The sequence below is a fragment of the Halorientalis sp. IM1011 genome (genome assembly GCF_001989615.1).
GTDB lineage: Archaea > Halobacteriota > Halobacteria > Halobacteriales > Haloarculaceae > Halorientalis.
Genome location: NZ_CP019067.1, coordinates 441,355 through 499,025, shown reverse-complemented (window position 1 = coordinate 499,025; position 57,671 = coordinate 441,355). Strand labels below are relative to the sequence as shown.

The following is a 57,671-nucleotide window of genomic DNA, read 5'->3' as shown; positions in this document are numbered from 1 at the left end:
CGGAGCGTACCGATAGACCTCTCGGTCCGTCACGTAGATTGGGAGCTCCTCTTCTTCACAGTCGTCGTTCGTACAGATGTGGAGGAGGCGCATCCGGTCGTAGTCGCCGTCCAGCTTGACGGCGTCCTCACCACAGAACGGACACGTCGTCACGATCTTCCACTTCTCTGCGTATCGACTGTCCTCCTCTTTCACCAAGCTGATATTATCGGTGAGATTACCGTCCTCGTCCGTCTCCATCAGTTGGTTTGGGGTGTTCCCACTCCCGACGAAGTACCCGAGGCTGAACTCGTCGGTGTCTGGGCACTCACGACGGCGAATCAGCTCCGCTTGTGCGAAGACGTCTGCGATCCGCTGTAGTTGTTGGAGGGAGAGCAGGCGAAGCGGGAACTTCGTGAGCGCAGTCGTTCCGTGAGCTTTCCCCCGGAGTCGATCTCGAAACGCGGTAAACACGACGAGCCCGAGGTACGCCTCGGTCTTCCCGCCCCCAGTCGGGAAGTAGATCACGTCAACCTCGTCCAAACAGTGGTCCTCGGCGTCGATATCTTCGGTTTGGGCCACGATGTCCGGGATGGCCATGACGATGTAGATGATCTGGAAGAGGTACCACTCCTCGTACTTCTCCCCCATCTGGTCGAAAGTCTGGTTCATGAACTTGAACGCCGCCCGACTGTGGCCTACGTCGTCCCGGATGAGTTTTCGGCCTTGGTCAAAGCGCCGTCGTTCCTTCTCGAACGCCTCGAGGTTCTCGTCGAACTTCTCGCGTGCTTCGTCGCTCCGGTCGGTCAGGACTTCGGAGCGCATCGACTCGTATTGTTCCCGGGCTTCTTCCATCTCCCGAGAGATGCGGTCCAAGTGCGTCTCGATAGTCCCCCAGGCGAAGTCGCTGAACGGGGCTGAGAGCGTCTCTCGGCTACGGTACTTCCGCTGCTCGTGAATCGGAACGGTCACCGTCTCTATCGTGGTGGGATCGGTTCGTTCGACGCTACAGTTGCGTCCGAGACCGTCCATCTCGGGATCGTAGTGGTACTCGTTCCTGATCTCGTCGGAGACGAACGGCTCAATTGGAGTCTCCTCGACAGAAACTTCGGAGTTGACGTCGAAGAAGAAAGCCCGCCACTCCTCGCCTTTAGGGTCAAGCGCATCGGGATACTCAATACCGTGTTTGTTCACGAAGGAGACGGAGACGATGATGTCGTCCTCGTCGTATTGGGCTGTGAGTGATATCTCGAAATCCCACACTGGCGTCGGCGTGTCTCCACTGAATCGTTGTTCTAAGAACGTCTCGAAGGTTTCCTCGTCTTCCAGAGCAGTTTCCGGAATCTTGTCCTCGTTACGACTGTCTACCTCTTCCGGCGGGTCCGGCTCCCGGTACCGGCGCTCGTCTTGCCGGTAGGTCTCCATCGCGTCTGTCAACGCATCGTCGGCCGTGAGTGGGGACAGCTCGCCGTCGGACTTTGCGGCTCGCTTTAGGTCGCCCGCGGTAACTCTGAGAGGGCCAGCGTCGATCTGAACTCGTTCGTACACTGGTCGGAGTTCCTCTAGCGACGCGTCATCTCCAGGATACTCTCCGGATTCTTCGTCCGCGGAATCTTCTGCCTCGGACTCTTCGTCCTCTTCAGGCGGTGTGAGCGCATCGTCTTCGGCAATCTCCGGATCGAATCCGACGGGCCCACCAAACTCCTGTTGCTCCTCGTAGGTCGGTAGACGGCGATAGTAGACCTTCGCAGTCGGGTTGATCTTCACCGTCTCGTCGTCCGGAACTGACGCCGGGAGCTTGAACTGGAGCCCCATAGTGAAGGGTGCGACTCGCGTGGCGATGTTCCCGAACGCGTCGTCGGACTCTTGCGCTTCGCGGTACTGGTACTGGCTCGCTAGCGCGCCTGCGAAGAACTGGTCCTTCGGATTGACGTCGTAGACGGTCTGACCGTAGTCGCCTCGTCCCGTGATTCGTTCGACGAGTCGTTCCAGTAGAACGTTGTTGACGGCTTGGTGCTGCTGATAATCCTTGTCGTCTTCATCTATCTCGTACGCGTCGTCCGGTGGTCGAACGTACCCGCGAGAGTCGGATTGTGGTGGAATTTCACGCGGCCCAAGGCCCATACCCTCTCGTCATCGCAGAGTGTCATAAGTTTAGGGAGGTAGACCGATTCGGGACGACGGACTAACTGGGGAACCAGAGTGGGTTACTCGGTCCACTCGTTTCAGTTACCGTCTGACGGCCTCAGAGTGGAGGAACGCAGCAAGAACCAGGATGGTGTAGTTCATTCAGACAAAATCTAACTAACCAAAGACATTACGAAGTGGTTAGAACCCACGTAGTCGTACTATCTGTGAACTCTTGGCCTTGACACCCTCTTCTATCGATTGGACTTCGAGTCGGAAGAGGTACTTCCCGATCTCGAAGTCACTGAGCCGGATGTCCGGACTCTCCGACAGCATCACGTCGTCCAGTGTTCCGTCGGCGGCAGATCGAAGTGCTGTCTGTCTGAGTGCTTTCTTCAGACGACTGTATATAGTCTCCATCTCCTGGACGGCGTTCCACACCTGGCTGAAGTTCTCTTTCACGCCGTCTAGATCGTACGCATCTGCGATGGCCCAGAAGCTCTTCTTCGATCGCGTCCGGTGAACTTCCATCTTGTACCACCGCTCGTAGGTGCCGCGGTTCTTGTCTAGACCTTGTTGTTCCATCTTCTCCACGAAGTCGTCTAGATCGTCACCGGTCTCCTCCAAGGCGGCTTCAAGGTTGACTTTCCACAAGTTCGCATAGTAGTACAGTCCGACATCCCCGCGTTCACGAATCAACGCGTACAGCTGGTCACGCATCTCGTCGGTGTCCCCCAGGTGGACGATGACGTCGTGTTCCTTGAGGCGCGAAGCGGTCTTCTTGAACAGTTTGTCGTGGCCTTCGCGTACTGTGTACACTTCGGTGTCTTTGCGGAGGTACATGGAAAGGCCGCCGTCAAAGTGGACGTCGAGACAGTCGGTTTCGGTCTGTCCCCCAGAGGTAGTCGTCTGGTGCGTGGAGGACGTCTCGTACTCGGTTGGGTCGAAGTCTTCACTATCCTCGTAATCTGTCTCGTACCCTCGCACGATTTCGCCCAAGTCTTCTCCTTCGGCCTCGTCTACGGAGATGTCTTCACCGAGATCGCTCGTATTGGGTTCTTCGTACTCGGGGAGGTCAATGTTCACACGTTCGACGTCCGCGCGTTCGTCCGTAGTGATACGGGTCAGCTTGTCGATCACCTTCCAGAACGTTTTGTCCGCAATCGACTCGAAGGAATCCTCCAAGGCGTCCACCTGTGAGTGGAGGAGGCCCATCTCGATGGGATACGCCAAGACGATAGCGTCTGTTGCGACGTCGGTGCGGAGGAGATCACGGTCGCCCCAACGAAGTGCGCCGTAGAGGACGACGTGGTCCGTCGGGTCGGCCGAGCGAACACTGCGAGTGTCGTGTATCGATAGGTCGTCACCCAGGTCACGGTAGAGAGCAGCGTGCTCAGACTGGAGGAACGTCGTGAGTGCTTGCTGTTGACTTTCTGTCGCCGTGACGACGGAAATCGAGTCCCCCCTGTCGAGCGCACCGTAGAGCAGGTTATCGACGAGCACGCCCTGTTTCTTGTCGCTTGCAGGTACATTGTCCCACAGTTCCTCCAGCTCTTCGAGAGCTGAGACTACGTCCCGGAACGTGCCGGTTGCGGGATTCGCCTCGGGATCAGACGCAATGCGGCCCGCGAACCGATCAAGCTGCGCAAGCCGGCTCGATATCGTCGTCCGCCGGGCGTGAAAGTCGGCCACGTCAAGTGGGGTCAAGAGTTCGCGGAAACTCCCTAGAGCGTACCGCACAAGCTGCTGGCCACGCTTGAGGATGTCGGCGTTCAACTCTCGTGCCAAGTACTCGAACCTCGCCCGACGGTCGTTTGCCCGTTTCAGGGCTGTGAGGAGGTCACCGTCACCGCACGTATGGACCTCGATGGAGAGGCCCGAAACGCGGTTCTGCTCCCGCCTGGCGACGACCTGGGCACGGCGGGTTGTCGGACTCACTTCCTCGTCGGTACCTATCCACTCGTGCCCACTATCTTGATCACTCTTGACTACGGCAGACAACAGCCGAGGTGGCCACGCCCAGAGAAATGCTCGTCCACGTAGTTTCTCCACGAGGTCTGACGTCGGATTGCTCGTAAAGTAGACTATTGCGGGCACGTCGTTTCGCTGTTTCCATTTCCGTAATCGGAGGAGGCGTTCTTCGTCGTACTTTACAGAGTCGTCGTAGATTACACACCGAATTCGGTCTCCGACATCGTTCGAAGGAATACGCGTACTCGTGTACGAGAAGAGAAACCGCGCAGGCTTGTCGGGATGGTTCAGGTTCTTCGTTACTGTCGCTAGTGACCCATCTTTCGTCACGTTAGCTATCGGGGTCTCCTCACGCGCGTAGCGAGACTTGTCGTGTGGTGGACGCATTGACGTCGGAGCAAGCTGTCGGAACCGCTCACGGAATTCTGTGTTGGAGCTGAGCAAGAAGACCGCGTTGCGGCCATCTACCTTGGGTCCGAAGAGAGCTTCTAGGGCGTGGAGGTGCAGAAATTCTGCTCTGTCGGACGGTGTCACGATGACCAGATCCTGGCCACGCTCTACCATCGCGCTGATAAGGCCTGCGTGTACTCTCGTCGTGGCCGGGAAGTAGACTAGTCGCTCTTCGTCGGCGAGATTGCCGGACGAAATGAACGGCGACTTAACCGCTGGAGTGTCGAAGAGAGCGGTAAGCGGCACAACTCTGACAAAACGTACCGGCCTGGAAATACTTTACTGATGATCATACGATTCAAGCGTGCCCGGTGGTTGAAACTTTTGAGAGCGCTTGAATTGCAAATTATTGGTGCAGATCGGGCACCCTACAGTGTCCTAGAATGGATTTCTGATTTCGGACCAGGGGTTATAGTCTCGAACGAGCTATGAAAATGCTAACAGTTCGATATTGTCCCATATCAGTGGATCCAGCTAATGGACGAAGACAAGCCGATCGGAATTTGGTTTGAAGTTGTCCTCTGATGATAGAAAATCCGATTTCGTAATATACGTACCGGCTATTAGTCTGGGTGTCATATTCTCTCCAAAATATCTGGGGCAAATCAGGGACTATCTGTGGTCGTGATTATCGCTTGAATCAAACTCAGCCGACACTCTGTCTTTGAGGGAATTGAACATTAGAATAATCGAAATTCGCGGCCAACCGTGGTAGTAACCCTCCGGTTTACAACAGCCTGTGCTAAAGGTGTATTTTTTATATAGCTAGCAACCATGTTGGAAACGTGAGCGATACTGCGATCTACGCGCGAGTCTCGACTGAGGAGCAATCCCTCGAGGGACAGAAGAAATCCGCGTGGGAGTACACCACCGAGACGCTCGACGTCAAGCCCGGGAATGTTCGCGTTCTCCAGGACCAGTCCACGGGGACCGACACCGACCGGTCGGGCTACCGGGAGCTCATGGAGCTAGCGAAAGACGGCGAGATCGATCGCGTGGTTGTGCGCGAGGTCTCTCGGATCGCACGTAACATGCGCGACCTGAACCGGACCGTCGGCAGGCTCGTCGACGACAACGACGTCTCGGTCCACATCATCGACGCCGATCTCCACATCGGCGAGGACGCCGGCGACGGCCTGGTTGACGACGAGATGGTCCTCCAGTTGCTGGGGATGGCGGCGGAACTTGAGGCGAAGCTGAACAAAGAGCGGACTATGGCTGGGCTGGCAGCGGCGGAAGCAGCCGGAAAACATCTCGGCCGGCCACCGTACGGATTCGACACCGATGACGAGGGCTACCTCGTCCCCAACGAGAACTTCGACACTGCACTGGCAGTGATCGAGCGAATCGAAAAGGAGGACAAGTCCATCCGATCGACCGCGAACCACGCGGGAATCTCTCGATCAGCAGTCCGGAATATCGTCGACCGGAAAGAGATGTATCTCGACGAGGCGGTATAGTATGAATGAAAGGGCGACGCTACGGCCGATCGCTAGAACGATGTTCTAGCCCGTGAACCTACCAAAGTTACACTGGCCGGCGTCTGCCCGGCCGATAGTATGTGAGCGAGCGGTTAAAGCCTATTGACCCGCTCGGGTCGCCTCGATCAGATCGGCCGGTACCGGACACTCTGCGACCGTCGTCGCTGGCTGGAACACCAGGAGGCCATCCGTCGCGAAGATGGCGACCCGGAGCGAGCCCGTGTCGACGGCGTCGAAGTCGGCTCCGAGATGCTCGAGGAGTTCCTTCGGCAGCGCGTGGTTGCCGCGATCGGAGCGTATCCGGACGGCGTTCTCCTGGGACCGGCCGTCTATCGCCTCCGTCGTTGCGACCGCTACGAGCGCCTGGCGGTCGGGATGAGGCGCGAACAGCAGCGACTTGTGGTCATGCAGATTCGCCGCCCGGACCGCCGGCGCGCTCGACCAGCGGACCGCGTTGTTAGAGGTGAATAATTCCACGACGTCGACGAGCTCCGGCGCGGCGCCTGTCCCGGTGGTAGGTTCAGCGGGCATTGGCTGATCGTTACCTGCCGCCTCGGTCGCGTCGGTGGTTAGGTGTTCTGTTCTGGATTGGGGCATGGTCTGTCCATAACGGGCCCGTCGCGGAGTCGAACCGCGGGCCGTCCAGTCGGGCCTGAACCCCACCGCGTCCGTTAGTCGCCGTGAGGGTTCACCCGCCGGGCCTGGTGGACGGCCTGCTCACAGCCGTAGGAGCAGACTCGGACGTCCAGGAGGAACGCCGCGCTGTACTCGTCGGAGTCACGTCTGGGCTGGTTACAGCCCGGGCAGACGAACGGGTCTCGCCGCTCAGTGATCGCCTCGTAGCCGTCGAACGTCGCCCCACCGGCGAGTGCCGCTTCGATGTTGTGCGGCCGGTTGAGTATCGTTCGGACCGTGTCTGGCTTCGTGACCTTGGCCGCGTACACCGGGCCGGAGTCATCGTCGGCCGGTGTGTCGTCGCAGCGCCCGACGATCACGAGTCGCGTGTCGCCCGGGAGCTCGAACGCTGCGCCCGGGTCGAGGTCAGAGGGGTCGGGCGTCATCGGTCGCCCTCAGTGTCGTCGACAATCTCGATGTCGGTCCGCTCGGCGACGGCATTCCGGTAGTCCGCGTCGTCGTAGCCGGGGATGTGCTCGCGGCACCACTCCCGAGCTGCGGCGAGCGACTCGACGACGTCCGACTTCCCGAATGTGTCCGTGCGGACGAACTCCTCGCGGAACTCGCAGTCCTCGTTGTGCCGGACCTTCCGGGAGAGCTGGGGATTGATCACGTACCGGGCCGCGGGCTCGCCGTGATCGCTCGGCCGGAACGGTATGATCTTAACGCTCGTCAGGACCTCGTCGCCGACGGCCTGGAGGTCGTCCCCGCTTGCGCCGGTCGTGAAGTACTCCCGACCGTCGCGCGGATCGTACCAGATGACGCCAGCCTCGTCGATGGCCGCGTACCGGACGTGGGCGTAGTGGGTCCGCTCGGCGAGCGACTTGCCTATCTCTGGTCCGGTGTCGGCGCTCGCTGCGAGGGTCTGCTGGTCCGCCATCAATTATCACCCCGATGGCCGCGGATATCGACGTCGAGGCGCTCGAAGCCGACTTCGGCGACCATGTGCGGCGTCCCGTCGACGACGATCACGTCGCCGAGCATCATGCTCCGGTGCCGGTCGCCCTCGTATGGCAGGGTGTCCGGACTCCCCGGTCCCTGGCAAGCCCGGTAGACCTGTTCGAGCAGTTCGTCGGCCGTGTCGAACGCGTCGGTCGGCAAGGTGGCCTCGCCGATCGAGGCATAGGCGGCGAACAGCGCTTCGGCCGGATTGATGTCCACCTTCTCGAACGTAGCCGGCCCGAAGCAGACCAGGTCGCGCGTAAGCTGGAACAGGTCGCCGTCCGGATCCAGACCCGGTGCGTCGCGAGCGTAGCCCCCGCGCACGTACAGTAGTTCGATACTGGTCTCGTCGTCTGCTGTCTCGGCTGCGTCCATTGGTAGGTTCACGGGCTTTCGCCCCATACATGTTAATTCGGCAGGTAGAAATGTAAAAGTTTGGGTTCACAGTTATCGATGAGAGTGTCACCCAACGGTTCTCACGCCTGATTTCACTTTCTCGACCCGCTCAATATAGAGAAAGCATTTACTGGGTGATGAGACAGAACCGGTATGGATTCCCGGTCGGTCCTCGTCGTCATCGCCGCACTCGTCGCGGTGTCGCTCGTCGGTGCGCCGGTGACCATGGGGGATTGGGGAGAGCAAGCGTCGTTTTCGGTCGAGCGGACCACGCAGTCGGACGTCCCCGAGGAGGTCCCGACTCTCCGGTACGAGGATCTTTCACCGCCGGCACAGGACGTTGTTCGGCGAACGATACGCTCCCCTGACGGCCACCTCACGATCTACGGGCGCGAAGACTGGCCAGATCAGTTCTTTTATAGCGATTACACCGCCCCTGGACGGGGAAGCTATGCCATCGTCTACGAGGGGCAGTATTACGGACTATACACGTCTGCGAGCGGCGGGTTTCCCATCTTCTACTGGCTGCTCGAACTCCCGTTCATCATCTACGGCCTCATGCTCGGTTGGATCGTCTACAATGAGTCTCACCGCGAAACGCCTTCTCGAGTCACACTCTTCGCGACGGGGCCGGGGATCGGCTTTCACCTGTTGGGTCCGGAATTCGACTTTCCCCTCTTGGGCCCCATGCAATTCGCCGGGCTTGGGATACTGGCCGTCACTGGACTCGCGGCAGGGTTGGTCTGGCGTGGCCGACGAGACGGAACAGATTGACTCCCCTACCTGTTGAAGACCTCGCAAGCGATAAACACAGGGCGCTTACCTTGCACAGAGTCATCCTCCGAATATAGGATAGACGTTCACTCAATGCAGGTTCTCTCAGATCAGTCCGGGAGATGATAGTCCTCGAATTGGTCTTCCCAATCGGGATCAGCAAAGTCTACCCCTTCATCTTCGTTGTCGGTGTCATTCCCCTCTGTCTGCGAATCGTCACCAGATGGTGCATTCCGGGGATAAGAATTCGGCTCAGGTATTTCTAGTTCACCACGGCGTCGGTTATGAATGCGCTCCATCGGAGTCTCACCCGGATCTTTCGATGGCCGCTTGTCACCAACCTCACCAGGTTTGGGATCACCGATATCGTGATGCTTGTCGGACCGGCGCTTCTTCCCCATAGTCGAAGTTGATAGAGGAATTACTTAAAATATACGCTGATTGACACAGAATAGAGAGTGATTCCCTACGCCGGCGTCGATGCCGCTGGCTTGTCGTCCACCGTGCGGACCGCCTCCAACGCGCCGTCGAGCAGGTCGGCTACCGTACCATCGTCGGCCAGCCGCGGGTACTCTGCCGTCAGCAGGTGGAGCGTGTCGAGAAGCCACGGCCAGTAGTCCGACGCATCGACGTCCGGGGCCGGGAGTGGCGTTTCATCGAGCGCGATTGAGACGCGTCGGCGGTGCTTACAGCCACTGTCAGTCCGGTCGTTGCGGTCGTCTGGGCAGTCGCACCGCCCGTCGACGTAATCGACGACGTACCGGGATCCACTGCTGGAGAACACGTCGTAGAGGCCGATGCACTCCTCGTCGTCGTTGGTCCGCGGGACGACCGCCATTGCCTGCGTCCGGGCGCGATAGGCCCGGCGTTCCCCCGCGTCGAGGTCGGTTTCCTAGTCGATGCAGTTCGGAATCAGTTTGAGGTCGCCGGGCAGTCGAAGCGCGTTCAGCGGGTCAACCGTAGTCGCGTTCATTGGTAGGTTCACAGGCTTTCGCCTACTTGCTATTATGGCAGGTTCGTACTTAGTAGTATCGAAAAAGCAGAAAACGATGGTATTAAGTTTCTACCTGCCATTGTATCAGGTAGGTCGAAAGGCCTGTGAACCTACCAATGGCAACGACGCAGCAGACCGCGACTGTCGAATCGATCTCGAACCAGACCCCGTGCGTTGACGACAAGCCGGACTGTCCCGGTCCCGATGTCGCCGGCGACAATACCGACGACCTGCCCTGTTTCCACTGCTACACCGCCGGCGTCTGTCTGCATGGCCAGTCGTGGTGCGACAACCGTTCCGGAGCGGACGGCGAGAACTACTGCCGTGCCTGTGCCCTTCGGACCAGGAAGCTGACGGTCTGAGTCCTCCCAGTCTCATTTTTCGGCGACGTCGAGCTTGAAGGTGAGCCCGAGTGAACGTTTCAACTACAGGACTGTGATGCTCTGTTCGAGTTCGCCATCCTGGTCGACTGTCAAGTGGATCATCTCTGAGCCCGAAACCTCCCTATCAAACGCTTCTTCGCCGTCTATTGTGAGTCGGATGTCACACGATTCACCGTCCAACTGTCGTTTGATGCTCACTGTGTTGCCCGGTTCGATAGAAGAAGTTCTATTTCGACACCCAGCCTCGAGTACGACGTCACCCGCAAACTTACTCCAGACAGTCACCTCGACGAGTTTTGTCGCTTCGCACATATCCGGCCACTCACAGCTACCTGTGAGGGTTTCTGGTTCTCCCGGATCCGAGGTAGTCGGAGTAGAGGGCTGAGATTCCCCATCAGTATTGGACGGGAATTCACTTCCAATGCATCCAGGGAGGGCTGTGGCAAGCGCAACCGTCGATAGCCACTTCCGGCGCTTCATGTTGAATGTCCTGAACTAGCCCGGTAAATATCTTCTCTACATCGGCGAACTCCGTTTTGAGATTTCAGCAACGTCTTTGAGAATCAGGTGATCGGCCACACTGCGTATTCATCGCCCGAGTCCCGGTCAGTACATCGAAACCTCGGTTTGGGACCCATTCACCGTCACCTGCTGGTCTCCATCAATATCTATCGCGAGTGTGAACAAGAGCGGTGTATCTTCGCCACGGAGATACCCCTTATCTTGGAATCTGTAGGTCCCCTTCGGAAGGCAGGAGCCAGACGTGCCGAAGGTGTAGAGTGAGTAGGTTTCGGTGATTGAGTCACCAGCGGCTAGCTCACGTTGTTGGAGAATGCTCTGGACGGCACGCATCTGGTCGTCCGGGAACCGCCAACACCCTTCTGCATCCTGAGTTGGATTGCCCCACGGGCCGATGTTGGTCTCTGGATCGATTACGAGCTGGTCCGGCCATTCAAGATCGTCGGACGCCGCATTATCGGTAAACAGGAGCGCCGGTCCAAAGCTAACGCTGACAGGCTCTGTGTGCTGATTTTCGAGACGTGTACGTAGCTGGGTCGGCCTGTCTTCTGTCGCTTGGTAAAGCACTTCTCCGTTTAGTGAGACTGGGACTGACTCGAAAGGCGTCTTCGTTGGGGAGGGCGTCGGAGTTGGACTATCTGTGGATGTCGCGGACTGCGTCGGAGACGACTTTGGCGATTCTGGGCTTGATGAATCAATCGCAGAACAGCCTGCAACGCTACTACCGACGATCGCCGCCACAATGTGGAGGGCTGAGCGACGGGACCGAGTCATAGTTCAAATGGTGGAGGTTCCGGTAAGTGCTTTGTCTATACCTAACACTCTCGCTGTGGGGGACCCACCCGCAGTTGCGATGCGGGAACCTCCTTAGATCGACCCCCGGGATCTGTCCAGGGAGTCAGCTACACTGCCTTAGTCGGAACACGCAGTCGGTAGGAATCCAGTCCCTTCGACAGTGAGGAATTCCCCTCTCGTGCCCCTTTGAATCGAGAGATGTATAAGCAGGATGACTGTGTGTCGAGATTACTCCTTGGCCTCCCACCTTGGTAGATTTCCTCCCCCAGAACTCCGCTGTGACGCTGGTTCGCCACTTGCATTCTCGAGACAGCACAGGGGGCCGGTCTTCCTCGGACCCCCGGGTGTTCACCTTCTCGGCCCTGCGTGGTTTTCCCAGCACAGCACAGTCGTCGGGGGCCTCCCCCTTCGCTCCAGGGTCGCTACCGGGCTCGACCCCCTCCTTTGTGGACGCCGCGGTGCTGCAGAGGGTGTGACGGGGTGGTGGCACACCTGGGAATATGGAATCCAGAGACAGTTACAGGAGTGTGAGATGAACAGGGGCAAGCGAAACGGGATGTGAAGAGGAGTCGTCTCTCCACAGGGGATGGGATGATGGGGTGTGGGCTGTCGCTGCTGCGTCGCTGTATGTGGACGGCAGAGACTGGCCAGACCCTCTGAAGGTTTAAGCCGGGGGTGGGTCAAGACTGCGAGCGAGACAGTGATCGAACGTGGATGGGGACCAGTCCAACGGCGACGGTAGTTCTTCGACGGAGTGGGTGAAACCCGATCTCGGGTCGAAAGATATCAAGTTCCTGAAGGCGGTGCAGGAGGTGAATGCGCGGGCCGGGTACGAGCCCGGTGCTGACGAGCGACCGCCGGCGACGACGTCAAAGATCGCTGCCGCAGCAGGCCTGAACAAGAACGAGGTCAACTACCGGTTCAACCAGCGCGGATTCGACGAGGATGGCCTCGGCTATATCGAAGTTTACGGAGCGCGGCTGCTCGAGAACGGGGCTCTCTCGTCGAAGAGTGCAGAGCTGACGGATGCAGGTGAGGCAGCACTGGTGGAGATTCTCGAAGATGGCCCCTCGAACGATTCCGGCCTAGACGGTGATCTGGACGATCGTCTTTCTGACCTCGAATCGGAGATCGATCAACTCCGAGAGGAGAACAAGGCACTTCGCGATGCTGTCCAGAACTTCGAGGAGAGCGAGATGGGGGCGTGGGATCAGGAACAGGTGGAGAAGTTCGATGCGACGCTCAACGCGATGATCGCTTATCAGCGAATTTTCGGTGACGTCTTCGGAATCGACGTGAGTGAGTTTCGGGATGAGGATGAGGTCTCAGAGGAGAGTGTAGCGGAGGTTCGCAGTCACATCAGCGACACCTTGCGTTCTCGATGAACAGTGTTCGATCTGAGATTGTTCATCGATATTAGAAATAGGAGAGCGCTGGTAAAGTCCAAGACGTTATCTGCCCAGTAACTGCCAGAAGGAAACTGCTGAATAGAGAGTGTCTTCAGCAAGGTTACTTAATCGATCAGACCCGTTTCTCAGATCTATAGGTCCAGAAGTTCTTCAAGGAGTCTGATGCAGTAGATCACAGCAATGTCAGACGCCCAGTCCACCTCGTTGAAGACGGTGTGGACGAGTTGTCGGGCTTTCTCTATTTCAGATTCTGGACGTCGTTTCATGTACCTGACTCCGTCAAGCGTCGTGAAACCGGGAAGATTGGGCGAGGCCTTGGGGACCTGGTAGGCCGGTGCCTCCTTCATTTTAAACTCGCCCATGTTCTCTGTTTTCCGTGTCGTAGTGATCTCTTCCCTCCGCCGGAACTCGTCGCTCCGGTCGTACAGGTTGAAGATGTAGTGTTCGCTGCTATCGTTGAACATGACGATGCTCTCAGCGTTGTGGAACTGCAGCAGATTCAGTTCGTCAACGATTTCCTCTTCTTTGATCAGGACTTGTCTCTTGGAGTTGTGGTCGAACCGGTATACGTCCGTGTCGTAGAGGAGCAGGATGTGGTTCTGGTCGACGGGGCAATAGATTTGGAGGCCGCGGTTCCCCATTCCTGCAGGAACCAATCCGAGCTGGTGTTTGTACCGGGGGATATCCAGGACCATCGGAGCGTCAGAGACGATGAACTCCTGGTCGGTGACGTTGCACAGCATAACTCCGGTGAGATCTTTGAGTCCGATGTAGCCGAAGATGCCCTGGGCGATGAGGAAGTGGTGTACGCCGAGTAGATGGGCTTCAACCAGTCTCTCTTTTTTCTCTTCTTCGTCGAAGTCGTCTTTCCAATCTATCTTGTCTTCGTACCTGTCGGCTTCCAAGTCATCTTCGACAGCGTCTTTCAGGAATTCGTAGCCCTGCTTGATGTCCTGCTTTGTCGCCCGGCTTCTGGTGCGTTGCGTGGTTATGAAGGAGAGCAGGAGGTCGTTACGCTGCTGGGACAGATCGGTCAGGTCATCGCCGCTCCGGAGTTCATTGAATGGGTAGGCGTGGTAACCGTCGAGGTTCGCCAATTCGTTTTCAACGACAGGAGGGTTGCCGTAGAAGTAATTCCTAGAGCAAACAGAGTCAGTGGTGTCCGGGAATATCTCTCCGGCGGAAAGGGGAAGAACGTTGAGATTTTCGTCCGTGGCCCAGGCTCGGAGGTAGTGCTTGGGCACGTAGTGCTGGTTCTTCCTCTCCGGCATCCTCTTACGGTATCGTGTAGCGATTCAGGGGTTAAAAAGGGTTTCAGAGGGAGACGAAGTTGTTCGGTTCAAGATCAGACATTCCGAGCAGGCTCTCGGTGTTGCCTTCGAGCAGAATCTCTCTTAGGATCCGTTGGAGGAGTATGAGGAGAGCGTTGTAGTCTCTGCTGATCTCTGTAGTGGTGACGCTGGAGCCTCCGTGGATAACGTGGTTCCGGGCTCGACACCAGAAGTATTCAGGAGTGATGTCGTCGCGTTCGTAGATGTCGTCTCCGTACTGGGTTTTGAGGCTGCCCTTGTCCGGGATCAGGTCTTGATACTCCACGCCGACTCCGTCCACCAGGCCGCTAATCATGTCGGCTGTAGCGCCTGGGTCTTCCTCCAGGTACCTGTCGGCAAGCATCTCGGCGGCGATGCAGAGGTTTGCAAGCTTGATATCTACCGGTCGGTTCGGATCCAATGAGTCGGCGTAGAACCCGAGAATCTTCCTAAGTTCGAGGGAGTCTTGTTTTTCCTGGAAGGTATCGTAGGCCCGGTCCAGGAAAACGGATTGTTCTTGCTTCACCGTGAACAGGAGATTCCCTGTTTTGCAGCATCCTCCGACGTTGCCGTGTAGGGTGCGGAGCCTGACGTAGTCGGGTTGGTCCTCGGGGTCGGAGGTGTCTTCCCTGATCTCGATTTTCGAGTGCGAGGGCAGTGTTCCCTGTACAAATGAGGATAGCCAGGTGATTTCGCTCAGAAGCCCATCGGTGACAGTGGCAGCTCGGTCCAGGCCTCCGTAGATACCGCTGATGGATACGTCGAATTGGACGGTGCGTACCAAGTTTTGGTAGTTCTGGATGGAATTGACCCGGGTTGGATAATCTGGCAGTGGTCTTACAGAAATGCTCCAGTCAGCCGTGTTTCCGCTGCCGGCCCGCCAGTCCGTTCTCTCGATCAGGTCGACTCTATCATCCGGGTCAGAAAATTGCGTTCTTGACTGGTGCTGGAATCCAAGAACGTCAGCCGTAAGATATACCTCCTCTCCTTCAACGACTCGGTCTTCGCTGTTGCAGATCTCCACGATGGACGGGTTTAGAGACACAAATTCATCCGCAAAAACGAATAGATCGGTGACGACAATCCGTTCTCCGCTCTCTGTCCTCCCCGTAACTTCTGGGTAGATCTGAGTAGACAGGCCTTCTGGACTAATCCTGTTTGTTTCCATATGGAGCTGTCCACCCTCAGTTGACCCTATCTTGACGGGTATATCAACACCGTCAACTTGTATCTCGGCTTTTCGAGAGAATACCGTCGCATGGTTATCGACGAAATCACGGGAAGGTTCCATACTCTTTCCAGGAGACGTAGAGATACTTGGTTGAAGACTGCTTTGGTACACTGACTCTTATTGTGGTGAAGAATTTGAGTTACCTACGTTGATTCCAGAAGCCCGTTGCTACCTCGGAAAATTCTGGGGTATTTTGGCGCTCTTTTGTTGTACACAGTCCGGTTCGACATTGAGTGCCCTGGGTGAGACGAACCGTTTTCCATAAAGAACGATTCCAGGGGAAATCAGAAGATGAGTTCCCTGAAACAGGCTCTGTTGAACCCCATAGCTGATACAAACGGCATGCGGAATACGCGCCCTCTATGCAGCACGACTTGATGAACGATACCGCGATTTGACAGAATCACTAACAGTACGTAGCAACATCTATTGAACGATCAAATCAGTGCTGCCCCTCCAATACTAATTCCGTGTATCAGGTTCTATAAGCTATCTGGAACGTCGATCCAACAGATCTGAGATGGGTATCAGCTATTCAATTCTCGTCGGAGGATACTCCATCTTCGGAGCCCGCCATCAACTGGACGAATTCGTCGATCTCATCATTTTCATCAGAGGAGGACTCGCGATCCGGTTGGACAGACATGCCCGCAGAGTCAGGTCCAGTCTCCTCAACCGAGGGTGCATCACGGACTTCGATATCTCGATGTAACGATCGAACCTCCCCCTTCTCGTAGATCTGCGGTTCCTCGAACGATTCGTTGTCGGCGTCCGGGAAGACGATGAACACGAAGTCCTCTTCGGACGGCATCCGATCGAACTCGATCTCGGGGACGAACGGTGCATAGATCCGTTTCCAGTCTGCTTCGAGTTCTTCGCGAGAGTTGTAGAGCCGCTTGTCCCCGTTCTCCCAGACGACGAACTCCTGTTCGGACCGATCGTACTCGTAGTAGGCTGGGAAAGCATTCGGTGATGGCTTCTCTAGTTCGTATGTATCGTCAAATCGAGCGTGTACGCTCCCGTGGCTGTCCCGGCAGACAATCCCCTCTGCCGTCTCCTGCCATTCGATTTCGAGGGATCGCTCGATATCTTCCTCGTAAGTCGGACGGAGCGCGTAGACGCCGTCATCGAACTCGACGAACGAGGCCTTGTTGTAGAAGTGACGGTGGCCATCGTCGACGCTGCTCGCGAACGTCAGTCGGTCGTAATCGATCACTGTCCCGTTCCCCTCACGCCACGAGTCGTAGAGGACCTGTTCCCCACGACGGCCCCAGTACCCGAACTCACCCTTCGAGGCACTCTCGTCCTTGAGCGTGAACACGCAGAGTCGCCCAGAGTTGACTGCTTTCCGGAGATTCGTGAGCGTCTGCTTGGGCTTCTCGATAGTCGACGTCTCGGCTTCAATATTGACGTGCCGCCCGTCGCTTAACTCCCATACGGCGGGATACCCTTCACGAAGTGTCTGCTCTTTCTCCAGGATCTCCCGCCGAGCGGTCTCCTGGTATGGGTCGATCGGGAGGTCGGCGATCCCGTCGGCGAGTTCGTCGCCTTCCTGTGTTGGCAGCCTAGTGACGAAGCCCAGTTTCGTGAACGCTTCGTAGGACTTCTGCAGGATGACGCGGTGGTCATCGCCGCCACCACTGGCACTGCTGCCGGTGTCCTGCCTGAACAGCTCTACGAGCCCGTCGTCTGTGAGCTTCACGGCCGACTGGCCACTTCGTCGGTCCACGACCGCATACTCGCCGCTGTAGAGCGTCTTTTCAATCGCGTTTGACAGCTGGGACTGATACCCTGTATCTCCGATACGGCGCTCAATCTCGCGCTCAGCGTCTTCCAGTGCGACGAAGCCCTGGTCGTCGACGCCCACCTCAGGACGGTTCTGAGCGGCAAATACGCCTTCGAGGATCGTCCGTGTCGGGATGCTTCCGGCGTCGGTTCCATCCTCGTCCGTTTCGTCGACCGCGTCGACGTACTCGCCGGCGTCGGCGTGTTTCAGGTTCCGCTGGATCTCGTCGTCGGTCAGTGGCGTCGTCCCGTACTGATCGAGGCTCGCTTCGATCGCCGTGTGAACCTCGTCGAGACTTCGGAGAGGCGGATACGGTGCGAACGTCTTGATCTTGACTGGCTCGGACTCGCGACCGCCGGCCAGGGGAATCTTCGTCCAAGCGTTGTAGAGACTGATCGACTGGACGTCCTCCGCCTCGTAACCCTTGAACCGCTTCATGAGAAGCCGCGAGTCATGTTCTCCCGGCGTCTTCAGCGCCAGTAGCGTATTGCAGTTGTTCTCCATCGCACGCTTCGTGTCGGGGAACTCCTCTTCGATCTGCCCCGGATACTGCGTCCCGAGGGTCACGCTCATTCGCATCGAACGGGCTCGTGCTAGCATCCCCTTGACGTCGAGATGGTCGTTCGCCACCTTCTCGAACTCGTCGACCTGGAGGAAGTACGGCTTGGTGGGGATCTCGTCGTCGCGGTCCTGGCGTTTCTTCGCCGACCAGAGATTCCGGAGGACGGTCAGCGTCACCATCTGGTGGATGTCCTCGTTGTCGACTGGAATCCGGACGAGGAGGATGCGGTCGTTGTTGACGATGTCGTCCCAGTCGATCGTGCTCTCGCGGCAGGCGATGATCTTCCGGATCACCGCGTTCTCGACCCAATCTTTGATGCGCTTGGTCAGCGGCTGGATCGTCTCGTCGTCCATCTCGGCGACGTCAAGCAGGTACTCCATGTACGGGTCCTCTTCGACGACCTCGCGGGCAAAGCGCTCGCGACGAGTGGCCCGTTTCAGCAGAAAGTACATGTCGATGATGGAGTACCGCTCGTCGGGGTCTGCGTCGGCGTTGTGCCGGAGCATTGCCCGACCGACCGACGAGAGGATGGTGTCCATGTTCACCCCCCAGTCGGTCTGGTGGCTGCCGCTGTCGAAGATGGCCCGGAGGTTCTCGATCCGGCTCTCGACCTCGGCCTCGAGCTCCGACTCCGAGTCCGTCTCAGGCATGTCGAGCATGTTGATCCCGATGGTCTTCTCGTAGGTGTCGGTCCCCGGTTCCAGGAGGATCACGTCGTCGAGTCTATGGCTGGGGAGCTGCTGGAGGAGTTCGAGCGTGTCGCCAGAGGCTTTCGGGTCGATGTTACAGAACCCGTGGCCGGCGTAGGCGTACTGGACGGCGTTGTTCTGCAACACGGTCGTCTTCCCGGCCCCGGTGGTTCCTGACAGCCAGAGGTGCCGGAACAACGCCGGGAATCTGACCGGGGCTTCACGAAAGCCGGTCTGTGCGCCCTCGTTGTAGCCGATCCAGAGGGGCTTTTCCGGATCAGAATTCCCGCTCTCCAGCATCTTCCGGACGTGCGGCCCTGCGACGGTCTCCCCAGACTCGGTTTCCGCGAGGACCCGCTTTCCACCAACCCGTGTGTAGTCGGTCACAGTGACGCGGTACGGTTCGCCGGCGATAGTGGTCGGGCCCTCCCCCTGATTGTCGGACTGCTCGCTGTCCGCACATTCCTCAGAATCACCGTCATCAGTGAATCGGTCGAAAACCATGGATTCGCGTCGTCAGTCGTGGGGCTCCCACTCCGCAGTCTGGCCGTTGGGTTCTGCGGATAGGTCTTCATCATGGTTGTCTGCGTCTGCGGGGATCCGGTCGCCGCGTTGCTGGTACCGCCAGTCGATGCGCGGCGTCTCGATTTCGTCGTTCGGGATGTGGGCGACACCGGCGGTCTCGTCGACGGTCATGATCATGTTCCGGTCGACGAACTCGCGATTGACCATCCGCCGGACGTGCCGTCGGAGTTTCCGGACTCGTTTCGACCCCCGGTAGTGCCACACGGGGTTGTCGCTGAGCCCCTGCTCCGTGATCGCGTTGTAGTACTTCCTGTACATCCCGGCTACGCCTCGGGCACGTGCCTCGGCTTCGTCCTTGTCGGGTGAGACAGCCAGGATGCGGATATTGACGTGGAAGGCCTGCTGCCCACGCTGCTTCTCGATCGTCTTCGCGGCCTGTTTGTCCTTCGCACTCGCCGGACGGACTTTCGGGTTCAACCACCCGACCGACGTCCCCTGCCGGAGGCCGTGGGCGAGATCGTCGACGCTGTTGTGCTTGAAGCGATCGCCTTCCGTCCAAGACTCCTTCGCCGGCCGAAAGATGACCTGGGTGACGACCTTGCTCTCGTCGGTGGAGAGCATCTCGCTCGTGATCTCGCCGTACGGGTCGGTTTCGAATCCCTCCGCGTTGTGGTGGCGGATCGGGAAGAACGGCATCTTCTCCATCTCCATCCAGGCACCAGCGACGTACTCGTCGGCCCCGATCGTCGGGAACGAACCGGCGTCATCGACCGGGAAGACCTCCGAGTTCGCGTAGTTGTTGCCGACGCGTCGCCGGAACTTGTCCGCGGCCGCCTCGTTCGCGGCGTGCATGTAGAACGCGATCTTCCCCTCGTCGAACCACACCTCGAAGGAGTGGTGATCGCTGGTGTTCTTCCCCCGGAAGTTGGTTGTCACGTCGTGGACCGACTGAAGGAGTCCGGCTCCGTCGACGATACCCTGGTTTTCCTTGTAAGGCCGGATCCGGAGCAACACCCCCGAGTCATCGTCCGGTGGCCGAACGCTCTCGTCGTCGAGATCGAGCCGCGTCGCCTCGTACTGGGGTTTCCCGAAGATGAGTTGTCGAACCTTATCCATCGTCTTCGTCCCCCGAGGTGGTCTCGACGAACTCGCTATCCGTCGACTCACCGCCATCCGGGCGGGCGGTTGGTTCGGACCCGTTTTCGAGGGTCTGTGAGACGACTGCGTCGACGACGTCTTGCTCCGTGACGTCCCGTTTGGCCAGCCGAGACACCGTCTCGTCGCTCAGTCCGAACCGATTCTGCAACGCGTTCTGTCGAGCTTCTTCCTCGACGCGCTGCTGGAAGTCGAGGAGTTCCGCCGGCACGTCGTTGATCGCCCGCTTGATGATCCGCTGGTCGTCTTCGTCGTAGTCGATGACGTGTGTCTCGTAGTCGTCGGCGACCACGTGTAGCGGGTAGGTTCCGTGCTCCTGCACCTGCACGAGTCCCTGGGAGAACCCGAGCCCTTCCTTCCCGGACTGGGCCCCCCGGACGAAGTCGCGTTGCTCCCGCGTCAGCCCGATTTTGTCGGCCGTCTCGTCGTCGAGTTCCGGCAGGCGATGGAACACCTTGATCGGACACATGCTGATGATCTTCTCGGCCTGCTCGGTCTCGTAGAACTCCTGGACCGTCTGTGAGAGCAGCGTCATCCGCAGGCCCGCGTGGCGCTGGTGGCGGAACGCCGTCTCGAGGAAGTCGAGGTTCGCCTGATCCTCGAAGAGGTAGTGCGCCTCGTCGATGGCGAGTTCGACGTGCTTGTCCGCCTTCTTCGCCTGCTGGTAGATCGTCGACAGGAGCAACTGCATCAGGAACGTTTGCCGGTCGATGCCCGAGGCACTCCCCTCGATTTCCCCGAGGTCGATGTAGACTACCTTGTTGTCGCCTTCGAGGATATTGACCTCCGAGCGATTCGAGAGGTTCGAGTAGGCACCGCCCTCGCGGAACGGCTGGAGGGCGATTTCGAGGTTCTCGGCGTAATCCGAGGCCTTCTGTTGGGCCTTCTCGGACTCGGCGATGCTGTGGGCGCTGGGATCGGCCGAGATATCGGCGAGAATCCGAAGGACGTCGGCCATCGTCGGCGAGTTCTCCGGCGTGTGCGTGGAGACGTCGTCCTCGACGACGCCCGCCTGTCGGTACGCTTCGTCGATCACGTAGGAGAGCACGCCCGATTCCTTCCCGAGATCGATGCCGCGGGCGGTCAGGAAGTTCTCGATGATGGCGTAGGCCTCGTCTTTCTTCGCCGACAGCGGCGAGTCGACGGCGCCGTCCTCCACCATCGCGGTGGACGTCTCGCGGATCTCCAGTGGATTCAGATTCGTGTCACCGCCGACTGTGATCGTCTTCGCATCGAGTGCGTCCGCGATACCCTGGAAGTCCCCGACCGGGTCGACGAGGACCAGCATCGTGTCCTCCCGACGCTTCATCATTCGGAGGGCCCGCATGATCGCCCCGAACGTCTTCCCGGCACCGGGGGTCCCGGTGACCAGTTCGGAGTGGCCGGTTTCGAGGTCCCACGGGTTGATCCGAACCGGCGTTCCGTTGTGCCCGTGATGTCCGTATTCGACGCCCCCGTCCATCATCAGGTAGTTCGAGGAGAACGGGAACATCGCCCCTATCGCCTGGTTCGTCATCGTGGAAATCCGGTCCCGGCCGAGTTCGTTTGCTCCGAGCGGTGAGACTGTCGCGAGCCCCTTCTCTTGCCAGCGGTTCGCGACCTTGAGCGTGCAATTCGCCGGCGCGTCTTTGACGATCGACTGGAGCTGCGTCGTCTGATTGTCGAGTTCCCGTTTGGAATCGGCGGAGAGGCGGATGAACACGCCACAGCGGTAGAAGGATGCCCTGTTCGACCGGACGAGCTCCTTCATCTCCTTCGCGCTGTCGATGTCCTGCTGGAGTTCCTCCGCCTTCAGGCTGTTCGAGTCGTACTGCTCGACCTTCAGATCCGAGATCCAGTCCGCGATCATCTCCTTGGCGGACTGGCTATCGAACGGATCGATGTGGATGCTGATGTCGGTGTGGAGGTTCGTCTCCAGGAGTAGCTTCTCGAGCATCCCGTCCGGTGGCTGTTCGGGGAACCGCTCGATCCAGAAGGTCCGGACGTACGTGTCATCGTCGAGGACGGCGTAGGTCGTCTCCCAGTCGACCGTGGTCGGGGCGACGACGGACTGGTGGATCTTGGACGTCGAATCCAACTGCTCGCTGGACTCCTTCTCCTCTTGATCCAGTTTTTCCTCGTTCTCGACTTCTGTGTCGGAAGCGCCGTCGACACCCCCGGTCCCGACTGAATTGGTCCTTTCATCGCCAGCCACGACCGGCGAGGTCGGGAATGCCTCCTCGATGTCGTCGTACTCCTCGGTCTGATTCGTCCAGTACTCCTTCGTCACGCGGGCCAACTCGTGTGCTTCTACGGGGTCGACCGAACAGCGGTAGAGCGACTTCGCGCCGCTACGGATCTGGGAGAGTCGGGACTCCAGTTCGTTCTCCTTGAGCTGCGTGATCTCGGCGTCGGTGAGCCCATCAGACTGGAATCGGGTGAACAGCTTGCCGATGACCGGGAGGTCCGCGAGGTACGCGAGTACGCTGTCGCCAGACTCGTCGACAGTGTCGACGTCGCTATCCGTGACTGCGGTGATGATGTAGTACTCACGGACGGTCGACGTCTCGCTGTCGATCTCGCCGTCTCCGTTGGTGTTGTAATCGAGGTACTGTTCGAGGAGCCATTCCAGCACGGGACGGGACCTAACGTCCGGATCTCCGAGCCGGTCCCGATGGGCCCGGACGACGTCGTCGTTGTCGATCTCCCGACTAGTGAGATAGATCTTCGCAGGGAAGTCGACGGTAGCGTTCACGAAGTCCGAGAGCGAACCGACCGCTCGACTCCAGGAGTCCCCACCTTCGAGTGCCATGTTCGCAGGCTCGACCTTCACTGCGCCGACCAGGGCACCGTCCGTCCGCTCGATAGCGTGGGGGTAGACACGACTCAGACGGGTCAAGTATCGGACTTCGCTGCTGTCTTCGTCGTGAGTATACTCCTCGTTCTTGATCGCCCAGCTGAGCCGGGCAGATAGCCACTCGGTCAGCCAGAGGTAGTCCGGCTTGACTTTGTGGAGCACGAACAGGAGTAGCGAGGCTGCTACTCCGAACCCCATGGCTGGGATCGTGAGCGCCGAGGAGACTCCGGCCGCGACGAACGAGACGAACGCCACCGCGACGAACAGCATGAGCTCGCCGATGGAGTAACCCCGGAAGAAGGGGGTCGTTCCGCCGAGTGACTCGTGGATTCGACGCGCGCTGTACTCTCTGTCCGCTGAATCAGTACTCATGAGTTACCACCTGGAGACCTTGTTTTTCGTCTTCCTCAACGCCTGCTTCGACCGAACCTTCGCGCCTTTGCCCGCTCGCGAGAGGTCTGATTTCGCCTTGTCTCGCATTCGACCCGACTTCGACTTCCGGAGGTTGTTGTACCGCTTCGCGTGGGTCTTCGCACCCTGGACCGACGAACCAGCCTTGTAAGCTTTCGAGCCGCCGCTCCCGATAGTGGTCTGCCCGTTTCCGGATACTGCTCCGGCAGCGTTCTTCGAGTAGCCGCGGTGGACGTTCCGGGCTCCTCTCACAGACTTCCCCGTGCCGGATTTCGCACCTCGCGCTGCCCGGGGAGCCGCTTTCGAGGCCGCCCTCGCACCCACCCGTGACACGCGCTGGATCGTCGACGAACTCCAGTAGACCGTCAGGATGGAGACGATACAGGCGGCCGGGATGAGTGCGAGATTCAGGAACAGCGTGAACAGTCCGCTCACTCCAGCGCCGATATCGGTCGACCAGCCGATCCTGAACAGCAACGCCGCAGGGAGACCGGCGATCACGAGCCCGGGGTAGATCCCCGCGGCACGTTTCGCGATGTTCGCGAACGAGTTGAGCGGCCACGCTTCCATGGCCCACGCGACGCCGAGCAAGGGCATCGCTGCCGTCAGGATGACGACTCCCCACCAGCGCAGCGCATAGACGACTGCGGCGATGAGAAGGAGGAAGTTCTCGAGGAGGACCACGACGAGCACCGCGAACACGCCTCCGAGCCCGGCCTTCCCGATTTCGGCGAACCCGGACGCCATGCTGTCGATCGGCGCGAGATGGATTCCCATGGCGTTGACCAACTGCAACGGGATCGAAACGATCGGGAACCAGACGAACGCCCCCATGAACACGAGGCCGACCCGCCGGAGGAGCTTCTTCCGACGGTACTCACTGAGGGACCCTGCCCGAAGTCCGATGTAGGCAACTGCCCCGATCAGCAGCATGATCGTCAACGGTAGGATGTACGGCAGGTAGGTGTCCTGGTAGATCGATTGCCAGGGCTGGTTGTCCGGTGAGCCGACGACCACGTATCGCGTGTCCGAGGTCGGTGCCGGGACGCCGACGATGGGCTCCAGGATGTCCGCGAAGATGCTCTCCGCTAGATCGAGGACTTCGTTCTTGATCTGCGTGAGGACGTTGTTGATGCCCTGCTCGACCTGCTTTTCGAGCCAACCCATCAGCTACCACCGTCGACGACGTTCAGGTCGCAGTCGAGCCGTTCGCCACCGTACTCCACGGTCTGTGTGAAGAACTGGTCGTCTCCCGGTTCGACGACGGCTGTCAGCTCGAACTGTTCGGTATCCAACTCTCCACAGTCGACTGCTCCGCCGGACAATCCACCACTCACTTCGTAAACGGGGGCTTTGGAGTAGACGGTGGTCGTTTCGCCGGGCGGCAGCGGCTCGTTATGATCGTACTCTGCCACTCTGCCGTCGTTCCGGAAGGTGAACGGCGCGTTCCCCCACCTGGTGCCTGTGAGGAGGGCCGGGCCGCTCCCCGTGTTTTCGAGACGGAGAGCGGCGTGCGTCTCCCAGTTGTTCTTGTCCGGCCAGTCCATCTCGGGGTGGTTCTCGGCCCATAGGTACTCCGTGAGGTCGATGTCTGGCCGGAGATCGACCTTCATCTCGCCGATGGTATCTTCGCCGTCGATCGCCCGAAGGGTGTGCGTCCCGGGCTCGTAGCTCTCGCCAGAGCCGACGAGATCGAATTCGGCGACGTCGCCGTCAGTCGATACCATCGCCTTCTCGACCAAGTCTCCATCTGGCCCGAGCCGATGCACCCACTCGGCAGATACATCATTCTGGAGGGTGACCGTGAGGGATCCGCCATCGAAATCGGTCGTCGCGAACGTGTCCGAGTTCGCTGTCGGCGAAGATTTCGTTCCGGAGTCGTCGGTGTCGCCTCCACCCAGACACCCGGCCAGAGCAACCAGGCCGGTACACAGACTACCGAGGAGTGTTCGACGGTCGATGCGTCGGGTCGTGTCGCTGGTTTCCGTTCTCGTCATGAGTTGTCGCTGAAATTGAAACGCGTCCCCGAGGTCAGCCGGTCGATAGCCACTACCAGCGCGACGAGCGGGAGGAACCAGAGGAGCGTCACTACTGCGAGTCGGGCGAGTGCCTGGAAACTCGGGAAGTTCGCTGGCGGGCTCGTCACAGCAGATGCGCCTGCGTAAGGGTCGTCGGTCCGCCACCAGTGAGCGGGCGTGTACGCACCCCTGACGAACACCGAAGGGTTCCTGACCGTTATCGTCGCCATCCCGCTGTCGTTGATTGGCTCCGTCTGACCGGCCACTGTGACGTTGCCGGAGGTAACCGGATCGTCGGTACTGGCTTCCGTCACCTTGGCCAGCACCGTTCCCTGCGTCGAGTTGGTCGCCGTGAAGGACAGCGAGAGGTTCGTTTCCCTGACGGTCTGCTCCTCGGAGAGGGTCACCGTCTCGGACTGTCCTCGGACGATCCCAGCCACCGTGACCTGCTTGAACGAGCTTGCCTTCAGCGTCGACGACGAGAGGGCGATCGAGTCTGCATTCGTAAACGGATCCTCAGCCCCAAGGTCGATGTTTGACGGCAAACTGGGGCCTGACTTGTTCGCACCCCACGTTTCCTCAATTTCGAGCGGGATCTCCCCACCTTCCGGCTGGGTGGGAACGTGCGGGTCCTCGTCGGCCGGGTACGCGTGGGTCTGGACTGGTCGAACCGACGATCGATTACGGACGGTTTCGGAGCCTGACGCTGTCACCATCGTCTGCCAGCCGGGCTTGCCGGTGGTGTAGAACCACCAGTTACTCCGGGCCCGGACGTCGCCGTCGACAGTTATCGTCGACCATCTCGTGTCCGGATTGACAGCCGCACCGACCAGACCTTCATCTTCCTCGAACCGAACGCGTTTCCCGGATATTCCGGTGAGTCGGTTCACGGTAACCTGCTTCGATACTGTCGGCGACTGCGAGGCATGAATGATCTCGACTTCCTCCTCCCACCGTCCATCGCAGTTATTCGAGGACGAGTTCCAGCTGGTGCAGTCCTTCGTGAGCAGTTCCAGTTCGGCCGTGACGGTGGCTGTGATCGTCAACTCGGGGTTCCCCGAGAGGTTCGAATACTCGAGGATAGTCTGGTGACCGCTGGCCGAACTGACCTGCTCTCCGTCGACGGTCAGGCCGATTTCTCGGACCTGGGAATTTCGTAATGACCAGAACTCGCGATGCGCCCCGTCGGTCTCATCTTCCGGGACCAGGACACGGTAGTCGCTGATCGCAAGAACCTCACCGTCTGGGGCGATGTGGTGGCTCGTCTCGTTCTCGTGGAGAATCGTCGATGGCTGGGCAGCGAAGATGCTGACAAACGCGTCCCTGATGTACGTCCCATCGGTGAGGTTCGCGTTTTCGGGGTACACCGACGTATCCGTTCCACCAGGGCTGTAGTCCTGCACGTCGCCGTCGTTCCACTTCTCAACGGCCTGGGGAGGGCTTCCAGAGGGGATATCAGTCGAATTGGCGAGTCCACGCTCGAACTCGCCACGCGAGGAGACGTCGTTTTGATCGAACGATTCGAGACTGAGGTCGTTGTCGTCGACGTCCTCCGACCACAGCCGGTAGAACTCGCTCTCGTTGAGTCCGTACGCTGGACCGTTGTCTGGAACGGCATCCGACGAGTTGTCCGCACTGGGTTCTCCGGCGACTACGGGACTACAGAGAACGAGGATCGCGAGTCCAACGACCACCGGTTGAAGCGGGGACATCGTTCGACTGGATGGAATCTGGGGAATCACGGAGCGATGCTCGCGCTTAGAAGGGGTTCATGCAGTCCGCGAAGCCGAAGCCCATCTGGCCGCCGACGTTGTTGATGATGGCGGGCGAGAGGACTGCGAGGATGATGATCCCGAAGCCGATGGCGGACTTGACGAGCTTCTCTTTCGCGCTGTTTTGCTTCTCGGGATTGCCTCCGGCCCGCTCGTAAGCGATACCGGCCTGTGCGATCGAGAAGATCGTCCAGGGCAGTCCGAGTCCCGCGATCGCACCGATGGCGATCGTGATCCCGGTGTCGACGCCCGTTCCGCACCAGACGCTCCCGAGGTCGGATTGAGCAGCTGCGGGACCGACGGAGACCAGCAGGAAGGCGAGACTCGTCGAGAGGTGGATTGCCTTCTCTGGGGTCCGGGACAGAGCGGTCCGAAGAACTCTATCGCGGAGTTCAGAGGGCTGTGCTTCGCTTTCGAGAGTGGATCGGTTACTCATTGATCGAGTTGAATGTTTGTTGGGTGGTCGCGAGCACCGTTTCGAGATCGTCGACACACGACGTCTGCTCGTACAGGTCGGTGAGTTCGATATCGTCGTCGCGGAGGGCTTCCTCGACGAGTGCGACGAGTTCGTCGCGATCGATGTCGCGGTAGTCCATCTGTTCCGACAGGGCTTCGCGGAAGAGTCCGGAAGCGTTGATTCCCGTCGCCCAGTCCAGGAACAGCGCGTCTGCTGGGTCGACCGAGACCGTGGTCGTGACCATGTTTCGTGTCATTGTCCGTTTGCAGATGCTCGCTCGCGTGATTCTGTCATGTTCACAGTCATAGCGCTGGTCATGGGGCTACCGTCTCTGCATTCGACTGTTATTTTTGACTGGTAGATGGCTGGATCCTAAACCTCCTATTCGAGCTACAGATTAGGATGGTATAAAATTGTGCCCATAATTAGATGCATAATGCATATTTCCATGTTCAGAAACACAATATCGAGAGGCAACTATGGTCCTACTTATTTAACCCAGTAGGTCCACGCAGGGGGTATGCGACCGGTCGTGCCCTGGATGAGCCAAGTCGACGATGTCGTCCTGGATTGGCTGGACGAACACGATATCGCAGCACCGCCGAAGGTGGTTCACGTCAACATCGATCCGGTCGTCTCCTACTCGCAGGTCAACCGTCGACTCCGGAAACTCGAGCAGAATGGACTCGTCGAGAAGGATCCAGAACGAAACGGGTACTACGCGATTACCGATCTGGGGAGGAAATATCTCCATGATTCCGATGCAACCGCTGCGGATTTTCAAGATATGTCTTGAACTGAGGGTTGGTCTGGAGAAGAGGGTATTTTGCAGTGTGACTCATTGTTCGATCAACACCAAGCTCATCTATTCGCTACGTCATCTGTGGAGGCCAATCTCGACCATAGACAAATTGAAATACGTTCAAACTACCCTCCATCCCACTACTCCAAGGACACCCGAAAATATTTATAACTCTATATCATGGAATTACATATGGCCCTCAATGGGATTCGAACAGCGATGCCGAATCTTAGCCCGTTTTCCCGAAATGACTGGTGGCATGTCATTGTCGCCGTCCCACTTCTCTCAGCGGGGGAGCTTGTCTTCCACGGGGTCGGAGGACCACAGGCGCTCGGCGAGTTAGTTGGATCGACATCCGTGATCTTCCACACTGTAGACGTGAGTTCGTTTCTGTTTCGTTTGTTCGTCGTGACGCTTCCGATTGCATTCGCGTATGACAGTTCGTTCGTCCGTAATCTGGGCGACGAGTGGGAGCCTAGTTCCCAGGTCTGGGCTATCGGCGGTATCGTTACCATTATCGCTACGTTCACGCAATCCGGCGTCATTGGTATCGGCATCGTGAACGCACTTTGTCTTTGGTATCTTTATCGACGGTATAGTAGCGTAGGGATTCCAGCGACGAGAATGGACTGAGGTACGAGATTGACGGTTGTGTAACAGAACCGGATCGATTCAGTCGTGTTCGGTAACGAACCTAACACCGTTGGCGCATCTTTCTTTACCGATTCAATGATGTACTTTTGAACCCGGAGTTTGACTTTGTTTATCTTCGGAGAGTCGTCAATAATCGTCTTCTATGGAACGCTTGAGGCAGTTGGTATCGTTGTCAAACTCCTTGTCCTCCGGCATATTATAGCCTGTCCTGACGATCACAACTGGTCACCGTACCTCTACATAGCAGCGACTGGTTTCTATGGTTGATGAATCTGGAACAGCTTTACGGCCATGTACTTACGAACGTTGGATTTCATTCCCCAGTGGCTACATTGGCGACTCGCTCAAATAATTCATATTCTATATGCCAAGGATATCTCACCACGTAGAGGTTTTCGTCTCAATGTCAAGCCATCACTGGACCAGTGTCAGTGCCTGAGAGCCACCAAGGATCAGTTCCAATTTCAGGTTAAATTCTGATTATTTCATGCAAATAGTGTTATTCAGTAATAATTAAATGGGTGGAGATTATACTTCAATTTGGATGTCAGATGATATCCCCGCGGATGGCGACCGGAAAGAAACCGAATACAATCGCCGCAAGGTTGTGAAGTCTATTGGCGGAGCAACCGTTGCCCTCTCAGTATTCACCTCGCCAGCATCAGCTGGTAGAGACCGAGACAAGAAACGGAGAACTGCCGGTTCCGATGATGATATTCAGGAGGTTCTGCGTGACCTTGACAAGGCAGAAGAAGAAGGAAGGTTCGACGAAGAGTGGAAATCACTTTCCGAGGAGACCCGAGAGGAAGTGATAGATCAATTCGAGACGGAAATCGATATTCGAGAGGCGCCGGAAGGAGCGAACGCGGCAGATCTAGAAGGGTATGCCTTCGCAGAGGTATACCGGACTGCTCCCGAGATCGGCCGTATCTGGACATACGAACAGGAAATCGAGTGGGACTACGACGACGACGCCGACGAAATAACTGATATTGAAAAGTACGCCAGAGGAACCACAAAGAACACTTACGCTATCTACGAAGGGAAAGAAGTCTTGGATGAGAACGGTGGAGTCGGCGAATATGATTATAGATACCACACCCAGGGAACGTTCAAAATCTGCATTACCCGATGGGGGTGTCTTGATCAAAAGAACCCGTACATCGATATGACTGTTGATGCAGATGGCGGATCCGAAATTGACAAAGGCGCATAGTATTTAACTGCTTTATATTTTTGCGCGCTAATTTTTCCAATTTGCGTGAGGTGAAAATCCGCAAGGGGTTTCTCGAATCATTATATGTGTTATTAGAATATATGGCTCATCCCATGCTGAAAATATTATATTATAAATAATATTGTATTATATGAATTAATGTTTAAGGATTTTGGCCGAACGAAAGGCTATGACCGTGTTTCCTTTTTCACCTCGGAATATGAGAACATGATGCGTTCGCTTCTTTGCCGGGGAGTCTCAAGGTGATCAATTCCAATAGGTCCAAAAAATGGCGAGACTCGGATCTGCTATGGAGGGCATGAACCACAATTAAGTATATGTCAATATTCGCTCTACCTCACCGTGATTTAACGTGGCGCATTAGTCAATCAGCTTAGCGGTAACGTCAGATAGAGTGTCTCGAGCCTGTTATAAAATTCATGATGGGAATTTAGAAAATGCATAAAAACAAACTTTGTGGCACTGATATGAGAAAACATTCATTGAAATAAAGAGCAGGCGAGATAACTACATCGCCCCTTTCCTTCCGTGCTTACTAGCTATCGCGGCATTCAGCCGGGATTTTTGCGTGTTTCGACAGATGTGCGTTCAATCTGTGGTCCGTTCCCTCTGGTGTGTCAAGACGACTCCTCATTGTTGGTGTCGGATAAGCCTTCGCAGTCGGTTGAACCACGTACGCTGAGGTTTTCAATCGTGCCATCAACTGACTCACAGTCGAGACTACCTTGGATACGGATAGTGGTCGCGTTGTCGACCCTGAAGCGGTCGACGTCTACCGACCCATGGACGGTTACCGCTCCGTCACTGGCAACCGTGAGGTTCTTGACTGTCAACGCACCCTGGACCGTCAGCGTGCCCCCGCTGAGTACACGGATTGATTCCGCGGCTTCGATACCACCTTTTGCTGTGGTCGAACCTACTACTGTGACGGTCCCAGTGGTGACTACACCGCCGTTGAATTGGCTGTCGGCAGCGACAAGATTGTGCGTATCCGTTCGACCGTTGACCTGCCCACCATTGACAACAATCGTACTATTGCCGCCGCCGGTAATGCCCCCGTTGACGTCGCTGCGGGCGACAAGCATCTCGTCGTCGCCGATCTGTTGACGGCCATTCAGCCGCTCTACAGTCAATCTAACCGAGTCGGTGATAATTGCACTGCGAACATCAGTACGGGTCCGGTTGTCGAAGTTGTCGAACCCGGTATGGAGCGAATTACCGATAGCAATTTGATCCATGCGGGTGGTGTTGGTAAATCCATGCGAGTCGACGACTGTGAGTGTCGGCCGGACGGCTCCCGGCTCTTCGTAGCGGTGGATCGCCGTCGGCCTGTCAGTTGTTTCGTCAATCTCACTGTCGCCGTCGAAGTCCCAGTGGTAGGTGGCGACGGCCAGGTCGTCATAGGAGTCGCTGGCGTCGAACCTAACGGGCGTGTCGATGTCGGTCAGTGTTGTGTTGGCCCGTAGACGCGCGGTCGGCGTTCTGCTTCCGACGACGACCGCATCCGTAGCGGTCGTCTCAACGGTGTTGCCATCATCGTCAACGGCGCGGGTGGCCACGCTGAGGGTCCCGCGGTAGGTCCCCAGGTCAAGTGTAGCGGCGGCCGTGCCGTCGCCGCGTTCTGTGAGCGAGACACGTCGCCAATCACTCGCGTTCTCGAAGGGTGTCGTCGCCGGGACACCGTCAGCGTCACGGGTGGCGACGTAGAGGGTGAGATTCTGGATTCCACTGGCGTCCGACGAGGAGACTTCTATGTCAAACGAACCGTTCGAAACGATGTTGGTCTTACCGTGTTCCTCGAAGGTAATGCTTGGGACGGTCGGCGGCTGTGTGTCCGATCCGTTGGTTGTCGCGGTGAAAGTGGTCACCGTATCGTTCGACAGCGACGACATACCGTGGCGGCTACGAACACGTAGGCGCACCGTCCGGATGGTGTCCCGGTCTGTATGAATCGTTGTCACGGCCTCGTTCCGTGTGGTCGACCGGATGCGCTCCCCATTTACCCAGAGATCGTACTCATCGGGTACCAGGTCACTGATGACGTAGCCATTTGGAGGTTGCCCGACGGTCGGGAATAGCGTTGTCCGAAGGCCTTGCTCGGAAAGCGACCACGCCGAGACCTTCGACCGGAATGGATGTTTCTTCACGGCAGTTTCGATCCGCTCCTTGTCCTCGAAGTTCCGGATGAGCAGCTGCGGTGTTGCGGTCCACTTGATAGACCCGAACGAGCCGACGGCGAACGAATCGTGGTACTGCGCTATATCAGGCGAGGAATAGATGGTTTGCTCGAAGGTCGTTCCGATGCCATCCGTGGTATATGACTCATACAACGGTACGTCGTCGAACGCGTCCGCGGCCAACGTCGCGTTGTAGGTCTCGCCAGGAACTCCCCGATAGTAATGGACGATCTGTTCGTTCATCACATCAACGTCAACCTTGACCGCCTCCGGACTGGAGACATTCTGAGTGACATGTTTGAGGTGGTATATCGTGGAGGTGTTGTACGCCTGCTCAGTGGGCGCGATGGTCATCACTCGGCGGACAGCGTAGGTCAACGTCGGCGTTGGGCTGATCCAGATAGCAGCCGTCTTGGGGTTGTCAGTGGCGATACGCGTGTCGACTGGCGCGGTGTTCAGCGTCGCGTTCACTATTACGGTCCGATTGATCAGTTTGGAGCCGTCCTGAGGAAGAGAGCCTGTGTCGATAGTCCGCCGGACTGTTTGTCGTTCATCGAGGATAATCTGTCCCGTGCCCTCGACCGATGTACTGTTTGCCGTAACGATTGGTTGGCCGTCGTATCGCCCGGATGAGAAGGCGATGAACTTACCCGACTGTTGGACCTCGAATGTGACCTCCGACCCGTCCAGCGTCTTGGGGCCATAGACGGTGTTAGACTTGGGGTGGATCAGAGTTACGCGATCACTGGTTGTCGAACCAAGCCATCGCTTAGTTACAGTAACCTGTCTCTTTGGCACATATCCGAAGATAGCGGTGGCGTCGCCGACCTGGAGACGCCCCGAGTACGGTCGGAGCAACGGGTCACTCGCGTCAACTGACAGCTCAACGGCAACTGAACCGCCGGCCGGGACCATTACTGACGACCGGTTGAGCGAAACCTGTCCAGATGTCGAGGAATTGATCGCCGAGACTGTTGTGGAAAGGTCAGCTTGTTGTGATTTCGATCCCAGGTTTCGTATCCTGATAGTCCGGGTCGTCGTTTCCCCGGCCGGAACCGACCCGAAGTCAATTGTCGCGGGATCGACAATAAGGTTCGCCCCGAGCGCGGCTGATACGTTCAATTCACCGCTACCCTGTAGATAGGTGTTCGCTGTCCCTACGGAGTCCGCCGTCGACGTGATGACGTTCTTGATGCGCTGTGGGGACCAGTCCGGGTGCCGAGATTTGAGGAGCGCCGCGGTCCCGGACACCAGTGGGGTGGCGTATGATGTCCCTTCAAAGGTATGGTACCCGTCGTTACTAGCGTTCGGTGCGGTCACGTTTCCACCAGGGGCTACGAGGTCGGGTTTGACGTACTCACCGACGGGAGTCGGCCCTCGGTTTGAGTACGGTGCGATCCCAGATTCGTCATCGCTTGCTCCGACGGTAATGACGTCGCGTAATATGCCGGGTGATTGCACTGTGCCATAGCCGAGAGAGCCGGTATTTCCGGCGGCGGCCACCACAGTGATATTCCGTTCGACCGCAACATCGATGATCTCATGGAGAGGATCGTCTGTCCGAACGGTCGTGGCGGTCTGACCAAGGCTCATCGTGATGAGGTCCACATCTTGTTGGATCGCATGGTCTACCCCATCGATGATCGTCGATGTCCGGGCCGATCCAGTCCGGTCCAGTACCTGAACGTCGATTATATCGGCGTCGGGTGCCACACCTTCATACGTCCCATTGGAGGCCGTACCGTCGCCGGTCACGAGACCAGCCACGGCGGTCCCGTGGTTGAAAGCGTCGCCGGCGGCCCCGTTGTGGACTAAGTTGATTTCTGCGATCTCGTCATCCCCGATGTCGGGATGGGACTCATTGACGCCGCTATCGAGTACTGCCACTTCAACGCCCGCACCGGTAACGTTAAAATGCGCGCGCGCCGCGCTCAGGTCGATATTCTCACGTGCGGTTCCCGTCGCATTAACGAGTGCGTCATAGTGAACGAACTCGACGCTCGGCGCACTGGCCAGCGTACGGTAGGCATTACTTGAGTTAGTCCTCGAGACACTCGCCGCCGTTGCATTGATCGTTTCTAGGGTTCGGTGCAAGCGGATGTCTGAATGTTGTCTCAGTGGTCTCGTATCTGCCGTATCGTTGGCCCACTTGATGATCACAGGCACCGACTGGGCGTCCGTGACCTCCTTTGCCCGTAGACGGTTTATATTGAACAGATCCCGATCAAACTTAGAAAGGTTTACGTCCTCGGGCATGACATAGGTCTCTGCTTCGGTCTTAAATACTGTCGCCGACTCGTTTTTAGCCAGCCGATAGGTCGGGGCACTTCCGCTTTCATTTATAATGACTTTATCTCCAGTGATAAGCGTGACATGGGTGGTTTCGTTGGTACCGCTTTCAAATGATCCGACACTATTAGTGAGAGCGAATGAGATCTCCGTCCCCATCGTTTGATCACTAGACACTGAAGCACTAGTTGCTTCGGCTGCAGGTCCGACGCCCACAACCAGAATCAATATCGCAATCAGGTAAGTGGCCAGACGGACTGTTTGGTACCGGTTTCGGTCGCCATTTAGACCACTGTAACCGTTGAATTCCATTGAATCATTTACAACTTAACCCATTTGAATAAAATAAATTACGGTATTGAATAATTTGTGTGAATGTATCCGAAGAGTACCAAACACCTGACTTAGATGTCCTACTGCTTTATTGTCTGGAGGCTATCCAATTGGCACTGGTTTCGTAGTCTATCAACGCTGTCGTGCTGACTGGTCTGAAAATGTAGTTTATGAGTTTGCCTATGTTAGATCGCTGAATGATAGTTGCATCAATTGCTTATATATACCTGGTTTATCGTGGACCAGCGGAGAGTTGTAAGAGAGTCCCACAGACCGCTATCTTTAGGTTCCATGTCTAAACAAGCCATTTAAACATTATCGGGGGATGGCAATTTTATAAGGAAAGTTCTTTTACTTGAATGCTACAGCAACAGGAACGCTCTTCGCATCGAGAAAGTGGGAGTTGTCGACGAACTTCTCCTCCAGCTGGTCCATCTTCTCGGACATCGTCTCATAGAGGTCCTGATCCTCGAGCGTGGCTTCATCACGGTTCGCCAATCTCTCGGCGTAGTGCAGTCGATTCGAGTGAAAGACGTCCCAGTACTGGCGCCGTTCTTCAGTATCCATCCCACCGGTGTGGTAATTCTTGAGGTCGAGACTGATACCCTCGGGCGCTGGCGTCAATCGATTCATGTGGGTATAGAGGCGACGTCCGTGACCGCGATCGCTCGATCCCTTGATCTCGTCGGTGATCTCGACGACCCAGTCCATGTCCTTATCCGGCGGATAGTGGAGATGCTGGCCGTCGTCACAACTGCGGACGAGGAGAGCGCCATCGTCGTCGACGTGCTCCCAGAGCAGCGAGAGGACGGGCTCCTGGTTCTCGAGGTGGTGGAAGAGATAACTCGAGAAGACCAGATCGAACGCACCGAGGCTGCTGTCCCCGAGGTTGTTCACGTCCATCCACCGGTACTCGATGTTCGGAGCGGCGTACTCCTCCCGGGCTGTCTTCACGACGCTCTTGGTGTGGTCGATTCCAACGACGTCGAACCGGTCGTCGTTTCCGAACCGATCTCTCGTGACGGTTCCGTATCCACAGCCTGTATCTAGAACTCGGTACGGCTGATCGATGCCGACTTCCTCGAAGTGATCGACGACGCGCTGGATGTTCCGGACGTCCTGTTCCCGATGCATCTCGGCCGAGAGGCGAAGTCGCTCGTGATCGACCTCCGGATCGTACTCGCTGGACTCGTGGGTATCGTCCTTCGTCGTGAAACTTGGGCCATCCAGGAGTCCGGCCATGGTCTGGGTGAGTTCCTGCTCTAACTGGCTCTGGTATTCCTCGATGGATTCGTAGGTGAAATACAGACCCTCCGACCGGCACTCTTCCCTGAAGTCCTCGACTGCTCCGTATTGTTCGGGATCCAGCTTTCCGGGCGGTATCTCCTTCTCCGAGAAGCCGACGATCGTGGGAACCGATTCGTTGAACGCGAGGCGCCGGACGACGTCGAGAATACTCGATCCGCTCTCAGCTATCCCTCCAGTTTGTGTCCAGAATGCACCGATGACCAGGTCGAATTCTGACGCCAGATCGTCCGGATCTGTTTCGACGTGTGCTGGATACTGGACCGGCTCGAGATGGATGTTCTTCCCGCGGCCCTTCACCGAATTCCAGTCCAGCACGGCATTCGTGGCCGCATAGGTCTCTTCTTCGACCTCGGCCGGAGTCGCGATGAGAATTCGATAGACAGTCGCCTGCGTGGGCATGTTGGTTTCGCTCGGTATAGGGGAAGAAAGTAAGTTGTGGATTGGTGGTCGAAAAACACGCCCCGTCTATCGGTTCTATTCGTATTGTTAGTTCTATTCGACCAATTATACTGACGAGAGTCAAGTGGCGAGACTCAAGGCACCCTTGGAAGCGATTTGTGGAACCTAGTCTCTTGGATATCCAGTGCTAGATCCACAGTGAGACGAATTGTCAGTTCGTCCTGCCCACTAACCAAGGAAATCATTGATAGTCAGTCCACCATCCTGCTCACAGAGGAGATCGCTTTGTCCACGCCGCGATCGAACCAGAGTCCGGCGACGAGAAACCCGTATGCGAGTACCCAGAAGATGAGGTGGCTGGAAGAGACACAGTGGCCATCGGAAGTCTCGAATCCGATCATCGGTGATGGAATTCCCAGCAGTTCACCAGTCGAGAATACGAAGTCGGGAACCGGACCCAATTGTCCACCAGTCGTGCTAACGAGACAGCCAACACCAGCGGTACTGACGGCGAGGAAGAAACAGACGATACCACTCACCAGTAGACCGCCTGCTGCTTGGCGAATACGGTCAAATACGACCCGCGAAACGACAACCCATGAGATGGCGAGCAGGAGTATCGTGTACCCTGCCCACACGAGTTCCATCTCACCAGATCCACGTGAATTGAACAGGATCAGATAGAGATAGCTCAGTTGAAGAGCCAAGCCCATCAAAACACATCCCAAGATAACACCCAAACGAAGGGGCCAAGCATACCGTACAGGTGTCCTTCCCATAGGTCTCGAATGTCAGCCTTCCATTATAAATGACAGCACTAAATCTGCTCAGTGTAGTTCCTGTACTGAGCAGTAGCTTCGTCAATTCGCAGCTGGAATAGCTTTGCTTGAATTCTCTATGGACTCTTCAAACGGAATCGGGGTCGAAATCCTCTAACTCCTCCAGCTCGTCTTCGGTGAGGTCGTCCGATAAATAACGCCGACCGAGATCACTGATACGATAGTATCCTCGATCATCCGTACGCTCCACCAAACCGGCAACACGAAGAACACGGATCCGATCTCTGACGGTACTCGCCGCTTTGGTCGTATTCTTGGCGATATGGGAGGGTTGTGCCTCGAACTCGTCGAGTTCGTGCCCGTCTAGAAATTCGAGGATATCGACGTCGCCGATCGTGATCCAGACAACTCGCGCTCTCATTCTTGGAGTACACTACGATACAGCGTGTGTACGGTCACTACCCATGGCTTGATAAACCCTCTCCAAGCCTGGATTCCACACCAATATACCATATTAGTTATCTATAAAGGCAAGGTTGGTCTGAATACGATACTGTATGATTGTCTCAGTGTAAGAATTAATACACAGAATTGCTAGTAGTTGGGTTAGCTTTATTACACTAGGTTCAAACGTTGCCACTAGGAAACCAGTGCGCCAGGGAAAGGCCGCCTGACCACCCTTTCCTTCTGGCACTGCCCAATTAAGTCTTCGGCCGAGAGTGGCATCTCTGTCACTCCTCCGCCGAAGATCTACTTGGGGAGTGTAGGGCCACCCACGGTGGCCAGCGCGAAAATCACGATGGACGTCGGACGTCGATACGAGCAGTCGGCGTCTGAGCGACTGCACGCCGAGAGTTCACGTGCCTGGTGGTACGAACGGGGTTCGATTCCCCGACGTGAAATGTGGTGCGGCGCGCGCCCCTTCCCTGCCAGGAGAACGGCGCGCACCGGGCCCTCGATGAGCCATGTGTACGAACGAAATTCGAGCCCCTAACTCTAACGGGGCACGGTTCGACGGAATCGCGAACCAGACTCCAAGACAGTCTGGGAGGTATAGCCCGTGACGGCAGACGGTTTCTCGGTCGACGAGCAGCAGTGGAATCGCCTACCAGCGGAGTGGGCGTCCGGCGGCCGTCACCCGGACACGCGGGGATATGCGCGGTATTTCGCCGTGTCGTATCGCGTCACTCCAGAGGGTGATGTCGCCGTCCGGTACGTCCACCCGGACAACGCGCTGGCGATCGTGAGGACGTTCGCGGCGTGCCCGCACGAGGGTCGGGCTGTGCCGACTGCCTTGGTCGACGAGACAGCGGAGTGGCCGAATAGCGTCCCTCATATGCCACAGATGTCGACCGACGGCAGCTACTGTAAGCCCGAACGCGAGTGGCTCTGGGACCTACACAGAGGATACCTCGAAGATCACACGCAGTACACCGAGGACGGAACTGACGGCCCTGGTAACCGAGATGGAACCAGCTGTCTGGATCTGACTGCCGACGGTGGCATCGAGAGAGACCATCTCTCTGCCCCGGAGCCAGCGAGTCTAGGTGGCGGCGGTGATTGGAATGAGTGACGACCTGGAGCCGCTTTCGCCGTTCAAAGCCGTCGACCTGTACCTGAAGCACCGGGAGTCGGAACTCTCGGAGAAGAGCCTCAGCAACCAGCGCTACCGACTCGACTCTTTCGTCGAGTGGTGCGAGAAGAACGACGTCGACAATCTGAACGACCTGACCGGCCGCGACCTCCACCACTACCGAACCTGGAAGGGACAGGACGTGAACGCCGTGACGCTCCGCGGCATTCTGGCGACACTCCGGAAGTTCCTGGAGTTCTGTGCCAGCATCGACGCCGTCGAGTCTGGGATGCGCGAGCGAGTGATGCTTCCCGAACTCGACGAACAGGAGGCCAGTCGAGACATCCAGCTCTCCGAGGATCGGGCGAACGAAATTCTGGACTATCTCGACGACTTCGCCTACGCCAGTCGCGACCACGTGATCGTGGCGATCCTGTGGCATACGGGAATTCGGTTGGGGACGCTCCGCGCAATCGACCTGGACGACTGGTTCTCGGACGAGCAAGCGCTACAGATTCGCCATCGACCGGAGACGGAAACGCCGCTGAAGAACGGGAAAGCAGCGGAACGGCAGATCGCCGTCGGCGAGTACTACACGCAGGTTATCGACGACTACGTCGAATACCATCGCTACGACGTCGTCGACAATCACGGTCGGCGTCCGCTGATCTCCAGTGAGTTCGGCCGGCTGACCGCGGCTCCCATCCGACGGACGCTCTACGACTGGACCCGGCCCTGCGTTCTCGGCAAGGAGTGCCCGCACGACAAAGATCCAGACTCGTGTGATGCAGCGAACTACCGGGAGAGTTGGACCGAATGCCCGTCGTCGCGGTCGCCCCACGCCGTCCGTCGGGGCTCGATCACCTGGCACCTCCGCGAAGGTGCGCCCGAAGAGGTCGTCAGTGATCGGATGAACGCGAGCCGCGAGGTCCTCGAGGAACACTACGACGAGCGCTCGGAGCGCGAGCGGATGCAGCTGCGTCGCGAGCTTCTCGACGAGGTCAACGATTCACGATCCGACTAACCATGACTCGACACGAACCCACCATTACGGCGAACCGTCAGGACACCACGCCCCCGCGAGTCCATAATTTCTGCGTCTCTCACCGTTTCCGAGCGGTGCGGTTCACGATCCATCCCGACTATTTGGGCACTTCTGTTCTCAATACTGAAACCGGCTGACGCCGCCTCGACCGGTCGGTTCACCGAAACATACGGTAGATTTATGATTTTGAAATCCAGATTGTACGTACTATGAGAGTGCGGAGCGTTGATATTTTCGGGGATGACAGGGCAGCTTCGAATCTAGTGGGTATCGTCCTGTTGATCGGGATGACCATCGCGGGGGCATTGCTGGTCGTCGCCATCGGGTCGACAGCGCTGGACGAGGCCCAGCAGGACAGCCAGATGCAAGTCGCAGAGCAGTCGATGCAAGAAGTCTCGTCACAGTTCCTGGAACTCAAAGCCGCCGGTAACGGGGGGAAAGCGTCGTTCGAGATTCCGGACGAACTCGGGGGTGACGTTTCGGTTCAAAATACGACGACGGTCAGACTCGAAGCCAACGGGAATCAGAGCTGTTCGACCGGACCAGTGGGGATGGGAACTGTCGTCTACGAGAGTTCGAATCAGGGTGTCGTGGGATACGAGGCTGGCGGTGTCTGGCGAAAGCAAGGGGAGAGTACGTGGATGGTCTCTTCGCCGGACATCGAATATCGGAACGGAAGACTGGCACTCCAGATCTCTGATATGAGTGGATTCGCAGCTGGTAGCGGGGAAATCACGGCCAAAGTAGACGAGGAACGCTCCAGGTTGCTGAGCGAGAACATTTCCCGGTCCATGTACGTGAACAGGACCGCCCGGGAACTGGGCAACGGTGTCGGACCGGTGGCCGAGACCTGCCAGCCGGGGAGCATCGAGAACGTGACGCTCAGTGTCCAGGGGAGCCAGTTCGCCCGTGCCTGGTACACCTTCGCGCAGAACAACTTCGACGACCGGCGCGTCTCCGTCGAGGAGCAGTCCATCGTCAGGGCCGGTGACACCGTCAATATCACCTATCTCCTGGGCGATCGCCAGGACCCCGAGTACCGGATTACCGAAGTCACGGCACCGGCGTCTACGAACGACGGGACCGACATGAGCATGGACGTGACGGTCGAGAACGTCGGTGACTTCAACGGGACGGCGCCGATCACGCTGCTCAACACGACCGGCGGCGGGCCGCCGGCGGAGTTCGACAGCACGAAACAAACGATCCCGGCGGGTGAGAGCGAGACGGTGACGCTCACCGTCGACGCGGCCGATCTCAACACCGGTGGCAACCCCGTGGTCGACTACACGGCCCGGATCGAGGTTCCGGACGACGAGGAGGAGGTCCGATTCGTCGTCGGGACCGGGTCGCCGGCCGACCTCTCGATCCAACCGCTGACGGCACCGCCGGACGCCGAACTCGGTGACGACAGGGAACTGGACGCCGTGATCGAGAACACCGGTGGGATGCCGGCCAGTAAGACGGTCCAGTTCTTCTACGCGGGCGAACACATGGCCGAACGGACGGTGCGAGTCGACGACGGCGACGACGAACGGGTGACGTTCGACGTGCCGACGACCCGAGAAGGCGTAATCCCGCTCCGCGTCGCGCTGAAACACCAGACCGACTCGGATCAGGACCGTTCGACGACGATCGAGATCGGTGATCTGCCGGACTTCGAACTCGTCAGCACGTCAAGTCCGTTTCAGGTCACCCAGAACAGGCCCTACGAGATCGACGCGACGGTCGAAAACGACGCCTCGAACGACGGGACGCGCCCGATCGACATCGAAGTCAGAAACGCCACGACAGGCGCCACCGTCTACAGCGAGCGCCGGTCGCTCTCGCTGAACGGCTACGAGACGGATACGATCACGTTCCGTAACGACTCCGGGATCGCGACGCCCGGGCTGTACGAGTACGTCGTCGAGACCGACTCGGACAGCGAGACCGGCACCTTCAGGGTCGGCTCGATCGACGAGCCGTTCTTCGTGACGGTGCAGACCGATACGGATCGCTCCGTCGTCCAGCAGAACGGTGATTTCAACATTACCGGTGTGATCAGAAACGCCGGCGGGCAGACTGGGACTCAGGAGGTTACCGTCTCCTTCGACGGCAGTGAGATCGCGTCGCGGTCGGTGACTCTCGACCCCGGTAATGGGACGGATATCGGTCCGATCGAACAGTCCCTCTCCGGAATCGCTCCGGGCGAGTACCAGTACACCGTCGAGACCGACAACACGTCGGCGACCGGCCAGATTCAGGTCGTCGAGGAGTTCGACGGCGACTTCGACAGCGGCGACTCGACCATCCAGATCAACCGGAGCATCACCGCCCGGCTGACAGTGCTGGGGACCGAACTGAGCGGGATCGTCGAGGAACGGCAGTGTGAACAGGATTACAGCTACTGGGAGGGGTGGCACTATGACTGTGAGGATGTCCCCTCCGAAATCATCCGTGGGCCGGTCGAGATGGCCATCTACACGGACAACGATACGGCACCCGACGAGTACCATCGGGTCTGGGGTGACAAAGACCTCAACACCCCGCATACTCGACAGGACCAGATCTCGGGCGCGGACTACCTGAGCAAGGAGATCACCGTCACGGCGACCGAGGAATCCACGACCAACGTGTCCGTCTTCGCGGAGTCGTTCGAGTGTGGCTCGTGGCGGGACTCGGGGATCGATCGGAACGTTTCCGGATACGAACTCGACGCCCTGGCCTGTGACGAATCCGATCCCGAATCACGTATCGCCATCAACCAGGACGAGAACCCCTCCAATCTCGTCATCCGAGAGGACGGCGAGCGGGTGCCCGCGTACGGACAGGCCGGTCCGGAGCAGCGCGACGTGCGCGAGATCCTCGGCGACCTGATAACCGACGACGGGTATCTCCAGCTCGATGACGACCAGATGGCGCTGTTCTACGAACTCTCCGAGGAGAACGCGGATCCCGACGACGCCATGGACACGAACGAGGACCCGGACTACAACGACGCCGTCGTCCTCTTCGAGGTCGTCGCCGAGAACCACACCGCGACCGTCCCCGGCCGGACCGACATCGTGATCAACGACACGCGCGGCCCCGCGACCGTCGACCCGGGCTACGACGAGAGCTTCGAGGTGAAGGTCTGGAACCGGGGCGGTGACACGGTCGACGACTCGGTCGAGATGGCGATCGACGGCTCGAACGCGGGATCGACGGACTTCTCGCTGGCCGGCCGGGAGAGCAAGTGGGTCGAGATCGACATCCCGAGCGGGCTCTCAAGCGGGACCCACGGGGTCGAGTTCAGCATCGGGAGCGACGACAACGAGACCGCCTTCCGGAACCTCTACGTCGGCGAGGCCGACGGCCCGTACTTCCTACCGAACGTCGAGTCCTTCGAGGGGACCGTCCCGCCCGGCGAATCGGCCGAGATCGAAGCCCTGGTGACCAACGTCGGCGACAACGAGAGCACGCAGGACGTGACCGCGACGGTCGTCGAGACCTACCACGGGCTCTCCGTGAGCGACGTCGCCGACCCGAGTCAGACCTGGTCCGACCTACACCTCGGCGCGGGCGCCGACGACTCGAAATTGTTCGGCTTCGAGGCGAGCGCCGAGGGGACCATGCGCGTCCGGATCGCCACCGAGAACGCCTCGACGGCGGTCAACGTCACCGTCATGGAGCCCCGACTCGACGTCAAACGGGCGATCGTCGGCGACCAGACTTACCGCGACGGCGACGCGATCGTCAGCACGAACCTTGAGTCACTGACCGTCGACGTGGGCAATCCCGCGGAGATCCCCCGCTCCGGTGACGTGGAACTCCACATGCGGGAGGACGGGGCCGGGAGTTTCGAACACATCGACACCTCGGACTCCATCACGCTCAACGGTAACCGCACGCTCGTGGACCTCGATCTCACTGGATCGAACCCGCTCGGGCCGGATCTGAACAACAAGACGGGCGTCTACGAGTACGAACTCCGGAGCAAGGCCGATGGCGAACCGGGGAACGACGACGTGCAACGCGGTGAGATCCAGATCGTCGCCGCCGACGAAACGAATACGACGGCCGACGCCGACTACATCTCGGTCGACATGAACCAGATCGAACTGGGCTGACGGCACGGCCCCAGACGCGGTAGGCGTTCACCGTCCGCTGTCGCACTGTCACTGCCGGGTCGACCCGGCACGAAACCCGATCCCCCTTCTAGAGGACCGTTCGCAGTTCGATCGTCGTCCGTCGGAGGTACGCGCTTTCGAGGTCGCCGCCGCCCTCGCCCTCACAGGTATATTTGCCGTTACCTTCGTCGTTCCATCCCGAGCGCTCGAAATACCGTGCCCACGATTCGGTGACCTCCGTTCCGGAGATATCGACTGTCACGCGTTCGGCGTCCGCCGGATTCCCCTCCGGGAGATACAGACCGGTGTTGGAGTCGTCACGTTCACCGTACAGTTCGAGGTTCCCACCGGAGGAGACGCTGATGTCTCCGACGAGCCGCGGAACCGAAAGCAACGCGGCGTCGTCCGAACAGTCGAACACGGGCGGGTAATTCATTAGTGAACTCTGTCTTTGATCCCGGAACACGGCCCCGCCCTCGTACACCAACTGCGTCTCCTCGCTGGAGGGTCGGTAGACGAGGGCGTTCATCTGAATCGTGTCAGTCGTCGTTCCACCACCGTCCATCTCGAACGTGAACGTCATCGACGAGTCGACCAGGTTGACCTGGCCACCGTCCACGCCGAGTTCGACGGACCGACCGGGGACGGTCTTCCGATGGATGTCTTCCAGTGTCTCTGCGACGCCCTGCATCGAACGCTCGCCGCTGTTGACCCGCTCGTTCTCTCGGAGGTCCTCGAGGGCGCCCACGCCGCCGATGTAGACGATCGTTGTCCCACCGATAATGATAGCGAACGTCAGTGTAAACGCGACGAGGTCGGAGACGGCACGGTCTCGATCAGTGAGTCTGTCGATCATGGTTTATCTGTCGGAAGATTCGATGGTGAGGCAGTCCGCGTCGGGATCGTACACGACGCGAAGCGGCCCACTGGTGATAGTTCGCTCACAGATTCGGGTGTCGTTTCTGAACTCGACGAGTGTGACCACGTCGGGCGTCGTCATGTTCGCGTACAGTGCGGACCGGTTGCCGGCACGGTTGACGAGTGCGATGTCGTAGTTCTCGCCGGCGATGTGGGTGGGCATCGATGCCACCGAGGCCACCTCGCCGCCGCGGCTCCGGTTGGCAAGCCGGTCGACGCTTTTCAGATCGTTGGCGGTGCTCTCGGCCACGTTCTGAAGGCCCTGTGTCGCGACTCGCTCCTGTTGTCGTTCGAGCAACCCGCCTGCCCCGATCAACAGGCTCGCGATGAGCAGCGCCGTGATGCCGAGCGTCAGCGAATGTGTGAGCGCGACCGACGCCCCACGAGTGTCGTCTCGGAGCCCCATGGTTACCGCGCCCCCGTCTCGTTCAGGACGACCGTTCGGTTGTAGGTGACGTCCCGTCGCTGATAGTAGATTTCGACGGCGGGGCTGACCACGGTCGCGTAGGTTTCGGGTTGGTCCCCGATGCTGCCCGGGAGCGTCCCGTTCGCAGAGATCGAGTAGGTCCCGGTCAACGCCGTCCTGGACGGCTGGTTCTCGAACCCGATGTCGTACGGCGTCGAGACGCCGTCGGCGAACGTCACCTCCTGGGTTCCGCCCACCCTGAGCTGGCCGTCTTCCTGCAAGACCAGCTCGAAGGGGATCGTGAACACCCCGACGGTCGAGGAACTGCTCGGGGTTTCCTCTCTGACCTCGACCGGTCCGGTCGGCGTCTGTTTCTCCATCACGAGTCGCCACTCCTCGCCCGCATCGTTCTCGACAACGAGGGTCGTCTCGGGCGAGGCGCCCGACCCGGAGCCCTCGACGGTCAGGTTGAACTGCGAGACCTCGGTGGTGTCCTCGATGATCGTGGGGTCCGAGACGCACGTCCCGCCCTGTTCGAGCGTGAACCGTGGGTACTCGTTCCCGTCGTCACAGGTACCCCGGCTCGTGGCCTCGGTCTGCCGGATGGTCGTCCCGTTCACCGAGTCGGCCCCGTCGAAGACCACTCTCGTGTAGACGATGCCGTTGTCGAAACTCAGGTTCGTGTAGTGGCGGCTGTACAGCGAGATGTTCTCGCGGAAGGCCGTGACGAAGTCTCTGGTCGACGGGTCGATCTCCGTCCGGACCTCCCGAACGAGGGTGTTGAGGTCGCTCTCGATCACCCCGACCGTCCGTTCGGCCCCGCCGAGGGCATCGTCGTTGCTCCGGGCCCCGATGCTCTCGTCGAACGCCAGCCCGTTGATCAGGACCACGGTCCCGACGACCACGAGCGCGATACCGACCGCGCCGACCAGCAACAACTGTCCTCGATCGTCGGAGTCGGGTATCCTCACCATACGACCAGCCGCACCTCCACGATGTTGTACAGCGGCGAGTCGTCGTCGATGTCCTCCTGGATGAAGTAGGCGCCGCCGGCCGCCTCGACGGTCGTCCCCGTCGCCCCGCATTTCGGCTGATCCGGGTCCGTTCGGTCGACGACGCGGGTCCGGTCGTCGTCGTATATCGCGATCGTCTTGGTCGCGACGGCGGCCGAGTCGGTCGGAGCGATGACGCCGCTCGTCGGGTTGCTGCTGCTCGACGTGACCGAGATGCGCTCGCGCTCGCCGGACGGTGTCAGATACGTGAAGTAGATGTTGTAGTTGTGGCCGTGTCGGTCGAACGTCTGGTTCAACATCCGCTCGAACGTGGTCGAGCCGTTGTCTATCTGGCTCCCCGTGAACGTATCCGCCGATCCGTAGGTACATCGCACGACACGGCTGAGCGTACCGTTCTCCGCTGCAAGATCGAGCATGTCTTCCGCGCGCTGCTCCATGTCGTCTGACTGTTGGGTCGTATCGCTCGTCCAGGGACCGACGTCGACCACTTGCAGGCCGACGAGTACCGCCGTCACGACCAGTACGGCCGAGATAACCCCCTCCAGGGTGTACGCCTGTCCCCTCGACCCTCGGGTTCCGTCGTTCATGTCTATCACCAAATTCGAACTAGCAGCCAGCAGGTCGGATTACAGTGGTTCGACCCGCTCCCGGACAACCGAACGACCCGGGTCTCTTGCACGACCGCCTGCCCCAGGTTCGGCTCCGATCCGTAGGAGTGTCGCTCGCCGCCGTCGACGATGGGCGTCGGTGTCCCCGTCGCGTTCAGCTCCGAACTGTTGATGAGCATGACGTTCACGTTCGGCGGTGCGAGAGTCTTCGTCTGCGTGTTCAACCCGGAGCGGTTGCGGAATCGCTCGAACCCATTTTCCGTCGACAGTTTCTCGTGGATTCCGTCGGGCTCGTCGTATCTGAGCGTCTGTTCCCGGCCGTCGACGCTGTACGTCTCGACGAGGTACGTCGCGGCGCGGTCGGCCTGGGAGCGTTCGACGCCGCCCAGATCCGCCCCCGTCGAGCCGAAGACGCTCGGCACGTACCCGAAGACGAACAGGACGGTGAGAAGCAACAGGCTCACACCGACCAGGTAGTCCTGCGTCGTCTGTCCCCGTTTGTTCCCCATCCAGTCTCACCCCACCGCCATCCACGTCACCAGTGCGATCGTCGGCAGGATGACGGCGAACTTGACCCCCGAGATCAGGTCGACCTCGCGGATGTACCCCGCGATGAACGACGAGAGCACCGCCTGGAGCGTCACCGCGTGGAAGAACAGCACCGACAGCAGGCCGGTGTCGACGCCGCCCCCGAACTGGCCGCCGCCGGCCGCCGCGGAACTGCTGCTCCCGCCACTGACCTGGTTGGTCAGGCCGGACATCACGTCGAGGAACTGCGTCTTCAGCAGCGCCATCACGCCGAGTAGCGTCAGGTAGGTCATGATGATGATGACCACCTGCATCCGGGTCCGGGACTTCCGGTCGCGGTCGATGTCGTCCTGGTTCTCCGAAGCCTGTGCCGCCGTCGTCAGCACGTCCTCGATCTGACTCGACGCCTCCTGTGCCTTGCTGATGAGCTTGACAGTCCGGGCGACCCGCGGGATGTGGTACTTGTTGTTGAACTCCCGCATCGCGTCTTTCAGGTTCGTCCCGTAGTTGACCTTCGCGTACATTGTCTCGAACTCGTCGGCCAGTTTCCCTGAGGAGGTCTCGGAGACGACGTTCAGCGACTCCAGCAGGGTCATCCCGGTATCGTTCGCACTGGAGAGTTTCCGCAGGTTCTCCGAAAGCTGGCTCACGACGCCCCGCCGCGAGCGGACGTTCCACTCGTAGAAAATCATCAGCGGGACGAAGTTGATGTACAGCGGGACGTAGAACCAGAAGAACGTCGACCCGACGGGGTTGTCGACGAATCCCTCCGGTGACAGCGGTGCGAACCCGTACAGCACGCTCAACACGAGCGCGATGATCGAGAACGGCACCGTCAGCGCCAGTACGACCGTCGGATTGTCCCGGAAGAAGATGTGTGGCTTCCGGAGAATCTCGGTCAGCTCGTGGGAGCGTTCCCGGCCCTTGATCTTCTCGAAGACCCCGTAGTTGCCGGTGTACTTCTCGACCAGACCGAGGTTCAGCACGTCCAGACCCTGCCGGACGACCACGTCGTCGCGGCCGCCTTCGGGCCGGAGATAGCCGTCGCCGATCTCGTCCTGAGTGACCGTCGAGACCAGCACCAGGAAGCCGATCCCGGTCAGCGGGATCAGCCCGTATACCGTCCCCAGCAGGAGGAACTGCTGGGAGTTCCCCATCATCGACATGATGACGAGGATGATGATGAGAAGGAGGGGGAACAGAGAGAGCGTCATGTACATCTCCCCGAACAGCTCCATGGTTTCGAGGACCTGCTCCTGTTCCTGTTTGGCCGTCCGCATGTGTTTCTCCTTCTGGTCCTCGAGGAATCCGGTCATGTCACCCCCGGAGTCGACGATGGAGAGCATGTCCGTCAGGAACTGCGCCAGTTCGTCGCTTGGCGTCTGCAGTGCCTGATTGCGGATCGCCGTCCGGTAGTCCGTGTCGAAGTACTCGGTCTCCAGCACGATGGACTGGAACTCCTTGGACACCTCGCCGTAGGTGTCGTCGGCCCGGGCCATCGCCTGCAGAATCTCCAGTTGGTTGAGGCCCCCGACCGACAGTGCGTACATGAAAGAGATCGAATCGGACAGCAGAACGTTGATCTCGCGTTTGCGAGCGCCCGCACGGAAGTAGGGAATCGACACCATCGAGCCGAAGCCGATGCCGAACCCGATCAGCCCGAAGACGATGCCGGTGACGAAGACCAGAAACGGAATCTTCAGCTGCAACATGATCTCCGGGATCTGGCTCTCCGAGAGCCCGAGCAACACCGGTGCATCGGGCAGGAACAGGGCGAAGATGAGATAGCCCAGCAGCGAGCCGACGATCCACAGCGTCAGCCCGGCGAGCGCGCCCACGCCGAGCGCGCGCGAGAGGAACAACTCGACGTTCTGGGGCATCCGGGCCTGGGCCAGTTTGTTCTCGACGCTGTTGACGAAGTCGCCCTCGTCGTCGAACAGGGACTCGTAGAGGGGGTAGAACGTGTCCCCGAGGGTGCTCGTGGAGCTGACCGTCCCGCCGCTTCGCGTGTCGAGGCTCATGCTAGTCCCCTTCCTCTGCTTCCGCGCCGGCCTTGGTCACGAACTGCCCGAAGTCGATCTCGGCGTCGTCCTCTTCCTCCTCGTCGTCGGGGACGATGTCCTCGTCGGTCTCGATGCCCGATAGCGCTTTCACGATCTCGGGGGTCTCCATGCTCTTGTACCGGTCGAACAGCGGCTGGGCGTTGTCGAGGATATCGCTCGTCTCCTCGCTGATCTCCTCGCCGGCGTCGGGCCGGGGGACCATCTCCTCTTTCTTGGGGTCGATGTTGATCTTGACCGACTCCATCTCCCGGAGGTCCTCGAGGCTGTTCTCCAGTTTGTCGTGGGCGATCAGCGTCAGTATCGTGTCGGGGTCGTTGATGAACGCCTGGATCGTCGCGGCCACCTGCTGGTAGGTGTTGATGTTGTTGTTGATGAGGTAGGCCAGGACGACCTTCCGCTTGAACAGCTCCTCGTCGAGTCGCTCCTGGTTCCACCCGCGGTCGAACTTGATCTCCTCCAGGGTGTTGGACTGGCCCATCTGGATGAACGTGTCCGTCTCGGCCTGCCACTGGTAGACGTCCCTGACGTTGATCTCGTCGTTCTCCGCGGAGTACTCGTTGATCTCGGTCAGCGTCTTGTTCCGGCGGACCTTGCGCCCGCCCGTCCGGGTCTGGGTCTGGATCGAGACCAGATCGAGCGCGGTGAACAGCGTCTTCGAGACGTTGATCGGTTCGGTCGTGAACCGCTTGATGACCTCGCCCACCGAGTCGGCGTGGAACGTGGTGTAGGTGGTGTGCCCCGTCGACATGACCTGGAAGAGGGTCCGACCCTCCTCACCACGGATCTCACCCATCACGATGTAGTCGGGACGCTGACGCAGTGCGGCCTCCAGCAGGTCGAACTCGTCCACGTCACCGGTGTCGTCCTCACCGAAGGAGGGCCGGGTGACGCTGGCGACCCAGTTGCGCTGGGGCAACTCGACCTCGCGGGTGTCCTCGATGGAGACGATCTTGGCGCTGGAGGGGATGAACAGGGAGACCGCGTTCAGGCTGGTGGTCTTCCCCGACGCCGTACCGCCCGCGAAGATGAGCGATTTGTTGTTCTCGATGCAGAGCCAGAGGAAGGCCATCTCGTCCAGCGAGAAGGTGTTCCAGTTGATCAGGTCGATCGGGGTGAACGGGACGTCCTTGAACTGACGGATGGTGTAGTTGGTCCCGTGGTCCGAGACCTCCCGGCCGAGGGTGAGCTGGGCACGCGAGCCGTCCGGGAGGGTCGCGTCGACCTGTGGCTGGCGTTTGGAGATACCCTTGCCGGAGCGCTGGGCGAGTTTGACCACGAAGTCGTCGAGTTCGCTTTCTCCGTGTTCGACGTTGGAGATGATCTGTTCGTAGTCGGTGTGGTAGACGAACACCCGGCTGTTGTACCCGTCACAGGAGATGTCCTCCACGTTGATGTCGTGTTTGACGGGGTCGATGCGTGCGTACCCGATGAAGTTGCGCTTGAGGACGTACAGCAACTTCTCGACCTGATACTCGCTGAGTGTGTCGGGGTCCTCTTCGAGGATGGCCGGTTCCGGTCGGGCCGAGATGCCGGAGAGATCACCGGATGCCGTGGCGGGTAACTCGACGTCCATCCCCATCATCTGCTTGAACTTGTCCATCGTGCCCAGATCCGACTCGACCGTGGCGTCGTCGCGCAACAGGTCGTACCGGTCGAGCAACCGCTGGGCCTCGCGCTGGATGACCTCCGCTCGGTCCTCCTCACTGCCCTCGACGACCACGTCGTCCTCGGAGTACTTGATCGCAGTCCGGAGTTTGCCCGCGAGGAAGTCCTGTAACTCAGCCTCGATGGGATTGAGATGTGGTTCGATGACGTAGTACTTCTTCTCGTTTTCTTTCTTCGAGTGGAAGATGACGACGCAGGCGTAGGGTTTGTTCACCCAGTAGCGTTCGAGTTCCTCGAAGTGGGACTTCTTCGACTCCGGGACGGACTTCTCCAAGTCGTACCGGTTGACGACGGTCGTTTTTCCGTCGACCGTCGAGAAGAACATGTCCTCGTCGAGGTCCTCGTTGACGTCGACGGTTCGCTCCTCGACGACCTCGTCCAGTTCCGAGGCCAGCCCCTCACCGAAACTCAACACGCCCTCTATCTCGTCGGGGTCGAACCCGAGCGCGTCGGCCGGGTCGAACTCCTTTTGCTCGCCTTCCGAGTCCGTCGGCGGCTGTCCGTCGGTGTAGTAGTACTCCTGTTTGTAATGCTCCCACTTGTAGTGGTCCTTGACGACGGGTGCCTTCGACGGATCCATGAACTGCCCGAAGGGTGCGTTCAGGCCCTTCGCGGCGCTCGCACCCTGGATCAGTTTGTCCTCCGTCTTCCGGGGATCGAACCCGAGAAACTCCGTGCGGTCGAACGGGCCACCGGTGTGGAACTCGCGTCGGAAGTCCTCCCACGTGTACTCTCCGACTGTGGCACGCTCGACCCGAGCGAGCACCTCCTCCGCGTCGGCGCCCTCCTCGGCGTCGACGGGTTCGGTGTCGCCCCCCTCTTTGTCATCGGTTGCCATTGATCATCACTCTGCTGTTAGGAGGGAAAAAAGTTTATGTCGACATTACCAGCCGTAAGCCGGAATTACGAACGGTGCAGACGCCCTCTAACGGACCTATCGTACAATCTAGGCGTTTATTCCGTGTTCCTGACAGACGATTTCCGATCCCGCGCCGGGCCCGCGAATCCGCCGATAACCTGTCAGTCTATGAACTCTTCGATGCGATTCAGGGCCGTTTTGAGCTCGTCGAGTCCGGTCGCGTACGACACGCGGAGGTGGCCGGCCCCGCCCGCGCCGAACACGTCGCCGGGAACGACGGCCACTTTCTGCTCCTGGATCAGGTTCTCGGCGAAGGCCTGACTGTCGTCGGTCGGACACTCCGGGAAGGCGTAGAACGCACCTGCGGCCTCGAAGCAGTCGATGCCCATCTCCGAAAAGCGCGAGAGGACGAAGTTCCGGCGACGGTCGTACTGTTTTCGCATATCGGCCACGTCGTCGTCGCAGTTCTCCAGGGCATCGAGCGCCGCGTGCTGGGCGGTCGTCGGAGCCGACAGCATCGTATACTGGTGGACGCGGTTCATGGCCGAGATCGCTTCGGCCGGCCCCATCGCGTAGCCCAGTCGCAGGCCCGTCATGGCGTAGGCCTTCGAGAACCCGTTGAACACGACCGTCCGCTCGCGCATGCCCGGGAGCGTCGCGATAGAGGTGTGGTCGTGTTCGTAGGTCAGCGCCGCGTAGATCTCGTCGGCCAGCACGATCAGGTCGTGCTCGCGACAGAAGGCGGCGACTTCCCGGAGTTCGTCGCCGGTCATCGTCGCGCCGGTCGGGTTGTTCGGGTAACAGTAGACCAGTGCGTCGGCCTCCTGCGCGCCGGCGTCTTCGAGCACCTCGCGGGTCAGTTTGAACTCGTCCTCGGCACGGGTCGGCACCGGCAGCGGCTCGCCGCCCGCGAACTTGACGCCGGGCACGTAGGAGACGTAACTCGGCTGGGCGACCGCCACGGTGTCGCCGGGGTCGACCAGCGCACGGAAGGCCAGGTCGATCCCCTCGCTAGCCCCCGTGGTGACGAGAATCTCGTCGTCGGGGTCGTACTCCAGCCCGTACGACCGGGTCTGGTGGCGGGCGATGGCCTCCCGGAGTTCCCGCTTCCCGCGGTTGGCGGTGTAGGAGGTCTCGCCCCGTTCGAGCGATGCGATGGCGGCGTCGCGGGCGCTCCAGGGGGCCGAAAAGTCCGGTTCGCCCACGCCCAGCGAGATGAGGTCGTCCATCTCCTCGGCGAGTTCGAAAAAGCGCCGGATGCCCGACGGCGGCACGCTCTCGACGCGGTCTGACACCTGCATGGTTACGGGGAGACCGAGAGGCGGTCGTCGTCGTCGCCGTCACCGAAGACGATGCCCCGCTCCTTGTAGGACTCCATGACGTAGTGGGTCACCGTCTGCGTGATCTCGGGGACGGGCGCGACCTTCTCGCTGATGAACCGCGAGACCTCGCTCATGGAGTCGCCCTCGACCTCCATGTCGAAGTCGTAGTCGCCGCTCACCAGCCGCAGGCCCTCGACCTCGGGGAACTTCGCCAGCCGCTCTGCGATGTCGGCGTAGCTGGTCTCCCGGTCGAGCGTGACGTTGAGTTCGACGAGGGCACGCACGCGCTCGTCGTCGAGTTCGCTGTAGTCCAGCACGGCCTGGTAGCCTGCGATGACGCCGTCGGCCTCTAACTCTGCGATCACGTCCTCGACTTCCGCGGGGTCGAGGTCGGTCTGACGCGCCATGTCCTCGGCGGAGTAGCGCGCGTTCTCCCGGAGCAAGGCCAGTATCTCGGCGCGACTGCTCATACCTAACCCCACCAGAGCGCGGACTAAAGACTTGCTATCCCGCCGGTCGATCGCTCCGTTCGCGGTGTGTGTTAGGGTTTGACCGGGACTCGGCAGTGAATACCGTTCCTAGCTTTAAATCATCGTCCGCACAACCGTTAGGCGAGCTATATGCAGAGCGAGACGCAAGCTACCAGCGGCTGGGGGTTCGTTGCGGACCACGACTCGATGGCGACGATCATCGATACGCTACTCGACCTCGATCCCGAGGCGACCTACACCCGTTCGGAACTGGCCGACGAGACGGGAATCGCGCTGAAGACGCTCCACCTGATGGACGACGTGGACGGCGTCGTCGACCTCGGGATGCTCGAGAAGCACCACCCCGAGGGCGAGGAGATCTACTACACCGTCAACGAGGACAGCGACGTGCTGGCGGCCGCCCGCGAGTTCGACCGCACGGTCGAGGAGAACCGCTAGTCCCGCTCCCGCAACTCGGTCCGCCGGATCTTGCCCGTCGTCGTCTGCGGTAACTCGGCGACGAACTCGATCTCGCGGGGGTACTCGTACTCGGCCAGCCGATCCCGGACGAGGTCGCGGATCTCCGCCCGCAACTCGTCGCTTCCTTCGACGCCTACCGCCGATTCCACGTAGGCCTTGATGATCTCGCCGCGGGTCTCGTCGGGGACGCCGACGACGCCCGCCTGTGCAACGTCGTCGTGTTCGAGGATCGCTTCCTCGACCTCCATCGGCCCGACGCGATAGCCCGCGGTGATGATCACGTCGTCCTTGCGCGATTTGAACCAGATGTACCCCGCCTCGTCGCGCTCGGCGAGGTCGCCGGTCAGGAACCACTCGCCGACCTGCTTCTGTTCGGTCTTCTCGGGGAGGCCGAGATACTCGTCGAAGAAAACCGACCGATCGTGGGGCCGGACGGCGATTTCGCCAGTCTCGCCGCGATCGAGGCGCTCGGCCTCACCTACGTCGGCGGCCTCGGGGTCGAGGATGGCCACGTCGTAGCCCGGGAGTGGCTTACCCATGCTCCCCGGCCTGGTCTCGAACCACCCGGAGGAGTTGGCCACCACGAGGTTGAGTTCGGTCTGGCCGTAGTACTCGTTGACCGCCACGCCGTCGAGCTCTTCCGCGGCCCAGTCGAGGATCTCGGGGGTCAGCGGTTCGCCCGCCGCCGCGATGGTCGAAAGCGAGAGGTCGTACTGTTCGGTCGGATTCTCCACGTCCATCAGCAGCCGGAGCGCGGTCGGGGGCATGAACGACTGGGTCACGTCGAACCGCTCCAGCAACTGGAAGGCGGCAGCGGGGTCGAACTTCCCGCTGGGATAGGCCACCATCGTCCCGCCGTGGTGCCAGGTGGCAAAGAGGGTCCCACCGAGCGCGGACCCCCACGCCCAGTCCGAGGGGGTCCAGACCGTCGCGTCGGGTCCCAGTCCCCGGTCCATGTAGTTGTACGAGGCTGCGGCCCGCCCCAGCCAGAGGGCGTGGGAGTGGAGGACGCCCTTCGGCGGCCCCGTCGACCCGCTCGTGTAGAGGATCGCGCTCTCGGTATCCGGCGTCGCATCGTAGGGCTCGACTTCCGTGCCGGGATCGGCCAGCGCGTCCGGGAAGGACAGTACGTCGCCCGACGGCGCGTCGGTCTCGATCTCGATTACGTGCTCCAGCTCCGGACAGCCTGCACGGGCCTCGTCGACCTCCTCGCGGACCGCAGGGTCGACGACGACCGCAGTGGCCTCCGCGTCGGCCAATCGGTACTGGAGCGCGTCGGGGCCGTACAGCACCGACAGCGGTACTGACAGCGCCCCCAGCTTCCAGTTCGCCAGGTGAGTGATCGGGTTCTGTGGCTTCTGGGGGACGACGACGCCGACACGATCCCCCGGACCGACGCCGAGGTTCCGTAGGCCGGCCGCGAGCCGGTCGGATCGATCGTCGAGGTCTCGGAACGAGTAGCTCGCTCGCTCGCCGTCGGGCGTCAGGTACTCCAGTGCGGTGCTGTCGGGGTCGTCGTGTTTCCGCAGGAAGTCCACCGCCGGGTTGTACTCCTCGGGCAGGTCCCACGCGAAGTTCTCGCGGGCGGCCGTGTGAGTGTCGAAGTCCGGCATCACCGTCCAGGGCATGCCCGAAGCGTCACCGTCCATCCCGTTTCACCTTTCGGTTGCTGCAATCCGGCCGTCCGTCCAGGGGGCCGGATCAGGGGCGGTGCAGTATCGACCCGTCCACGGGGCGGAGCACGCTGGCTTCAACGTCGACGCCGGGGCTGTAGTGGACCAGCGGCTCACCGGCGGGCTCTTCGAACCCGTTGGCCGCGAACAGGTCGTTCTCCCGTATCTCCAGTACCGCCCCCTGGAGCGGCCACGGCGGATGGTCGACCGGGCCGACGTACACCCGGTGGCTGTCGTCGGCGACGTAGAAGCGGTATCGCTCCGTGAGGAAGTGTTCGAGCGTGCCGGGGTCGGGCTCGGACGACTCGCCCGTGGGCCGGTACGTGGCGTCGAAGCCCGCGAGCGGGGCCCCGGGGTGGGTACGGGCGCTCCGGAGCCGGAAGCCGTCGGCGGTCTCGGTCACGTCCATCTCCGCCCGGTAGTAGGGCAGACGAAAGAGGCGGCGGGCGAGGGTGACACCCAGTCGGTCGTCGGCGTCGAGGTTGAAGAAGTAGATCCCCGGTCCGTCCGGGCCGTCGACGTAGGTCCGGAGGTTCAACTCGGGGAAGGAGAGCCCGACGGGCGCGCCGCGGGGGCGGATCGACGCCATCCGGAAGCCCACGACACCGAGGTAAGCGTCGCCCTCGTACGTGTCGGCCGAGAGACCGTCCGGGAGTTTCGCGTCGACGACCGCCGGTTCGACGCCCCAGTGGGCGAAGAGCACGTCGGCCCAGCGCATCTCCAGCAGCGACGGCGCGTTCATGCTCGGAGGTCGGGTCTCTACGCGTTTCGACCTGTCGGCCGGGGTGATCGGAAGCGATATATCGCTCGGTTTGCCCTCTCGAAACGTGAGCTATCTCCTCTGGGCACTGCTGGCACTGCTGGCGTACAGTCTCGTCGCACCGCTGGTGAAGATCGCGACGGCGGAGATACCGAGTACCGTGGTGCTTCTGATCTCGAACGGGATGCTCGTCCTCGTCGCGATGGGCGTCGTCCTCGCCACCGATACGCCCGTCGTCCAGCACCTCTCGCAGGACCGGGCGATATACGCCTACGGCGCGGGGATCGCGCTCGCGGTCGGCATCCTCGCGTACTACCGGGCGCTGGCGGCCGGCCCGGTCAGCGTCGTCGTCCCCATCTACGGCCTGTTCCTCGTCACGAGTTCCGTCCTCGGCATCGTGATCCTCGAGGAGTCCCTTACCGCCCGGAAGATGGCCGGAATCGCACTGGCCATCGGCGCAGTCTACCTGACCGCCGTCGAGTAACTGACTCGACCCTTTTTGTCGACCACCCTCTTACCCTCGCCCGTCATGGTCGCACTCGACTCCGAGGACGACGCGATCCAGCGCGGCG

Annotated in this window: 48 protein-coding genes (2 of these 48 only partly in view); 13 read left to right on the top strand and 35 right to left on the bottom strand. The window is 59.5% G+C overall.

What is annotated here, in order from left to right; all coding sequences use genetic code 11:
- On the bottom strand, positions 1 to 2,103 hold the 5' portion of the coding sequence (locus tag BV210_RS02510; RefSeq protein ID WP_077205119.1) for a helicase-related protein. 1,605 nt of this gene lie to the left of the window's left edge; 2,103 of the gene's 3,708 nt are visible here — the first part of the coding sequence; its start codon is at positions 2,101 to 2,103; its stop codon lies off the left edge, out of view.
- Between the two features lie 204 nt (positions 2,104 to 2,307).
- Positions 2,308 to 4,773, bottom strand: a complete 2,466-nt coding sequence (locus BV210_RS02505; RefSeq protein ID WP_077205118.1) for a DrmE family protein — start codon at positions 4,771 to 4,773, stop codon at positions 2,308 to 2,310.
- Between the two features lie 539 nt (positions 4,774 to 5,312).
- Here BV210_RS02505 and BV210_RS02500 point away from each other — a divergent pair.
- Complete coding sequence (locus BV210_RS02500; protein ID WP_077205117.1) at positions 5,313 to 5,987, top strand: recombinase family protein; 675 nt, start codon at positions 5,313 to 5,315, stop codon at positions 5,985 to 5,987.
- Between the two features lie 120 nt (positions 5,988 to 6,107).
- On the opposite strand, the gene BV210_RS02495 is transcribed toward BV210_RS02500, so the two are convergent.
- The 4 genes from BV210_RS02495 to BV210_RS02480 form a co-directional block, all read right to left on the bottom strand.
- A complete protein-coding gene (locus BV210_RS02495) occupies positions 6,108 to 6,539 on the bottom strand; it encodes a hypothetical protein (RefSeq protein WP_077205116.1) in 432 nt (143 codons plus the stop codon).
- A gap of 140 nt (positions 6,540 to 6,679) precedes the next feature.
- A complete protein-coding gene (locus BV210_RS02490; protein ID WP_077205115.1) occupies positions 6,680 to 7,069 on the bottom strand; it encodes a hypothetical protein in 390 nt (129 codons plus the stop codon).
- Complete coding sequence (locus BV210_RS02485) at positions 7,066 to 7,563, bottom strand: hypothetical protein (protein ID WP_077205114.1); 498 nt, start codon at positions 7,561 to 7,563, stop codon at positions 7,066 to 7,068. The genes BV210_RS02490 and BV210_RS02485 overlap by 4 nt, the downstream gene beginning before the upstream one ends.
- On the bottom strand, positions 7,563 to 8,000 hold the full coding sequence (locus BV210_RS02480) for a hypothetical protein (RefSeq protein ID WP_077205113.1): 438 nt from the start codon (positions 7,998 to 8,000) through the stop codon (positions 7,563 to 7,565). Before BV210_RS02480 ends, BV210_RS02485 begins: the two co-directional genes overlap by 1 nt.
- Before the next feature lie 174 nt (positions 8,001 to 8,174).
- Between BV210_RS02480 and BV210_RS02475 the strand changes: the two genes are divergently transcribed.
- The gene (locus tag BV210_RS02475) at positions 8,175 to 8,795 is read left to right on the top strand and encodes a hypothetical protein (RefSeq protein WP_077205112.1); all 621 of its coding nucleotides are present in this window, start codon (positions 8,175 to 8,177) and stop codon (positions 8,793 to 8,795) included.
- Positions 8,796 to 8,905: 110 nt separating this feature from the next.
- Here BV210_RS02475 and BV210_RS19645 read toward each other — a convergent pair whose 3' ends face one another.
- A complete protein-coding gene (locus BV210_RS19645) occupies positions 8,906 to 9,196 on the bottom strand; it encodes a hypothetical protein (protein ID WP_157525766.1) in 291 nt (96 codons plus the stop codon).
- A gap of 65 nt (positions 9,197 to 9,261) precedes the next feature.
- Entirely contained in the window at positions 9,262 to 9,633 is a 372-nt protein-coding gene (locus BV210_RS02470; protein ID WP_084802543.1) for a hypothetical protein, read from the bottom strand.
- 272 nt (positions 9,634 to 9,905) lie between these two features.
- Here BV210_RS02470 and BV210_RS02465 point away from each other — a divergent pair, with 272 nt between their 5' ends.
- Complete coding sequence (locus BV210_RS02465) at positions 9,906 to 10,151, top strand: hypothetical protein (RefSeq protein WP_077205111.1); 246 nt, start codon at positions 9,906 to 9,908, stop codon at positions 10,149 to 10,151.
- A 63-nt stretch (positions 10,152 to 10,214) separates the two neighbouring features.
- On the opposite strand, the gene BV210_RS19640 is transcribed toward BV210_RS02465, so the two are convergent.
- Positions 10,215 to 10,652, bottom strand: coding sequence for a hypothetical protein (locus tag BV210_RS19640; protein WP_157525764.1), 438 nt, complete (start codon positions 10,650 to 10,652; stop codon positions 10,215 to 10,217).
- Between the two features lie 126 nt (positions 10,653 to 10,778).
- Complete coding sequence (locus BV210_RS20135; protein WP_077205110.1) at positions 10,779 to 11,258, bottom strand: hypothetical protein; 480 nt, start codon at positions 11,256 to 11,258, stop codon at positions 10,779 to 10,781.
- 986 nt (positions 11,259 to 12,244) lie between these two features.
- Here BV210_RS20135 and BV210_RS02455 point away from each other — a divergent pair.
- Entirely contained in the window at positions 12,245 to 12,871 is a 627-nt protein-coding gene (locus BV210_RS02455; protein ID WP_157525762.1) for a hypothetical protein, read from the top strand.
- A 155-nt stretch (positions 12,872 to 13,026) separates the two neighbouring features.
- On the opposite strand, the gene BV210_RS02450 is transcribed toward BV210_RS02455, so the two are convergent.
- From BV210_RS02450 to BV210_RS02405, 10 genes are all read right to left on the bottom strand, one after another.
- Positions 13,027 to 14,166 carry a DUF4238 domain-containing protein gene (locus BV210_RS02450; RefSeq protein WP_077205108.1) on the bottom strand — a complete coding sequence of 380 codons (1,140 nt, stop codon included), beginning with the start codon at positions 14,164 to 14,166 and terminating at the stop codon, positions 13,027 to 13,029.
- 43 nt (positions 14,167 to 14,209) lie between these two features.
- Entirely contained in the window at positions 14,210 to 15,496 is a 1,287-nt protein-coding gene (locus BV210_RS02445; RefSeq protein ID WP_157525760.1) for a hypothetical protein, read from the bottom strand.
- 475 nt (positions 15,497 to 15,971) lie between these two features.
- Positions 15,972 to 18,977, bottom strand: coding sequence for a type IV secretory system conjugative DNA transfer family protein (locus BV210_RS02440; RefSeq protein WP_157525758.1), 3,006 nt, complete (start codon positions 18,975 to 18,977; stop codon positions 15,972 to 15,974).
- Positions 18,978 to 18,989: 12 nt separating this feature from the next.
- Complete coding sequence (locus BV210_RS02435) at positions 18,990 to 20,114, bottom strand: hypothetical protein (protein ID WP_077205106.1); 1,125 nt, start codon at positions 20,112 to 20,114, stop codon at positions 18,990 to 18,992.
- Positions 20,107 to 23,361: a VirB4 family type IV secretion system protein gene (locus BV210_RS02430; RefSeq protein ID WP_077205105.1), complete on the bottom strand. Its 3,255-nt coding sequence runs from the start codon at positions 23,359 to 23,361 to the stop codon at positions 20,107 to 20,109. Before BV210_RS02430 ends, BV210_RS02435 begins: the two co-directional genes overlap by 8 nt.
- A 3-nt stretch (positions 23,362 to 23,364) precedes the next feature.
- Positions 23,365 to 24,567 carry a hypothetical protein gene (locus tag BV210_RS02425; RefSeq protein ID WP_077205104.1) on the bottom strand — a complete coding sequence of 401 codons (1,203 nt, stop codon included), beginning with the start codon at positions 24,565 to 24,567 and terminating at the stop codon, positions 23,365 to 23,367.
- Positions 24,567 to 25,127, bottom strand: a complete 561-nt coding sequence (locus BV210_RS02420; protein WP_253741589.1) for a hypothetical protein — start codon at positions 25,125 to 25,127, stop codon at positions 24,567 to 24,569. Before BV210_RS02420 ends, BV210_RS02425 begins: the two co-directional genes overlap by 1 nt.
- A 266-nt stretch (positions 25,128 to 25,393) precedes the next feature.
- Positions 25,394 to 27,130 (bottom strand): hypothetical protein, encoded by a 1,737-nt coding sequence (locus BV210_RS02415; protein WP_077205102.1) that lies wholly within the window; start codon positions 27,128 to 27,130, stop codon positions 25,394 to 25,396.
- 46 nt (positions 27,131 to 27,176) lie between these two features.
- Positions 27,177 to 27,626 carry a pilin gene (locus BV210_RS02410; RefSeq protein WP_216640637.1) on the bottom strand — a complete coding sequence of 150 codons (450 nt, stop codon included), beginning with the start codon at positions 27,624 to 27,626 and terminating at the stop codon, positions 27,177 to 27,179.
- The gene (locus BV210_RS02405; RefSeq protein WP_077205101.1) at positions 27,619 to 27,903 is read right to left on the bottom strand and encodes a hypothetical protein; all 285 of its coding nucleotides are present in this window, start codon (positions 27,901 to 27,903) and stop codon (positions 27,619 to 27,621) included. Before BV210_RS02405 ends, BV210_RS02410 begins: the two co-directional genes overlap by 8 nt.
- Positions 27,904 to 28,167: 264 nt before the next feature.
- On the opposite strand from BV210_RS02405, the gene BV210_RS02400 reads away from it, so the two are divergent.
- From BV210_RS02400 to BV210_RS02390, 3 genes are all read left to right on the top strand, one after another.
- Entirely contained in the window at positions 28,168 to 28,443 is a 276-nt protein-coding gene (locus tag BV210_RS02400) for a hypothetical protein (RefSeq protein WP_077205100.1), read from the top strand.
- A 198-nt stretch (positions 28,444 to 28,641) separates the two neighbouring features.
- Entirely contained in the window at positions 28,642 to 29,082 is a 441-nt protein-coding gene (locus BV210_RS02395) for a hypothetical protein (protein WP_077205099.1), read from the top strand.
- Between the two features lie 565 nt (positions 29,083 to 29,647).
- On the top strand, positions 29,648 to 30,319 hold the full coding sequence (locus tag BV210_RS02390; protein WP_077205098.1) for a hypothetical protein: 672 nt from the start codon (positions 29,648 to 29,650) through the stop codon (positions 30,317 to 30,319).
- 638 nt (positions 30,320 to 30,957) lie between these two features.
- On the opposite strand, the gene BV210_RS02385 is transcribed toward BV210_RS02390, so the two are convergent.
- The 4 genes from BV210_RS02385 to BV210_RS02370 form a co-directional block, all read right to left on the bottom strand.
- Positions 30,958 to 34,773 carry a S8 family serine peptidase gene (locus BV210_RS02385; RefSeq protein WP_077205097.1) on the bottom strand — a complete coding sequence of 1,272 codons (3,816 nt, stop codon included), beginning with the start codon at positions 34,771 to 34,773 and terminating at the stop codon, positions 30,958 to 30,960.
- 717 nt (positions 34,774 to 35,490) lie between these two features.
- Positions 35,491 to 36,846, bottom strand: coding sequence for a bifunctional 2-polyprenyl-6-hydroxyphenol methylase/3-demethylubiquinol 3-O-methyltransferase UbiG (locus BV210_RS02380; RefSeq protein WP_077205096.1), 1,356 nt, complete (start codon positions 36,844 to 36,846; stop codon positions 35,491 to 35,493).
- Positions 36,847 to 37,097: 251 nt separating this feature from the next.
- Positions 37,098 to 37,493, bottom strand: a complete 396-nt coding sequence (locus tag BV210_RS02375) for a hypothetical protein (protein ID WP_157525756.1) — start codon at positions 37,491 to 37,493, stop codon at positions 37,098 to 37,100.
- A gap of 259 nt (positions 37,494 to 37,752) precedes the next feature.
- Positions 37,753 to 38,046, bottom strand: a complete 294-nt coding sequence (locus BV210_RS02370; RefSeq protein WP_077205094.1) for a hypothetical protein — start codon at positions 38,044 to 38,046, stop codon at positions 37,753 to 37,755.
- 639 nt (positions 38,047 to 38,685) lie between these two features.
- On the opposite strand from BV210_RS02370, the gene BV210_RS02365 reads away from it, so the two are divergent.
- From BV210_RS02365 to BV210_RS02355, 3 genes are all read left to right on the top strand, one after another.
- Entirely contained in the window at positions 38,686 to 39,198 is a 513-nt protein-coding gene (locus tag BV210_RS02365; RefSeq protein WP_077205093.1) for a hypothetical protein, read from the top strand.
- The gene (locus BV210_RS02360) at positions 39,191 to 40,222 is read left to right on the top strand and encodes a site-specific integrase (RefSeq protein ID WP_077205092.1); all 1,032 of its coding nucleotides are present in this window, start codon (positions 39,191 to 39,193) and stop codon (positions 40,220 to 40,222) included. Before BV210_RS02365 ends, BV210_RS02360 begins: the two co-directional genes overlap by 8 nt.
- A 284-nt stretch (positions 40,223 to 40,506) precedes the next feature.
- Entirely contained in the window at positions 40,507 to 44,334 is a 3,828-nt protein-coding gene (locus tag BV210_RS02355; protein WP_077205091.1) for a hypothetical protein, read from the top strand.
- 88 nt (positions 44,335 to 44,422) lie between these two features.
- On the opposite strand, the gene BV210_RS02350 is transcribed toward BV210_RS02355, so the two are convergent.
- The 9 genes from BV210_RS02350 to BV210_RS02310 form a co-directional block, all read right to left on the bottom strand.
- Entirely contained in the window at positions 44,423 to 45,190 is a 768-nt protein-coding gene (locus BV210_RS02350) for a hypothetical protein (protein WP_077205090.1), read from the bottom strand.
- A gap of 3 nt (positions 45,191 to 45,193) precedes the next feature.
- Entirely contained in the window at positions 45,194 to 45,658 is a 465-nt protein-coding gene (locus tag BV210_RS02345; RefSeq protein WP_077205089.1) for a hypothetical protein, read from the bottom strand.
- 2 nt (positions 45,659 to 45,660) lie between these two features.
- Entirely contained in the window at positions 45,661 to 46,632 is a 972-nt protein-coding gene (locus BV210_RS02340) for a hypothetical protein (protein ID WP_077205088.1), read from the bottom strand.
- Positions 46,626 to 47,258, bottom strand: a complete 633-nt coding sequence (locus BV210_RS02335) for a hypothetical protein (RefSeq protein WP_077205087.1) — start codon at positions 47,256 to 47,258, stop codon at positions 46,626 to 46,628. The genes BV210_RS02340 and BV210_RS02335 overlap by 7 nt, the downstream gene beginning before the upstream one ends.
- 5 nt (positions 47,259 to 47,263) lie before the next feature.
- Complete coding sequence (locus BV210_RS02330) at positions 47,264 to 47,788, bottom strand: hypothetical protein (RefSeq protein ID WP_077205086.1); 525 nt, start codon at positions 47,786 to 47,788, stop codon at positions 47,264 to 47,266.
- Between the two features lie 6 nt (positions 47,789 to 47,794).
- A complete protein-coding gene (locus BV210_RS02325) occupies positions 47,795 to 49,828 on the bottom strand; it encodes a type II secretion system F family protein (protein WP_077205085.1) in 2,034 nt (677 codons plus the stop codon).
- Between the two features lies 1 nt (position 49,829).
- The gene (locus tag BV210_RS02320; protein WP_077205084.1) at positions 49,830 to 52,373 is read right to left on the bottom strand and encodes a type II/IV secretion system ATPase subunit; all 2,544 of its coding nucleotides are present in this window, start codon (positions 52,371 to 52,373) and stop codon (positions 49,830 to 49,832) included.
- Positions 52,374 to 52,555: 182 nt separating this feature from the next.
- On the bottom strand, positions 52,556 to 53,695 hold the full coding sequence (locus BV210_RS02315; RefSeq protein ID WP_077205083.1) for a pyridoxal phosphate-dependent aminotransferase: 1,140 nt from the start codon (positions 53,693 to 53,695) through the stop codon (positions 52,556 to 52,558).
- A gap of 2 nt (positions 53,696 to 53,697) precedes the next feature.
- Entirely contained in the window at positions 53,698 to 54,186 is a 489-nt protein-coding gene (locus BV210_RS02310; RefSeq protein ID WP_077205082.1) for an Lrp/AsnC family transcriptional regulator, read from the bottom strand.
- Between the two features lie 150 nt (positions 54,187 to 54,336).
- On the opposite strand from BV210_RS02310, the gene BV210_RS02305 reads away from it, so the two are divergent.
- A complete protein-coding gene (locus BV210_RS02305; RefSeq protein WP_077205081.1) occupies positions 54,337 to 54,645 on the top strand; it encodes a hypothetical protein in 309 nt (102 codons plus the stop codon).
- On the opposite strand, the gene BV210_RS02300 is transcribed toward BV210_RS02305, so the two are convergent.
- Together BV210_RS02300 and BV210_RS02295 are read right to left on the bottom strand one after the other, a co-directional pair.
- Complete coding sequence (locus BV210_RS02300) at positions 54,642 to 56,294, bottom strand: acyl-CoA synthetase (protein ID WP_077207940.1); 1,653 nt, start codon at positions 56,292 to 56,294, stop codon at positions 54,642 to 54,644. The two genes, BV210_RS02305 and BV210_RS02300, sit on opposite strands and share 4 nt — an antisense overlap.
- Positions 56,295 to 56,367: 73 nt before the next feature.
- Complete coding sequence (locus BV210_RS02295) at positions 56,368 to 57,081, bottom strand: YqjF family protein (RefSeq protein ID WP_077205080.1); 714 nt, start codon at positions 57,079 to 57,081, stop codon at positions 56,368 to 56,370.
- 85 nt (positions 57,082 to 57,166) lie between these two features.
- On the opposite strand from BV210_RS02295, the gene BV210_RS02290 reads away from it, so the two are divergent.
- Both BV210_RS02290 and BV210_RS02285 read left to right on the top strand, forming a co-directional pair.
- Positions 57,167 to 57,583 (top strand): EamA family transporter, encoded by a 417-nt coding sequence (locus BV210_RS02290; protein ID WP_077205079.1) that lies wholly within the window; start codon positions 57,167 to 57,169, stop codon positions 57,581 to 57,583.
- A gap of 45 nt (positions 57,584 to 57,628) precedes the next feature.
- Positions 57,629 to 57,671 carry the start of a thioredoxin family protein gene (locus BV210_RS02285; protein ID WP_077205078.1) on the top strand. It continues 524 nt past the right edge of the window, so 43 of the gene's 567 nt are visible here — the first part of the coding sequence; its start codon is at positions 57,629 to 57,631; its stop codon lies beyond the right edge, outside the window.

Excerpts from the sequence above, each read along its gene's own strand:
- BV210_RS02495 (WP_077205116.1), bottom strand. The coding sequence starts at position 6,539 with ATGCCCGCTGAACCTACCACCGGGACAGGCGCCGCGCCGGAGCTCGTC.
- BV210_RS02440 (WP_157525758.1), bottom strand. The coding sequence starts at position 18,977 with ATGGTTTTCGACCGATTCACTGATGACGGTGATTCTGAGGAATGTGCG.
- BV210_RS02315 (WP_077205083.1), bottom strand. The coding sequence starts at position 53,695 with ATGCAGGTGTCAGACCGCGTCGAGAGCGTGCCGCCGTCGGGCATCCGG.
- BV210_RS02425 (WP_077205104.1), bottom strand. The coding sequence starts at position 24,567 with ATGGGTTGGCTCGAAAAGCAGGTCGAGCAGGGCATCAACAACGTCCTC.
- BV210_RS02340 (WP_077205088.1), bottom strand. The coding sequence starts at position 46,632 with ATGGTGAGGATACCCGACTCCGACGATCGAGGACAGTTGTTGCTGGTC.
- BV210_RS02485 (WP_077205114.1), bottom strand. The coding sequence starts at position 7,563 with ATGGCGGACCAGCAGACCCTCGCAGCGAGCGCCGACACCGGACCAGAG.
- BV210_RS02435 (WP_077205106.1), bottom strand. The coding sequence starts at position 20,114 with ATGGATAAGGTTCGACAACTCATCTTCGGGAAACCCCAGTACGAGGCG.
- BV210_RS02310 (WP_077205082.1), bottom strand. The coding sequence starts at position 54,186 with ATGAGCAGTCGCGCCGAGATACTGGCCTTGCTCCGGGAGAACGCGCGC.
- BV210_RS02410 (WP_216640637.1), bottom strand. The coding sequence starts at position 27,626 with ATGAGTAACCGATCCACTCTCGAAAGCGAAGCACAGCCCTCTGAACTC.
- BV210_RS02415 (WP_077205102.1), bottom strand. The coding sequence starts at position 27,130 with ATGTCCCCGCTTCAACCGGTGGTCGTTGGACTCGCGATCCTCGTTCTC.
- BV210_RS02360 (WP_077205092.1), top strand. The coding sequence starts at position 39,191 with ATGAGTGACGACCTGGAGCCGCTTTCGCCGTTCAAAGCCGTCGACCTG.
- BV210_RS02330 (WP_077205086.1), bottom strand. The coding sequence starts at position 47,788 with ATGGGGAACAAACGGGGACAGACGACGCAGGACTACCTGGTCGGTGTG.
- BV210_RS02475 (WP_077205112.1), top strand. The coding sequence starts at position 8,175 with ATGGATTCCCGGTCGGTCCTCGTCGTCATCGCCGCACTCGTCGCGGTG.
- BV210_RS02375 (WP_157525756.1), bottom strand. The coding sequence starts at position 37,493 with ATGGAACTCGTGTGGGCAGGGTACACGATACTCCTGCTCGCCATCTCA.
- BV210_RS02400 (WP_077205100.1), top strand. The coding sequence starts at position 28,168 with ATGCGACCGGTCGTGCCCTGGATGAGCCAAGTCGACGATGTCGTCCTG.
- BV210_RS02390 (WP_077205098.1), top strand. The coding sequence starts at position 29,648 with ATGTCAGATGATATCCCCGCGGATGGCGACCGGAAAGAAACCGAATAC.
- BV210_RS02370 (WP_077205094.1), bottom strand. The coding sequence starts at position 38,046 with ATGAGAGCGCGAGTTGTCTGGATCACGATCGGCGACGTCGATATCCTC.
- BV210_RS02320 (WP_077205084.1), bottom strand. The coding sequence starts at position 52,373 with ATGGCAACCGATGACAAAGAGGGGGGCGACACCGAACCCGTCGACGCC.
- BV210_RS02325 (WP_077205085.1), bottom strand. The coding sequence starts at position 49,828 with ATGAGCCTCGACACGCGAAGCGGCGGGACGGTCAGCTCCACGAGCACC.
- BV210_RS02445 (WP_157525760.1), bottom strand. The coding sequence starts at position 15,496 with ATGGAACCTTCCCGTGATTTCGTCGATAACCATGCGACGGTATTCTCT.
- BV210_RS02430 (WP_077205105.1), bottom strand. The coding sequence starts at position 23,361 with ATGAGTACTGATTCAGCGGACAGAGAGTACAGCGCGCGTCGAATCCAC.
- BV210_RS02295 (WP_077205080.1), bottom strand. The coding sequence starts at position 57,081 with ATGAACGCGCCGTCGCTGCTGGAGATGCGCTGGGCCGACGTGCTCTTC.
- BV210_RS02465 (WP_077205111.1), top strand. The coding sequence starts at position 9,906 with ATGGCAACGACGCAGCAGACCGCGACTGTCGAATCGATCTCGAACCAG.
- BV210_RS19640 (WP_157525764.1), bottom strand. The coding sequence starts at position 10,652 with ATGAAGCGCCGGAAGTGGCTATCGACGGTTGCGCTTGCCACAGCCCTC.
- BV210_RS02345 (WP_077205089.1), bottom strand. The coding sequence starts at position 45,658 with ATGGGGCTCCGAGACGACACTCGTGGGGCGTCGGTCGCGCTCACACAT.
- BV210_RS19645 (WP_157525766.1), bottom strand. The coding sequence starts at position 9,196 with ATGGGGAAGAAGCGCCGGTCCGACAAGCATCACGATATCGGTGATCCC.
- BV210_RS02395 (WP_077205099.1), top strand. The coding sequence starts at position 28,642 with ATGGCCCTCAATGGGATTCGAACAGCGATGCCGAATCTTAGCCCGTTT.
- BV210_RS02305 (WP_077205081.1), top strand. The coding sequence starts at position 54,337 with ATGCAGAGCGAGACGCAAGCTACCAGCGGCTGGGGGTTCGTTGCGGAC.
- BV210_RS02420 (WP_253741589.1), bottom strand. The coding sequence starts at position 25,127 with ATGGTATCGACTGACGGCGACGTCGCCGAATTCGATCTCGTCGGCTCT.
- BV210_RS02450 (WP_077205108.1), bottom strand. The coding sequence starts at position 14,166 with ATGCCGGAGAGGAAGAACCAGCACTACGTGCCCAAGCACTACCTCCGA.
- BV210_RS02405 (WP_077205101.1), bottom strand. The coding sequence starts at position 27,903 with ATGACACGAAACATGGTCACGACCACGGTCTCGGTCGACCCAGCAGAC.
- BV210_RS02380 (WP_077205096.1), bottom strand. The coding sequence starts at position 36,846 with ATGCCCACGCAGGCGACTGTCTATCGAATTCTCATCGCGACTCCGGCC.
- BV210_RS02470 (WP_084802543.1), bottom strand. The coding sequence starts at position 9,633 with ATGGCGGTCGTCCCGCGGACCAACGACGACGAGGAGTGCATCGGCCTC.
- BV210_RS02385 (WP_077205097.1), bottom strand. The coding sequence starts at position 34,773 with ATGCCCGAGGACGTAAACCTTTCTAAGTTTGATCGGGATCTGTTCAAT.
- BV210_RS02300 (WP_077207940.1), bottom strand. The coding sequence starts at position 56,294 with ATGCCCTGGACGGTGATGCCGGACTTCGACACTCACACGGCCGCCCGC.
- BV210_RS02480 (WP_077205113.1), bottom strand. The coding sequence starts at position 8,000 with ATGGACGCAGCCGAGACAGCAGACGACGAGACCAGTATCGAACTACTG.
- BV210_RS02350 (WP_077205090.1), bottom strand. The coding sequence starts at position 45,190 with ATGATCGACAGACTCACTGATCGAGACCGTGCCGTCTCCGACCTCGTC.
- BV210_RS02490 (WP_077205115.1), bottom strand. The coding sequence starts at position 7,069 with ATGACGCCCGACCCCTCTGACCTCGACCCGGGCGCAGCGTTCGAGCTC.
- BV210_RS02335 (WP_077205087.1), bottom strand. The coding sequence starts at position 47,258 with ATGAACGACGGAACCCGAGGGTCGAGGGGACAGGCGTACACCCTGGAG.